Below are 52661 nucleotides of genomic sequence, written 5' to 3' on the forward strand. Positions count from 1 at the left end.
CGGCACTCCCGTCGACTTCGACGACGAGGAGGACCTCGAAGAGGAAGAGGCCGAGTTCGCCGAGCCGCCGTCGCCCGAGGAGATCCGCGAGGGCATGGCGCGCACGTACCGGCGCTTGCTGGACCTGGACGCGGAATGACGATCACCGGCGAGATCCGCTCGTCGAAGCGGCGCTCCGGCCCGCCTCGGCTGAAGATCACGTCGTTGGAGGTGCTGTGCGGGATCCTCGTTCTCGCACTGCTCTTCCAGTCCCGGCTGGTCGATCTTCTCGATGTGCCGAAGCTGCGGACCGCGTCGACGGTGTTCGTCGCGATCTGCGTGCAGGCCATGCCGTTCCTGGTGCTGGGCGTGCTGATCTCCGGTGCCATCGCGGCGTTCGTGCCGGCTTCGGCGCTGCGCAAGCTGCTGCCCTCGAAGACGGCGCTGGCGGTACCGGTGGCGGGTGTCGCGGGCGTGGCTCTGCCGGGCTGCGAGTGCGCCTCGGTGCCCGTCGCGCGGCGGCTGATGCAGCAGGGTGTCGCGCCGGCGGTGGCGCTGACGTTCCTGCTGGCGGCGCCGGCGGTGAACCCGATCGTGCTGGTGTCGACGGCGGTGGCGTTCAACGATGCCCCGATGATGGTCGTCGCGCGGTTCGTCGCCTCGTTGCTGACCGCGATGGTCATGGGCTGGCTGTGGGTGCGGTTCGGCAAGGCGGAGTGGATCGCCGAGCGCGCCCTCGCCCGCATGCAGGATCATCCCGGCACCAACAAGTGGGCCGTCTTCGCCGAGAGCGCGCGCCACGACCTCGTGGACGCCGGTGGGTTCCTGGTGCTGGGCGGCCTGTTCGCGGCGGCGTTCAAGACGTTCGTGCCTGTCGCCTGGATGCAGACGCTCGGCGGCCAGATCGTGCTGGGCGTGCTGGTGATGGCGTTCCTGGCCGTGATCCTGGCGCTGTGCTCCGAGGCCGACGCGTTCGTGGCGGTGGCCTTCTCGGCGCTGCCGCTGTTGCCGCGCCTGGTCTTCCTGGTCGTCGGCCCCGCCGTCGACGTGAAGCTGATCGCGCTGCAGGCGGGTGCGTTCGGCAAGTCCTTCGCCTTCCGCTTCGCACCGGCTACCTTCGTAGTGGCGATCTTGTGCGCTGTCGCGACGGGAGTGGTGCTGCTGTGAGGCGGGAAACCCAGAACATCCTGCTGGTGCTGCTCGGCGGCGCGCTGCTGAAGATCAGCTTCTCGGGCCTTTACCTGCGCTACGTGCAGAAGGGCCTGCTGCCGCTGCTGATCGCGGCCGGCACGATCATGATCGGCCTCGCGCTGTTCGCGATCATCAGGGACATCCGCCGCGGCAAGGCCGTCTCGGACGACGAGCACGGCCACTCGCACTCGTCGCGCTCGACCTGGCTGATGCTGCTGCCGGTGCTCGCGGTGTTCCTGATCTCGCCACCAGCGCTCGGCGGCGACGTCGTGAGCTCCGCGGCGGACACGAACCAGACGCAGCGGTCCCGCAACCTGCTGGGCGAACTGCCGGCCGGAGACGTCATCCCGTTGTCCATGACCGAGTTCGTCACGCGCACGGCGTGGGACGAGTCGGGGACGCTGGACGGCCGTCGCGTGAAGCTGACCGGGTTCCTGACGCGGGCGGACGGGGACACGTTCGTCGCGCGGCTCGCGATCTCCTGCTGCGCGGCGGACGCGCGGCCGTTGAAGGTGAAGCTGGCCGGGGACGTGCCGTCGCTGCCGAACGAGCAGTGGGTGGAAGTGACCGGTCAGGTCGTGCCGAAGTCGGCGTCCGAGAAGAACTCGTGGGTGCCGAGCTTCACGGTGGAGTCGTCGACGCCGGTGCAGGAGCCTGCTGAGCCCTACGAGTCCTAGCAGACCCGTCTCGTCACGCGGCGGGTGCCTTCCCGCCGCGTGACGTCGGGCTAACTAGGCGTCCTTCAGCTTGGCCGTGCACTCCGCGCACGTGCCGAAGATCTCGACGGTGTGGCTGACCTCGGAGAACCCGTTCTCGGCCGCCACCCGGTCCGCCCACTTCTCGACGGCGGGGCCCTCCACCTCCACCGTGCGGCCGCAGTGGCGGCACACGAGGTGATGGTGGTGGTGGGCCGAGCAACGGCGGTAGATGGCCTCGCCCGAGTCGGTGCGCAGGACGTCGACCTGGCCCGCGTCCGCGAGGGACTGCAGGGTGCGGTAGACCGTGGTCAGGCCGATGCCCTCGCCTCGGCGGCGTAGTTCCTCGTGCAGTTCCTGCGCGCTGCGGAAGTCGTCGAGCTGGTCGAGCAGGTTCGAGACGGCAGTGCGCTGCTTGGTGGACCTCAGTCCGGTCACAACTTCTCCTCGACGTGCGTCACCGCGTCGACCACGATGTGCGCCAGGTGTTCGTCTACCAGTCGATACACGACCTCGCGGCCATGTCGTTCACCGTGCACCACACCCGCGGACTTCAGCACGCGCAGGTGCTGGCTGATCAGCGGCTGGGCCACGCCCAGCGCCTCGACCAGCTCGTGCACGCAGCGGTCGTGCTCGCGCAGCTGCAGGACGATGGCGATGCGGACCGGCGCGGCCAGTGCGCGCAGCAGGTCGCCGGCCTCGGCCAGGGTGTGCGCGGCTCTGCGCGGTGCGGGTGCGGGGGCCTCGCGTTCGGGGGAGTGCTCGCCGTGCAGCTGGACGGTCATGGCGGCACACCTCACCTGGTAGGGATTTTCACAACCAATTCTACGGTGATGACGAGCAGTATCAGCAGGACCACCACGCGCAACGTGCGTTGACCTGGGGAAAGTACCTTCCAGGTGGCCGCGAGCAGGGCTCCCGCACCGATGATCAGTACACCTAACAGCACTGCTCCCACCGTGCCGCCGACCAGGACACCGGTGATGAACAGCCCGAGCACGAGCAGGAACGCCACGACCGGGCGGACGCGCGCGAGCGGGCCGTCGCCGGGCAGCAGAGGGCGCTTGGAGGTCACCGTGCCATCCTTGCACCGTGCTGCTCGTGTGCCGCTTCCGCGTATCCGACCCAGAGACGTTCACCTCGCGGGTGGAGCTCGCGCTGAAGCTCCTGACCGCTCAGCCGGGGTGCGAGAAGGGCACGTTGGCGAGGTCCACCGACGAGGACGACCGGTGGGTGCTGACGGTCGAGTTCGAGTCCGTGGTGGCTTATCGGCGTGCGATGTCGCCGTTCCCCGTGCGCGAACACGTGATCCCGTTGCTGTCCGAGGCGCTGACCGACGAGCCCGCGATGTACGAGCCGACGCTGACGAGCGCCGGCGGCCAGGTCGAGACGCACACGAGCCTGCTCGCCGAGGACGCGTTCACGGTGCGGCTCGGCGAAGCGGGTGGACCGGCTACCCCGCGGCGATAGCCTCCATCTCCCTGACCCACTCCTCGTGCGAGTCGTGGGGGAGGAGCTCCAGCGCCCTGCGTGCGGCTTCGGCGGCTTCTTCCTTGCGGCCCAACGCGTGCAGCGTCTTGGCCTTGCCGCTCTCCGCGTACGCCTCCGGGGTCTTCTCGAAGGCTTCCAGCGCCTCGTCGAAGCGCTCGTTCTCGTAGTAGTACCAGCCGAGGTTGTTGTGCAGCGGGCCCAGCCACCTCGACAGCTCCGGGTTGGCCTCGACCAGTTCGAGGCCCTGCTTCGTCCACTTCTCCGGGTCGTCGACCAGCGACGCCATGTGCGCGGCGTCGACCGCCAGCGACAGGTCACCGCGCGTCTTGGCCAGGATGAACGCCGCCACGAACAACGGTTGCGCGGCCTCGGCATCGCCGCCGGAGCGGTGCAGTCTGCCGCGTTCGAGCAGTACCCGCACCCGGCCCGTCGAGTCGGGGGCGATGAGGGTCTCCGCCTCGTCGACGAGAGCGTGACCTGCGGCGAAGTTCTCCCGCAGGCCCTCGACGCGGGCGAGCTGCGTCAGCACCTCCGCGCGCTCGTCGTCGGTCTCCACGTTGTTGAGGAGCGCACGGAACCTCGCCTCGGTGCCGTCCAGGTCGGCGAAGTCCCACAGCTCTCGCAGCCGGTCTTCCATTCGTGCAGCGTAAGGCTCCGGTCGCCCGTTCGGGGCGCAACGTGACGGGCTAGGCTGACACCCCCGAATCTGATTCCCCCGATGGAGTTCCCGTTGGCCGCCGATCGCATCGAGACCGTTGTCAGCCTCTGCAAGCGCAGGGGGTTCGTCTACCCGTGCGGGGAGATCTACGGCGGTACCCGCTCGGCGTGGGACTACGGACCACTGGGCGTCGAGCTCAAGGACAACATCAAGCGCCAGTGGTGGAACTTCATGGTCCGCGGCCGCGAGGACGTCGTGGGCCTGGACTCGTCGGTCATCCTGCCGCGTGACGTGTGGGTCGCCTCCGGTCACGTCGAGGCGTTCGTCGACCCGCTGATCGAGTGCGAGTCCTGCCACAAGCGGTTCCGTGCGGACACGCTGTCCGAGGAGTACGCCGAGCGCACCGGCAAGGACGTCGCCGAGGGCGATGTGTCGGACGTGCCGTGCCCCAACTGCGGCGTGCGCGGCAAGTACACCGAGCCGAAGATGTTCAACGGCCTGCTCAAGACGCACCTCGGTCCGGTCGAGACCGAGGAGGGCCTGCACTACCTGCGCCCGGAGACCGCGCAGGGCATCTTCACGAACTTCCTGAACGTGCAGACGACGTCGCGCAAGAAGCCGCCGTTCGGCATCGGCCAGATCGGCAAGTCGTTCCGCAACGAGATCACGCCGGGCAACTTCATCTTCCGCACCCGCGAGTTCGAGCAGATGGAGATGGAGTTCTTCGTCGAGCCCGGCACGGACGAAGAGTGGCACCAGTACTGGATCGACGAGCGCACCCGCTGGTACACGGACCTGGGCATCGCGAAGGAGAACCTGCGGCACTACGAGCACCCGCAGGAGAAGCTCTCGCACTACTCGAAGCGCACCGTGGACATCGAGTACCGCTTCCAGTTCGGCGGCCAGGAGTGGGGTGAGCTCGAGGGCATCGCGAACCGCACCGACTTCGACCTCACCACGCACTCGAACGCGTCGGGCGTCGACCTGTCGTACTTCGACCAGGCCACGAACTCGCGCTACAAGCCGTTCGTCATCGAGCCGGCAGCCGGCGTCGGCCGCCCGATGATGGCGTTCCTCCTGGAGGCCTACGTCGAGGACGAGGCCCCGAACGCCAAGGGCGGCGTGGACAAGCGCGTCGTCCTGAAGCTCGACAGGCGGTTGGCGCCGATCAAGGTGGCCGTGCTGCCCCTGTCGCGCAACGCGGAGCTGTCGCCCAAGGCCCGCGACCTGGCGACGGCGCTGCGCCGCAACTGGAACGTCGACTTCGACGACGCCGGTGCCATCGGCCGCCGCTACCGCCGTCAGGACGAGATCGGCACGCCGTTCTGCGTGACGGTCGACTTCGACACGCTCACCGACCTCGCCGTGACGGTGCGGGAGCGCGACACGATGTCGCAGGAGCGCGTCGCGATGGACCAGCTCGAGTCGTACCTCGCCGCTCGCCTGATCGGCTGCTGAGCAGCCCGGTGCTGGTGTTCCGGCGTCCGGTCGGAGACGACGCGGTCTTCGTCCGGATGTCGGTGACGGACCCGCCGGCGGCTGCGACGCCCCGGTCGTGGCACGGCCGGGTGTGGTGTTCTGGCGTTCGCGCATGACCCGTGGCGGGCGCTTCGCCGCGGGCAACGTCCTGGAGCGCGCTCGCGTGTAGAAGGCATGACGGGGGAGCGGATCAGAAGACGAGGCCTCGTCCAGGCCGCGGTGGGCCTGGTGCTCGCCACCTGGGTGGTGGTCGTCGCGGCGCGGGCCGAGGTCGAGAACCCGCTGGTGCTCGTCGCCACGGCGGCGACCGGGATGCTGGTGTGCCTGTGTGCGGTGGCGGGCGGCGTGGTGGCGACGCGGCTCGCCGACGCGGCGGCGGCTGCTCGGTTGCGGCATGTGTTCGTCGTGCTCGACTGCATCGCGATGGCGACCTTCTTCCCGTTTTACTGGTTCGTGTACGCCCTTGAGTCCACTGAAAGACCGGGGGACTTCGCGGTGGGTCTCCTGTTCGTGCTCGTGGTGCCGGTGGTCTGCGCACTGATCCTCGCCGTGGTGGGCAGCCAGGCCGTGCACAAGATCGTCGTGGACGAGTACGGGCCGCTGATGCCGGACACCGGTGCGCTGGCGCAGCAGTTCAGGGTGCTCGGCACGGTGCTCGTCGTGGTGGGCGTCGTGTTGTCGATCGGTGTGGTGGTGATTGCGTTCGCTGCGCCGTCGCGTTTGCTGATGCTGGAGCTCATCGGTCTGGCGGTGACGCTCACGCCGGTGCTGCTCGGGATGCGGCTGGGGCGGGTGACGGACGTCCACGCGGCGCGGCGGAGCAATCTCGGCATGTACTTCGTACTTCCTGCCGCGAGCGGGTTCGCCGTGGCCAAGTTCGCCTCGTTGTGCGGCGCGGTGGGGATGCTGTTCGGCGCGCTGGTCTTCGGAGCGGTCGTGCTCCTCGTGATCGCGCTTGCCGTGGTGCGGGAGTACACCGGCGCCCAGGACTGGCTGTGGCGCGGGCGGAAGCGGCCGGTCAGCCGTTGACGCCCAGCTTCGCCAGCAGGGCCGTGGAGACGGCGTTGATCGACTGCCTGGCCGTGGTCCAGGAACCCGTCGGGCTGGTGGTGAGGACGGCGACGGCGTAGCGGTTGCCGAGGACACCTGCGCTGTGCAGGTAGACGTCGCTCGGCAGGTAGTACATCCAGCCCTGCTTGGCGTAGGCGCCGGTGACGCCGAGCAGGCCGAAAGCCTGGTTGAAGCCATCGGCGGCGGTGGGCGTGGCGGACGACAGCGCCGCGACGATCGTGTCTCGCACCGGCGAGCCGAGGATGTACTGGTAGAGCCGGACCATGTCGTTCGCGGTGATGACGACCTCGCCCCACTGCGACGGGTCTTCCGGCGCGTGGGTGCCGGTGAGTCCCGCTGCGGTGGCGACGTGGCCGATGGCGTCCATGCCGTCGAACCTCGTCCACAGCACGTCCATCGCGTTGTCGTCGCTCACGCTCAACGCGCGATGGATCAGGTCCTGGTCGTCGTCGGACAACGGCTGTTGCAACGCGTCGACGGCGAGGATGAGCTTCGACAGCGACGCCGAGTAGAACGGCTGGTCGCCGTGTTGCGAGACCACCTGGCCGGTGTCGAGGTCGAGGACGGCGACGCCGACGTCGGACGCGCCGCCCGCCGCAGCGATATTCGATATATCAGTCGGCGATATATTGGATACCGCAGACCGCGAGCCCGTATCCGATATATCAGGACTCGTATGCGATACGTCAGGTGCGGTGTGCGATATATCGGGGCTGTCGCCGGTATCCAATACATCAGGACCGCGCGATATATCAGCTGACGGCTTCGCGTGCGCAAGGCACGGCGCGGCGTCCGGGACGACGTAGACGGCCGCCGCGAGGAAGAGGATCAGAGCCCAGCGCACACATCCAAGGTCCGTCTCACAGGAGCCTGGTGTCGAGCTTTTCCTCCTGTGCGGTTGCTGAAGAATCCTCCCTGACCACCACGTACGCGCCGGAACCCTGACGTTCCGTCACCGCCTCGACGAGCTCGGTGCCGCGGTAGAGCAGGCCGACGCCGTCGTCGGTGCAGTAGGTCGTCGGCAGCACACCGGCGGCCACCGCCTCGTGGATCTTCGGGCGGCGCTGCTCCTCGGAGTCGTAGTGCACGCCGTTGCCGTAGGGCAGGAAGCCGAGGCCGTTCGTGACGATCCGGAGGTCCCGCCCGAACGAGTCGGTGGCGCCGCCCACGTGCCAGCAGATCGAGCCCGCCGACACACCGCTGAGCACCACGCCGGCCTCCCACGCCTTGCGGAAGACCGCGCCGAGGCCGTGCACCTCCCACACCGCCAGCAGGTTCGCGACCGAGCCACCGCCCACCCAGACGACGTCGTGCGAGAGGACGTAGCTCTCGAGGTCGTCAGTCGGCGGCATCGTGAAGAGGTTCAGCATCGACACGTCGACGCCGGCGACGCTGCCCGCTTCCGCCATGTTGGCGTTCATGTGCCGCTGGTCGCCGCCGGCGGTGCCGACGTAGCAGAGCCGCGGCCGGCGCCCCTCGACGCCGGACAGGTCCAGCGCGAAGTGGATCAGTTTGCCGAATTCCAGGAAGGTCCGGCGCCCCGCGCGCAGGCCTCCGGAGGTGGCGAGGATCGTGGGCTGCTCAGCAGGCATGACGAAGATCCTCGCAGGGGCGTCAACGCGACGTTCCTCCGGTCTGGAAGCATGCAAAGGGTGCGGACCCCACCACTGAAACCTCTGGCCAGGATTCGTCGCATCGTTTTGCGCCTGCTTTTCGGCGCATTGGTCATCGGTGTGCTCGTGGTGGGCGGTACGGCGTTCCGCGTGTGGCAGGTCGCGCGCGTCGACGACTGGACCAAGGCCGACATGGCGATCGTCCTCGGCGCCGCGCAGTACAACGGCGTCCCGTCCGACGTGCTCGCGGCCCGGCTCGAGCACGCGCTCGGCCTCTACCAGGAGGGCGTCGTCGGCTACATCGCCACGACCGGTGGCCGCCAGCCCGGCGACAACTTCACCGAGGGGCAGGTCGGCAAGCTGTGGCTGGTCAAGCGCGGGGTCCCGGAGGACCGCGTGCTGCAGGTCGGTGAGGGCGCGGACACGCTCGGGTCGCTGCGGGCCGTCGCCTCGGTCGCCCAGGAACGCGGCCTGAAGACCGCCGTGATCGTCAGCGACCCGTGGCACTCGCTGCGCGCTCGCACGATGGCGGAGGACGCTGGGCTGCGCGCGTGGACGTCACCGACGCGCGTGGGCCCGAACGTGCAGACGCGCGAGACGCAGTGGTTCTTCATCAAGCGCGAGACCGGGGCGTTGCTGTACTACCGCCTGATGAAGGCGCACGCCGGCGTGTTCGACGAGCTCAAGCTCCCTAAAATCGGGTGATGGGATACACCGGCCACGACGCGGAGCGCCTGCTCACCGAGGAACCGAAGAGCGCCGCGCTGCCGGGTGCCCGCACCGACACCCGCACGCCGTTCTCCCGTGACCGCGCGCGCGTGCTGCACTCCGCGGCGTTGCGCCGGCTCGCGGGCAAGACCCAGGTCGTGGGTCCCGGTGAAGGCTCCGAGGTCACCGGTGTCCCGCGCACGCGTCTGACCCACTCGCTGGAGGTCGCGCAGATCGGCCGCGGCATCGGTGAGGAACTGGGCTGCGACCCGGACATCGTCGACACCGCCGGTCTCGCGCACGACATCGGCCATCCGCCGTTCGGCCACAACGGCGAGAGGGCGCTCAACGAGCTCGCCGGCCCGTGCGGCGGCTTCGAAGGCAACGCGCAGACGTTCCGCATCCTCGCCCGCCTTGAGCCCAAGTCCGCGCACGGGCTGAACCTCACGCGCGCGGTGCTCGACGCGTCGACGAAGTACCCGTGGCCGCGCACGCCGGGCACGGTGAAGTTCGGCGTGTACGACGACGACCTCGAAGTGTTCGAGTGGATGCGTGCGGGCGCACCGGACCGTGAGCGGTGCATAGAGGCGCAGGTGATGGACTGGGCAGACGACGTCGCGTACTCGGTGCACGACGTCGAGGACGGCGTCCTGGCCCACCGCATCAGCCTCGGCGCACTGGCCCGCCCGGACGAACGCGCCGCCATCGCGTCACTCGCGGCCAAGACGTTCTCCGACGAGTCCGTCGCCGCGCTCGAAGCCACCGCGGAGGAACTGATCACGCTGCCCGTGATCGGCTACTGGACCGACCACGAGTACGACGGCTCGCTCGGCGCGCAGGTGGCGTTGAAGAACCTCACCAGCGAACTGGTCGGCCGCTTCGCCTCCGCGGCGGTCACCGCCACCCGCGAGGTGCACGGCGACGGCACCCTCACGAGGTACAACGCCTCCCTGGAGATCCCCCGTCAGGTGGCCGCGGAAGTGGCGCTGCTCAAGGCGATGGCCGTCCGCTACGTGATGAGCGACCCGGCCCGCCTCGCCATGCAGGCCGCGCAACGCGACCTCATCGCCGACCTCGTCACCCGGTTGATGGAACGCCCGACACTGCTCGATCCCGCGTTCCGCCCGGTGTTCGCGGCCGCTTCCTCCTACGAGGCACGGCTTCGCGTCGTCATCGACCAGGTCGCGCTGCTCACCGACGCACAGGCCGTGGCCCGGCACCGCGCATCGGCGTAGCTTCGAAGGCATGGCGGACGAGAGCAGACCGCCAGGCCGAAGATGGCCCTGGCGGAGACCGACCAGGGAAGCCGTGCCCGTGGGCTTCGACGACGAGGGTGACGACGACGGTTCGGCCGGTGTGCGCGAACCCCACCCCAAGCCACTCGGGCCGATGGGAGGAGCGGGGGAGCGGCCCATCCCGGAAGATCCGATCGTGATGTCACTGCCAGATCCACGCCACTAGTGTTTGTTTTTGGGAGCTCCTCGTGACCGATCAGGCCGACTTCGCTCTGACCGTGCACCGCGTCGCCGTACCTGATCCGTCCTCCAACGCGTGCTGGTCGCCGTTCTCGGTGGCCAGCGCGCTCGCGCTGGCCCGCGAGGCCGCCCGCGGAGAGACCCGCACCGAGCTCGACCGGCTGCTGACGGACTTCGACGCCACCGATGCCCTGGGCATGCCGGAACTGGCCGTCGCCAACACGCTGTGGGCCGACGACGACCTGGCCCTGAATCCGGACTTCTCGCTCACGAAGTCAGTGCGGCGCACGGCGTTCTCCGATCCCACGACGGTCCGCAAGCTCGTGAACACCGACGTGGCCGAGACGACCCGCGGCCTGATCCCCGAACTGCTGACGAACCCGCCGCCCCCGGACGCCGCGGCGATCATCGTCAACGCCCTGTACCTCAAGGTGGGCTGGCTGAACCCGTTCGCCGCCTGGGAGACCGCGCCCAAACCGTTCCACTCGCCCCGCGGCGCCGTGGACGTGCCGACGATGAAGGTGACCGAGAAGTTCCGCTACGCCCACCGCAACGGCTGGCAGACGGTCGTGTTGCCGGCCGCGTCCGGTGTCGAGGCCGTGATCCTGTTGCCGGACGAGTCGCTGGAGCAGCCGCTCGACGCTTCGGTCTTCGAAGCGACCGCCAGGACCAACCTGGAACTCTCACTGCCCAAAGTGGACGTTCGGGAGAAGTTCCAGCTGAAGAGCGTGCTGGAGCGGCTCGGGGTCCGGCGCATGTTCTCGCGGAACGCGGACTTCAGCGGCCTCTCGCCGGACGAACGGCTGTTCGTCGACGACGTGATCCACGAGGCCGTGCTGCGACTCGACGAGGAAGGGCTGGAGGGAGCGGCGGCCACCGCCGTCACGTTCCGGACGGTGTCGATCGAGATCCCGACCGAACCGATCGTGGTGAACGTCGACCGGCCGTTCCTGCTCGCCGTCCGGCACGCCCGCTCCGGCGCGATCTACTTCCTCGCGCAGGTCGCCCGGCCGTGACCAGGCTTTCCGGGGGACTTCTTTGACTGATCGGACCGGCTTCGCCTGAAGCTGCACCTCGTCGCCGTCCCTGATGCGTCCGCGAACGCGTTTCTCGATGGCCAGTGCCCTCGTCCTCGCGGGGAAGCCACCCTCGGCGAGACCCGCGCCGAACTCGACGCACTGCTCGGGGACTTCCACCCGGCGACGCGCTGGACGTGCCCGAACTGGCCGTGGCGAACACGCTGTGGGCCGACGACCGCCTGACCTTGAACCTGGGCTTCTCGCTGGCGTCCTCGGTGCGGCGAGGAAGCGACCAGGGGCCTGATCCCCGCGCCGGACGGCGCCGTGCAGGTACCGACGATGAGGTTGACGGCAGGGTTCGGCCACGCGCGCCACCACGGCTGGCAGACGATCGCGCCGCCCGACGAGGCCGGGATGGAGATGCTGGTGCTTGATGCGGATGGGTGTGCGAGCGATTGGGCGCCGCCGCGACCCCGGTCGTGCTGACGCGCGGGGCGAGGCCGAGGCGTCCGGCAGACCCGATCGTGGTGCAGGTGGATCGGCCGTTCCTGCTCGCTGTCCGGCACGCCCGCTCGGGCGCGATCCACTTCCTCCCGCAGGTCGCCCATCCGTGACCATTTGACGGGACTGTTCGCCCTGATGGGCGAGCGTTTCGCCCGGCGAGATCATGATCATGCCTTTACCGTTCCAGCATGACCCAGCACGGTGCCGACGAGCAGCTCGTCGTGCTCGCCGCGGCCGGCGCGACGCAGATCATCTGCTTCAGCGGCGTCACCATTCCCGTCCTGTTGAGGACCGAGTGCTACTCGAAAGCGCTGGCCGCCGCACTGGGCCTCACACCGTCGCCCGAGCTGCATCGCGATGGTGAGCTGCCGCCGTGCATGTTCTTCATCCACGAATACGCGCTGCGCACGGTCGTCGGCAACAACCGGCTGATGGAGGACCAGGTCCTGCACCTGCTGTTCCACGCGCCGTCGATCAGGATCGTGCCTGCCAGCGCCGGCGGCGCGGCGGCGATCGGGCTGGACTACGCGCTGATCCAGTACGAGCACGAGCCGCCGCTCGTCTACCTCGCGAACTGGGCGCTCGTCACCGACGCGGCCACCGTCGAACGGGCCGTGCTGGTCTTTCAGCGCATGCACGCCATCGCGCTCGACAACGAGAAGTCGCGCGACCTGCTCATGGACTACGTGGCCGTGTACGACCGTTAGTTGGGGGTGTTGCGACGCAGGAAGAGCCGCATTCCGTCTTCGCCGGGGAGCGCGCACAGCAGGAGGCGGACGTTCTGATGACGCACCGGCACCGCACACGAGTCGCCCGCCAGCAGTGTTCCCGCCAGCAGGCCGGCCGACTCGTGATCGATGTCCAGCACGAAGTCGTTGCTCATGCGAGGACCCTATGAGCTGACCGCCTCGCAACCCAGTCACCCAAAGGTGTCGCATTCTCTGTCACGTTCGAGCGAGCTGCGTCGTCCAATGGGCATGACGAGGATCAACGGAGTCACGAAGAAGGACGCGGGCCTGCTCACCAAGGCCCTGTACTGGTTCGCGCGGCGCGAGTTCGGGGCGGTGCCCGAGCCGGTGACCGTCATGGCGCACCACCCGAAGCTGCTGATCGCGAGCGGCCGGCACGAGCTGGCGGTCAAGAAGGCGGCTCACGGGCCGTTGTTCGAGCTCTGCGTCTACCGGACGGCGGTGAAGCTCGGCTGCTCGTGGTGCGTCGACTTCGGCGCGATGCTGATGAAGCACGGGGGCCTGGACATCGAGCGGTTGAAGCACATCGACTCGTACGCCACCTCACCGCTCTTCACCGACCTCGAACGCAAGGCGCTCGCGTACGCCGACGCGATGACCGACACGCCGGTCAGCGTCACGGACGAGCAGGTCGCCGAGCTGGAGAAGCTGCTGGGACGCAAGGAACTCGTCGCGCTGACCTACCAGATCGCGCTGGAGAACCAGCGGGCGCGGTTCAACAGCGCGTTCGGCATCAAGGACCAGGGATTCACCAGCGGCGACGCGTGCCGGGTACCGGCACACTAGACCGGTGGAGAAGATCACCCTGACGGGTGCCCAGGAGACCATGCTCGCCACGTTGTACGGCCGGGCGGTGGACAGCGGACGAGCCACCTCCGTGCTGCACGACAACGAGGCGAGGCGCGCCGTCGACCGCATCGACTACGACTTCGCGAAGACCGGGATGAACACGACGGCTGCGGTCGGCGTCGCCATCCGCGCCAAGGTGCTCGACGACTGGACCCGCGAGTTCCTCCAGCGCAACCCGTCCTGCACGGTGCTGCACCTCGCGTGTGGCCTGGACACGCGCGCGCATCGCATCGAACGGCCGGACACCGTGCGCTGGATCGACGTCGACATGCCGGACGTCGTTGCGTTGCGGCACAAGCTGCTGCCTGAGCCGCAGGGCGACTACCGGCTCGTGGCGTCGTCGGTGACCGAGGACGCCTGGCTGGCCGAGGTGCCCGCCGACCGTCCGGTGGTGGCGGTGTTCGAGGGTCTGTCGATGTACCTCACGCGCGACGAAGGCCACGCGTTGATCAGAAGGATCACCAGCAGGTTCGCCAGCGGCGAGCTGCTGTTCGACGTCTACGGGTCGTGGGGCATCAAGCTGCAGAAGCTCGTGCCCGCCGTCCGCAACGCCGGAGCGACCCTGCACTGGGGTGTGGACGACCCGCGCGAGGTCGAGGCGCTGCACCCCGGACTGACCACTGTGGACGCCTGGCGCAGCGTGGACCTGCCGTACCTGGACGCGTTGCCCAGGTCCGGCAGGATCCAGATGAAGGTCGTCAGCGCGATCCCGAAGCTCAGGGACGTCGGAAAGCTGCTGCGCCTGCGGTGGTGACTAGCGCTCGACGACGAAGTCGAACTTGGCGGTGTAGCGGTTGCCGACGAGCGGGCCGAGCTCGACCTCGCACTCGCGGTCGAGGTAGGCGTCGCGCCGGTTGAGCCAGGCGACGTTCATCCCGTACGCCCTGAGGTTGTCCGGGAAGAACAGCTGCGTGGTGAGGATCGGGCCACCCCGCGCCTGCACCTTGACGTGGATGTGCGGGGTACGGCCCGGATAGTCCTTCGGCACGACCGTCTCCAACACGTACGCGCCGGACGCGTTGGTGAACTGGTGGCCGCGCATCTTGAACGTGGTGTTGTCGTACGCGCCGCGGTCGTCCGCCTGCCAGAAGTCCAGCAGTGCGTTGGGGATGGGCGTGCACTTCATCGTGTAGACGAACCCGGTGAGGCTGAGCACGACCCCGGTGACGCCGGGCGTGCGCAGGTTCGTGCGCTGCGGGGAGTTCCGCTTGAAGTAGGGGCCTTCGATGTTCGACGGGGTGTCGTCGTCCTCGACGCAGGCCGGGGTGAGGGGAAGAGGGGCGCTGCGGGCGGTGGTGGTACCCGCGGCGGTCAGCGCGATCGCTGCCGCCGCACCAGTCGCCATGAACGCCCGGCGGGTGGGCTGGTCGTGTTCGGGCATGATCGAACTCCGGTGGTTGCAACCCGCGGCAGGGGCTTGGGCTGGACCAACGGCTGAAACGTTAGCGTCAAAACGATCCCGGTACCAGTGGCGGTCTAGACCAAAAAGTCGACGTGGCCGAGCTTGTCCGGGTTCGCGATGTCGTAGACCGCGCTGACCTTGCCCTCGTGCACGGTGAACGTCATGACGCGCTGCGCCGCCTCGCCCTTCGCCGCCATGATCAGACCGAGGTCGCCGTTGACCTGCACGGGCCGCATCTCCGGGAAGTCGTTCTCGAAGCCGTACTTGCGGATGAGGCCGAAGAAGAAGCGGGCGACCTTCTCCGCGCCGGCGACCGTGTGGACCGCGGTGCGGACCTTGCCGCCGCCGTCGCCGATCATCACCGCGTCCGGGTGCAGCAGGCCGAGGACGGCGTCGATGTCGCCACCGGCCATGGCCTGGAGGAACTTCTCCAGCACCTCCTGCTGCTCGGCCAGCGCCGCACGAGGCAGGGGCTCCGCACCCGCGACGATCTTGCGGGCGCGCGAGGCGTGCTGGCGCGCGGAGGCTTCCGAGACGCCGAGTGTGTCCGCGATCTCGTTGAACGACAACGAGAACGCGTCGTGCAGCACGAACGCGACGCGTTGCTCGGGGGTGAGCCGGTCCAGCACGACCAGCGCGGCCATGCGCACGCCGTCGGAGCGCACCACCGACGCCAGCGGGTCGTCCTCCTCACCGGTGGTGAGCAGCGGTTCCGGCAGCCACGAACCCACGTAGGTCTCCCGGCGCACGGCCGCGGACCGCAACCGGTCCAGGCAGATGCGGCTCACCACGGTCGTGAGCCAGCCGCGCACGTCCCTGATGCCCTCTGCCGCGGAGAAGCGCAGCCAGGCCTCCTGCACTGCGTCCTCTGCGTCCGCGACGCTGCCGGTCAGCCGGTACGCCACGCCGATGAGGTGGGTCCGGTGGAGCGCGAAGTCGTCGGCCGTGGTCACGGTTGGCAGTTTGCCAGGGGATTAGACTCGAACGCGTGGCAGGACGCATCAGGGAGAGCGACATCGCATTGGTGCGTGAGCGCAGCCGCATCGATGAGGTCGTCGGCGACCATGTATCGCTGAAGAGAGCCGGCGGAGGCGCACTCAAGGGGTTGTGCCCCTTCCACGACGAGAAGACGCCCTCGTTCAACGTGCGCCCGTCGCACGGCACGTTCCACTGCTTCGGCTGTGGTGAGGGCGGCGACGTGATCGCCTTCGTGATGAAGGTCGAGCACCTGTCGTTCGTGGAGGCCGTCGAGCGGCTCGCGGACCGGGCGGGCATCCAGCTCACCTACGAGGGTGGCGGCGTCACGATCCAGCGCGACCGGGGCACGCGCAGCCGGCTCCTCGAGGCGCACAAGGTGGCGGCCGAGTTCTACGCCGAGCAGCTCGCCTCACCGGAAGCGCAGGCGGCGCGCGAGTTCCTGGCCGAGCGCGGGTTCGACGAGGCTGCGGCACGCCAGTTCGGCTGCGGGTTCGCGCCCGGCGGCTGGGACAAGCTCACGAAGCACCTGCTGGGGCGGGGTTTCGAGCTCACCGAGCTGATCAAGTCTCAGCTCACCAAGGAAGGCCGCCAGGGTCCGATCGACCGGTTCCACCGGCGGCTGCTGTGGCCGATCAAGGACATCGGTGGCGAGGTCGTCGGGTTCGGTGCCCGGCGGATCTTCGACGACGACCCGATCCAGGCGAAGTACCTCAACACCAGCGAGTCGATGATCTACAAGAAGTCGCAGGTGCTGTTCGGGCTCGACCAGGCCAAGCGGGAGATCGCGAAGCGCAAGCAGGCCGTGATCGTCGAGGGCTACACCGACGTCATGGCGATGCACCTGGCCGGCGTCCCGACGGCGGTCGCGTCGTGCGGCACGGCGTTCGGCATCGACCACATGAACGTGCTGCGCAGGCTGCTGATCGACGACGACGTGAACGGCGAGGTCATCTTCACCTTCGACGGCGACGAGGCAGGCCAGAAGGCCGCGCTGAAGGCGTTCGAGGGGGAGCAGCAGTTCTCCGCGCAGACCTACATCGCGGTGGCGCCGGACAACATGGACCCGTGCGAGCTGCGGCAGGCCAAGGGCGACGTCGCGGTGCGCGACCTGGTGGCGCGGCGCACGCCGTTGATCGAGTTCGCGATCAAGGCGCAGCTCAAGGCGTACGACCTCGACTCCGTGGACGGACGCGTCGAGGCGCTGAAGAAGATGGTGCCGTTCGTCGCGCAGATCAAGGACCGCGCCAAGCGGGACGGCTACGCGACCCGGCTCGCCTGGTGGGTGGGCTGGGACGACGAGGCCATGGTCGTGCGGCGGGTGCGGCAGGTCGCCGGAGGCAAGGCGCCGGTCGCCACCGCGCAGCGCGTCGACCCGAACCAGATCGCGCTGGGCGTGGACGTCGACGGACCGCCGCGGCCGAACCCGCGCGACCCGCGGCTGGTGCCGGAGCGCGAGGTGCTCAAGGTCGCGCTGCGGCTGCCCGAGTACGCCGGTCCGCTGTACGACTCGCTGCCGGACGAGGCGTTCACCGAGCCCGCCTACGTGGCGCTGCACCGCGCGATCCGCGAGGCCGGCGGCGCTTCTTCCGGGCTCGCGGGCACGGCGTACCTGGACGCGATCTCGCAGGCGTGTTCGCACGCCTCTGTGCGGTCGGTGCTGACCGAGCTCGCGGTGGAACCGTTGGCCGTCAAGCAGAACGACGAGTTTCGCTACGTCTCGATGGTGATCGCACGGCTGCAGGAGGTGCAGGTCGGCAGGCAGGTCGAGGACGTGAAGTCTCGGTTGCGGCGGCTGTCCCCGATCAAGGACGCCGACGAGTACCGGGCGCTGTGGGGCGACCTGGTGGCGCTGGAGGAGTACCGCAAGGCACTCCTGCAGCAGAGCGCTGGAGTGCTGTAGTGGGGCTGTTTCGCCGGTTGTTCGGCTCTGGCGCGCCGGACGGGTTCACCGGATCGTTGGAACCTGACGAGACCGTGATCGCTTCTGCTCCCGTGCAGGACGGTCATCTCGTCGTCACGTCGCTCGGGCTGTGGGTGCCGGGTCCCCGTCGGATCGGCTGGCACCTGATCAGCAAGGTGAAGTGGGAGGGCGCGCTGCGGGTGGTCGAGGCGCACGAGGCCGGGCTGGAAGGCCCGGTCGTGCTGCTGGAAGACCTTCCCGCGCAACGCTTCGCCCTGGACGACCCCGGCCGGGTGCTGCGGGCGATCAGCCAGCGCGTCGAGAGCTCGATCCGGCACCGCGAGCGCGTCGAGTCGCCCGGTGTGTGGATCCTGCAGCGCAAGCTCCCCGGCCAGGACGGCGTCGTGTGGCAGGCGCGCGGGGACGCCGGGGTGGAGCTCGCCGCTGTGCGGGTTGCCGTGGCGACGTTCGCCGCGAGGCTTGCGGGCTAGCAGTACGCGTGTACTGTTAGCCGTATGTGGGATCCGGCGCAGTACTTGGCCTTCGCCGATCACCGGGGGCGGCCGTTCTACGAGCTTGTGGCGCGCGTGGGGGCCGAGTCCCCGCGCCGCGTGGTGGATGTGGGCTGCGGGCCCGGCAATCTGACCTTGTCGCTGGCGTCGCGCTGGCCTTCGGCTGTCGTGGAGGCGTTCGACTCGTCCTCCGAGATGGTCGAGGCCGCTCGTGCCGCCGGCGTGGAGGCACGTGTGGACGACGTGACGACGTGGGAACCGTTGCCGGACACCGATGTCGTGGTGTCCAACGCGGTGCTGCAGTGGGTCGCGTCACATCCCTCGATCGTGTCGAAGTGGGCGACCTCGCTGCCCGCGGGCGCGTGGCTCGCGTTCCAGGTGCCCGGCAACTACTCCGACCCCTCGCACCGCTTGATCCGCGAGGTCGCCGGACCGTCGCTGGCGCACGTCTTCCGCGCGGAGAAACCCGTTCTGGATCCCGTGGAGTACGCCGAACTGCTGGCCGGCTGCTCCTCTGTGGACGCCTGGGAAACCACGTACGTGCAGCGGCTCTCCGGCCCCGATCCCGTGCTGGAATGGGTCACCGGCACGGCTTTGCGGCCGGTGCGCGCGGCACTGTCCTCATCGGACTGGGAGGCGTTCGTCGCGGAACTGGCGCCGCGGCTGCGCGAGGCGTACCCCGAGCGAGCCGACGGCACCACGTGGTTCCCGTTCAGGCGGATCTTCGTGGTGGCGCAGGTGTGAAGATCATCACGCCCGAGGCGTGGCCGTAGGCGCGACGGTGCGGCCGTTGGCCTCCTCCTGGTGGCGCCACGGCGCCTTCTCGGCGGCCTTCTCCGCAGCGTCCGCCGCGAGGTCTTTTGCCTGGTGAGCGGCCTCGAACGCCTTGTCCTTGGCCTGGCTCGCCGTCTTGCGCACCGTGGGGTTCTCGATGAAGCGGTGCCACAGGCGCACGATCTGGTCGTAGCGCTCTCGTCCGGCCTTCGCGCCGAGCACGTAGCCGATCGCCGCACCGACCAAGATGCCCTTCATGCGGGTCTCCTCTCACATCGTGCCTGGTCAGGGCCTATTTTGCCGCAAAGTGGGGGGTGGTTGCAGAACCCGTTTTGAGGCTCATGTAGAGTTACCCACTGTCAGGAGGAACCAAGCCTGACGGGCAAGACACAACAGAACATTCCCCCATAGCTCAATTGGCAGAGCATGCGACTGTTAATCGCAGGGTTACTGGTTCGAGTCCAGTTGGGGGAGCTTCCAAGACCCTAGTCATCCGACTGGGGTCTTTTGGTTTCGGGGGTCCTGCGTGACTTTGGGTCCATGCCCCGGTTCACGAACCTCCGCCGCATCTCGTCGCTCGACCCCGTCGCCGACCACGAGGAGATCGTGCGGATCTCCGCCGGCCTCGAGTTCCCGTGGGACTACCAGAAGTCGCTGGAGCTGGCGCTCTTCCGCACGTACTGCGTCCCGACGATCTCGGGCCTGCTGGAGCGCACCGGCGAGTTCGAACGCCGCCCGCAGAAGCGCTACGACGACACCGCCGTGCTGATGGCGGAGCTCGTCGAGCACGGCTACGACTCCCCGCGCGGGCGTGAGGCGTTGCGCGTCGTCAATCGCCAGCACGGCCGTTACGACATCTCCAACGACGACATGCTGTACGTGCTCTCGACGTTCATCTACGACCCTCTCGACTGGATCCAGCAGTACGGCTGGCGGCCGTTGACGCACAACGAGCAGCTGGCCGCGTTCCACTTCTACCGCGCGGTCGGCTCCCGCATGGGGATCCGGGACATCCCGTCGGACTTCGGCGAGTTCCGTGCCTTCAAGGCGGCCTACGAGAAGCAGCACTTCGTGTTCGCCGAGTCGAACCACCGCATCGGCCAGTACACGCTGGACCTGTTCTGCTCGTGGTACCCGCAGGTGCTGAAGCCGGTGGTCTCACGGGCCGTGGTCGCGATGCTGGCCCCTTCGATGGTGCGCGCGTTCGGGTTCGCCGCGCCGCCACCCTGGGTCGGGGTTCTCGGGCGGTTGGCGTTGCGCGTGCGGGCTCTCGTGGTCCGCCGGATGCCCGTGCGGAAGGCCTTGAAGCTCACGAGCACGCCCAACCGCACCTACCCCGGCTATCCCGTCGGCTACCGGCCCTCGGACCTCGGGGCGATCTCCAACACCGCGCGCTGACCATTGAGCGTGAACCCCAGGGCCTTGAGGAACTCGTTGCCGGGCTTGAAGTTCGTGAGACCCACGTGCACGTGCGTGATGCCCGGGTAGCGCTCGGTGAGCGCCCTGGCCATCTCGCTGCCGATGCCCCACCTCCGCAGATCCCTCGGCACGAGGAAGAACCGGATGCTGGCGTGCCCCGGTTCGGGGTGGTCCAGCACCAGGTCCACGAACCCGATCATGCCCTGCGCCTCGGCGACCAGCAGCTGCTTCTGCTCGAACCGCGCACCCTCCGGCAACGCGTAGAAGAGGCTCTGCACGTCACCGGGCCCGGACGGGTGACCCGTGGCAGCCTGGAACCAGTCGTCGCAGTCGGCGAACAGCCGCAGCACCTCGGGCTCGTCCGCCGGAGTGAAGTCGCGGAGGGTCAAACGCACGCGTGCAGCCTATGTGTCGCTCGCCACGGGGGCGCGCAAGGGCCGTTCGGCGTGATCGGTATCCTCCACCACGCAGCGTTAGCGTGTGTGGTTCGCCGCTGCGAGGGGGCAGTAGCTCAACCGGTCAGAGCAGCAGACTCATAATCTGTCAGGTTGTCGGTTCGAATCCGACCTGCCCCACGTACTTGCTGGTCAGTGGGGGTGATCCGTCATCAACCAAGATCACCCCACACTTTTCTCTCACTTTATGAGGGCGACCACTTAACCGCGTTCAGCGCGTCAGCAGCCCGGCGGCTCGTCACCCGACGCCCCATGTAGACGTCCTGGGCGGTCGACACCTTCGAATGCCCGAGCTGATCTGCGATCTGCCGAGCGGACAGGCCAGCGTCATCCAAGATCGTGGCGACTGACCGCCTGAACGTACGGAACGTGACCCACGGATATCCGGCGCGCTGCCGAAATTCCCGCCACCTGGCCAACGTGTTGCTCCTTGTCGCGCAGGGTGCCGAGCGAGTTCGGGAAGACCGGCCCCTCCAACTCGTCCTCCGCGACGTTGAACCTCTCTGCGAGCCGACGCCGGCGGTCTCGCAACATCGTTACCAACCACGGGGGAAGGGCCAAAGCGCGCTTGGACACTTCAGTCTTGCCCTCGTTGATCCGCTGACCCTCACCCTTGACTCGGATGACGCTGCCTGCCCAGTCCACGGTGCCGGCGTCCAGATCGAGGTGAAACCAATGCACCGCGAGACCTTCACCAGTCCGTTCACCTGTACCCGCATACCAACGGACCAGGTCGGGCAGATCGTGACGAACCGCGACCTCATCGGCGTCTAGCTTCGCCAGGAGATCCGCCATCTCGTCCTCGGCCAGCGCTCGTGACGGCGTCTTGCGCCCTTCCAACCGAGCAACGTCCCGCACAGGATTGGCCCTCAAAGCACCATGCCGAACAGCCACAGCACACACACCCGACACGATGGTGCGTACCGTCTTGGCGCTTGCGGCGCTCTGTCGGCTCTGCACTGTGGTCAGGAGCCTTCCGATCCGTGCCACCGTCAACTCGCGCATCCTCAGTTCAGCGATGGCCGGAAGGACGACCCCATTCAAACGGCCTTCATAGGTCTCCAGTGAGGTGGGGGAACGAGTGCCGACAGCGACGGCTGCGCGGAACTCGGTAAGCCACACCTCGGCCGCCTCACGAAACCGACTCTCCGCAGTGATCATTCCTTCCTCAGCGGGTGCTGTGCGATCGCGCAGTGCTTCTTTCAAAGCCCTCTCAGCCGCCGTCTTCGTTCTGCCGGACCGTTCCACCGGTCGCGTAATGCCGTCGTAGTCGCGGAACTTGGTTGTGGCCCGCCAACCCGTCGAAGTGGAGTAGAAGCGGATCTTGCCGTACGTGCCGACATCCAGCGGCCTCCGTCCCATCAGCTCACTCCGTTCGGTTGGGCGTCGAACCAGGCGATGACCTCATCTGGGATGTACCGGACGTACTTACCGATGCGGCGGCCCGGTGGCCCGTACTTCCTTGTGCGCCACTGGTAGAGGGTCTGGACGGGGATGCCGAGGAAGTCGGCGACGTCCTTGATGGTCCATAGCTTGCTCATTGGTGTGTCTCCTGTTCGTACTTGCGTCGTCGGTTGTCGCGGATGCGGCCGGCCAGTGCGCTGGCGAGTTCGCGTTCTGCGTCGGTGTCGTAGCCGTTGCCCTGGTAGGCCCAGTCGTTGATGACGAGGACCGAGTCGGCTTCGAGGCCGAGGCGTTCGAGGGTTTCGTTGTGGCGGAAGGCGCGGCGTTCGTCGCGAATGGACTTGAACGTCGTGCTGTAGTGCTTGGACTTCGTCAGGAAGTGGCCTCGGAAGCCGAGCATGTGCGCCCAGCGGCGCAGCTTGAGGTCCGCGTACTGCGGGAGGCCGCCGAGGTCCCAGGCGGTTTGGATGATGCGGCGGTGGTGGTCACTGACCTTGGCGTGGTCAATGCAGAGCTGCGACCGGATCGGCCGGTCTGTGCCGTCCGTCTTGCCGGTGGTCTTGGTGGCGTACTTGGCCACGTAGGCGGCAAGGCGGGTCTCACTGATCGAGCCGTCCGCGTCCTCGACCTTGTGGGCATGGTTCGCGCGGATCGGGCGGACGTCGACCTGCGAGCCCCACCGCAGGTCGAGGGCGACGCCGTCCGGGCGGGGAACGGTGAGCTTCACCGAGGCGGCAGCGGCCTTGATGCAGGCGTCGAGGAGTTCGCTGGTGACCCACGACGGGGTGCGGTCGTGGGGACCGTCCGGGCCGTCCACGCGCACTACGGCGTGGAAGTGCACGAGACCGCGCCGCTGGTATTCGGCGACCTTGGCGTAGGACAGCCGGGCGTGGTCGGCGAACTCCCGAACCTTGAGCCCTGCGGCGTTGGCCAGCTCGCGGTTGAGCGATGCGGAAGCGGTGCCACAGCGCGCCGGCGTTGGCCTGCCAGAGCACCGAGCCCTCGTAGTCGTAGCCGTCAGGGTCGACAGCGGTGCCGATGCGCGGGTCGGCCTGGTGGTGGTACTCGCCGCAGCCGGTACACGGGCGGGTCTTGCCATTGGACGCGGTGAAGCGATTGTGCACCGCGCCGAACGAGGGTGCGGTGAGGGTGGCGAACGCCCGCGGCTTGTCGGTGACCGTGGTCGGGACGCCCTTGGAGCCGCCCGCGAGGCCTGCGTGCATGAGGTGGTAGGCGTCGGCGGCGTAGCGGTCCGAGCAGGTGGGGCAGACAGCGGAGCGTCGGTTGCCGCAGGGCACGAAGATCTCGCCGCCGTGGTGGGCCAGCACCTTGCGGGAGGTGGCGTCGTGCAACTGCCACGCGCCGAACAGGCGCACAGGGACGGCGCAACCGTTGGTGGCGGTGACCTTGGCACGCCATTCGCGGTAGCCGGGTGAGGCGACCTTGCGGGCAATGCGGTCTTCCAGGGTGGTGTGAGGATTTCCGGGCAGCACCACGACAGGCCTCCTTTCTTTGGCGTATAAGGAAGTGCGGGCGATCAGGTGAGGTTGTGGGCGTCGGTGATGACGAGCAGCGCGTCGAGGGCGACGGCGCGGGTGAGGTAGTCGAGGTCGGAGCACCAGCGGGCGGCGGTGTCGCCGTCCTGACGCCAGCAGGCCCACCAGCGGCGACCGCCGTAGCGCCAGCCACGCCAGTGGCGTCCGTCGCCGACCCAGCCGATCCAGGTGCCGTTCACGGTGACGCGGTAGGTAACGGTTCCTCCGGCCCACGATCCGTGGCCGAGGTCCCTGCTCAGCTTCACGTTCATGACGGGATCTCCTTGTGGTTGCGGGAAACGAGAAGGGCGGGACACGGTCGAGGGAGTGGGCCGTGTCCCGCCCTTATGTGGAGCAGGCGAGGGGTTGTCCTGCTCGTGGTCAGGCGGCGAGTTGGTCGGCGACGCGTGCGGCGAAGTCGGCGGGCAGTCGCAGGAGTTCGGCGACCTCGGGTGCGGTGAGGGGCCGTCCGAGTTCGTCCATGCGCGTGGTGAGGGTGCTGCGCATGGCGGGCGGGAGCCGCAGGCCCGCGAAGCGGTCGGCGTTCATGCTGGTCACTCGCGGGATGACAGCGGTGACCTCGGTATCCGCTGGTGCGGCCGGTGTGGCTTGAGCCGGTGAGGCCGCCGGAACCGTTCGGAGGGCCGCGTCTCGCACGGCCACGCAGCGCTGTTGAACGATCGGCATGACCTCGGCGAGCAGGAACACCACGACGGGGATGACGATGTGGAGGAACACGTTGCCGGCGCTGACCGGGCCTGCCGAGGGGGACACGGCGGACCAGACGTTGGTGACCAGCGTCGCGGCCAGTAGCAGCCGCTTGAGCTTCACCACGGGGCCGTCGTGGACGGGTTGGCCCTGCGCGAGCATCTCCGACTCCCACCGGAGCAGGGTGATCAGGATGCCCGCGAGGGCCGGTTCCACCAGCCAGGCTCCCCACCACAGTGGATCGGTGACAGGAAGCCGTCCGGCGAGGAAGTCGTGCACGCCGGTGGTGGTGAACCCGAGGCCGATCGCGAGGAACAGCCACAGCGACCGGGTGACCGAGGTGCGGAACCGGTCGGCGGTGACCGCGTTCAGCAGCGGATCGGCCGTGAGCGCGTGCACGTCGCGTGCCTCATCAAGCTGGTGCCGCAGCCGCCGCACGGCACGGGTCGGTGCGGTGTTCTTGTTGCGCTTGAACAGTTTCACGAGGGTTCACCTCCTTGAGCGGGTTGACGTGGGCACAGCTACTTGCCGTTAGCGGCGCGATGGAGAAGCCGTCCGAGCAGGAACAGCTCCACGGCGAGGACGGCGGTACCGATGAGGCCGACGAGCAGCCACATGACGGCGAGGCCGGCGAACACCGTGAGCGCGATGCCGAGGGCACGGGCGGGGGTCTTGCGGGTGACGGGGATGACGAGCTGAACGTCCATGGCTAAGCGACTTCCTTCCGGGTGGCGGGGTTGGTGCGGGGGTAGTAGGTCTGGTTGCGTTCTGAGCCGGTGGTCCCGGCGACGACGCCAGCCGCGTAGAAGCGGCGGGACCGCGTGCGGGTCTCCCAGGCGGTGTGATCGGTGCGGCACTGCTCGATCACCGGGCAGCCCGCGCAGAGCGACAGCGCCTGATCGGCGGTGTCGTTGGTGAAGAACAGTTCGGTGTCCTCCCCCGCGCACGCGGCGTCCACACGCCAGGCAGGCGGGGTGCCGGAGGGGCCGAACAGGGCGAGCATCAGCGCTCGCGTGCCGACGTAGCCGGGGTGGTCGTGGGGGTTCACGCCGCCACCTCCGCAGCGACCGGAACGACGGAGCGGGCCGACGCCACGAGGCGCGCGAGTTCGTCAAAGGAGGCCAGGTCCGTGCGGGCCTCTGCGAGGGTGGGCAGGCCTGGCAGGTTGGCGAACCGGTGTTCCCTGCCGTTGAGGCCGTCGTGTTCCTCGACGGTGCCGCCCAGCTCGAACACCGAGCCCGAGCACGCGAGGCCGATCCCGATGCCCGTGCCGGTCCGGCCGGTGGCGGCGAGGCGGACGTCATCGCGCCAGCCGTAGGTGAGGCCGAACTCGTTGCCGTGCAGGGTGGCGGTCCACAGCAGCACGGCCGCGAACCGGTCGACCGCCGTACCCGAGGTGAACTCGGCATGCACCGAGCGGGACCGGGTGGAGATGACCAGGCGATCCGGCCGGGGCAGGTTGTAGGTGCGAATGTGTCCGCGCACCGTCCGCAAGATGCGATCCAGTGAACGGTTGTCGTTGGCAGGCATGACGAACAGCCCTCCTAGAGGTTCGAAGTGGACAGAGAGCGGAGAGGGTCAGGAGACCGCGCGGAGCGTGGTCGGCTCCTTGAGGTACGACACCAGTTCGTCGCACTGCGCGTCGTCGGTGTAGGCGACGCGGACGCGGCGGGGTTGGCGGGTCTTGGGAGCGCGGGCGAACCCGATGCCGGCGAACTCCTCACCTTGCGGCAGTTCGTCGGCGACCGCGCCGCGTGCCCGCATGCCGTCCCCGAGGACCATGTCGGGGTGGCTGGAGCTGGAGACGCGCAGGCACACGCGGTGCGGCAGCAGCTCGCGGACCGGCACGGTGTCCTTGGTGGGCTCCTGCACCAACGCCTCGATCACGTCGTGCGTGGTGCGGCCGGTCGAGGCGATGATCGCGGTCTGGCCGCAGATCGCGTGTGCGTAGTCGGGCTGGTAGGCCATCGCGTAGCCGATCTCGTCGAAGATCAGCCAGTCGATCGGGAACTCCTGGGAGACCGGAGCCTTGCGGAGCTTGGCGCGTTGCATGCGCTTCTGTTTGCGCGCCATGTTCGCCACGAAGGCGTCCAGCAGTTCAAGCCCGTCGCCGGGGTTGTCGGCGTAGCGACCGTCAAGAACGGGCTTGAGCCAACCCCACTCCAGCATCTTCGGGTCGATCACCCACGGCCGGACCAGACCGGCCCGGATCAGCGGAGCAGCCGCCCGCAGGCGTTGCGCCGGGAGCGAGTTCTTGCCCGAACCGGTCTCGCCCGCGCGGAGGAAGTGCGTGCCGTACAACGGTTCGCGGTACTCGCGGCCGAACTCGTCCTCACCCACGTACAGCGACATCGGGTCGACGTCGGCCACATCCTCCGCGAGTTCCGGTGAGGGCATGACGTACGCGAACGGCTCGTCACGCTGGACGATCAGCACCACCTCGCCAGGGGCCGAGCGTTCAACCGCGACCCGTTCGGCCTTGAGGGTGTCCGCCAGGTCATCGACCGCGTCCACGAACGCCTTGAACGACATGCCGTGCACCAGCCGCACCCGCACCGTGTCCACCGAGGACGACCACGACCGCACCCGGATCACCCGAGGCACCAGGACTTGCCCGGTACGCGGGTGTGTTCGCGTCAGGCCGCACGAGCCCATCAGATCCGACCAGCGGCGACCGGTGTACGCGCCGGCCCAGCGGCGACGCCACGCACGCAGCACCGGGGCCGCGTAGGTGTCGAAGGTGTCCGGGTGCGCCCGGTACCAGGCGCCCAGACCCGCAGCAGCGCCACCGAGCACCACGCCAGTCGTGGTAAGGCCGAACTGGGACAGCGACGCCACCAGCGCCGACGGAGCGGCCACCGAACCGGGGTGACGCACCGCCCACACCACCGCCGCGAACTCCATACCCTGCGAACGAGCAGACTTACCACGGGAACGCTTGGACATCGCAACCTCCGAAAGTGTTGTGAGAGAACGGCAACGGCCGACCAGCCCAAGTTGGGGTGATCGGCCGTTGCCGAAGAACCGGGGTACTACCGAGGTGGGTGAGGCGTCTCCCTGGCCCACCACTGGAAACACTTCTCGCACTGAACGTCGTAGAGAGTCGGACCGCCTACCACCGAAAACACGGCGTGAGAGCAGCCACCACCTCGACGACGATCCGCCTTGTCCTCGTCGAGCAACACGCGGGCGTAGGACATGTGCGTGGTCAACGTGGCCACCGACCGCGCAAACTGGTCGTGCAGGCCCTTGAAGCCCTCCCGGTGGACCGGGATACCCCTGGCCGCGATCCGCAGCCCTGTCATGGACTTGCTGACATCGTCGAGAGCGTTGCGGAGCTGGTGCGACATCAGACCCTCCCCTCAACGCCGACGGCGACGCTTGCGGCGCTCGGCGGCTTCCTCATCGAGCAGCACGCGGGCGTAGGACATGTGCGTGGTCAACGTCGCCACCGACCGCGCAAACTGGTCGTGCAGGTCCTTGAACCCTTCCCGGCGAACCGGAATGCCCTTGATGGCGATCCGCAGCGTGGACATGGACTTGCCCACGTCCTCCAGGGCGTTGTTGAGCTGTTGAGACATCAGACCCTCCACTCACGAGACTTCAACTCGATCTCGTACTTGACCGCATGCTCCTTGAGGTCCTCCAAGTCCTTGCGCGCCTGGGACAACTCCTTGCGCAACTCGTCGGGCTTGGGCACCCGCCAGTCACCGGGCAGCGCGTTACCCGACTTCATCCGGTTGATCAGCGTTTCCAGCGGCGCGAGCTGCTCCGTCGCGAAGTTGATCGCGTTCACGAACTCGCTGTACTTCTTGATCGCGTGCGCGTTGTACGCCTGAACCACCATTGGTCATGCACCTTTCTTCTCGGACGAATTCGAGTTGTTGAGCGGCTTGAGCGCGTTCCACCGCGACAGCATCAGCCGCGTGGACTTCGGCACGAGCACCGAATTCACCGACTGACGCACCGCACCACAGCGCAACAGGTGAGATCCGCCGATCGTGAGTTGACCGTTGTCGACCAACTGCACGACCGCGTTCGACTCCCAGGCGGGCACCCGAGAAATCTTGTCCTTGTCGACCCGCCGAAACACGCGACGAGCCGCCCCTGCGACCACATAGCCGGACTCGCTCACTGCCCGGTTGAGCACTTCGGTCACCACCCGCAGGTCATTGACCGCAGGCCTCGCAGTGACCACAGGCACGGCAGTGGGCTCGACCTCGTTCCCGAACAGATCAGCGCTCACCGCACGTCACCACCCGGTCCAGTCACGGACCTGCAATGCACCGACCGGCCCGACGCCACCGAGGCCTCACCCGACGCCAGCATCAGCGGCACATCCGCCGCGATCGTGCCGAACTCCTTCCACGGCACCACCGTGGACATCTCCGGTTCACCCGGCTCACCGAAACACGTCAGCGTGATACACATGCCGTCCGGCCCCGCCAGAAACGACACGATCGTCTGAGCGCTTCCGCCGTACCAGAACGGAGTAGCGCCATCACGCAGCGCCTCGATCTCCGCGCGGCTCAGACGGTCACTGTTCTTCTCAGTCACTGCACACTCCCACTGTTGTTGACGACACTCGAACGGACGAACACCCCACGACCGGTGAACTGGAACGATCACCGCATGGACAACAATGACGACCTCACCCTGATCAGGGTGGTACTCGCCCCGATAGACGGCCCACGCTGGGACGAGCAAAAAGAAGCCGTGAAAGCAACGGGCGCGATCTACCAGAAACCCACCCACGCGTGGACCATCGAGAGGCCGGACGGCAAACTGCCCGTCGACACACTGAACGACCTCTACGCGATTGCAGCCGAGTACGGCACGAAGGTCCGCATCGTCACCAGCCGCGAATAGCATTCACGGGATGCACGGCAGGTGTCAGGAAAAAATGAACTCGGGCCTGACATCGCCGAACAATCCGGCACTGTTTTTGGCATGGCTCAACACACTGTGGAATTCTCAAAGAACGCAATCGCGCGTTTCTATGCCCGACTCGAACGGGCGGCAGGCCAATCCCCTGGCAAAACGTGGATCTCCGCACCCTGGCCCGACTCGAAACGGGCGACCGGCCTCACCGGGCAGGGCAACCGAGCACAGTGGACGATCAGGCCGCCACACTCACCTGACCGTGCGGAACCAGACCCGCAGCCTTGAACGACAGACCCGAACCGGCGTCGTTGGACCAGAACGACACCGTGGGCGAGATCAGGGACACGTACATGCCCTCGTCGAACCCGTCACCGGGGTCCGCAGACAAGGTCACGCGGATTTCCTCACCCTTGCCCTGGTAGCCCTCCGCGTTCGGGAGAGGCTTCGCGAACAGCGCGACCACGAACTGCTGCACGCCCTTGTAGTCGGTCGCCGGCACCATCTCGCCGGACTTGTCGTCCTTGCGCATCTTCATCACCGGAGCCTCAGTGACCATCAGCCGGTAGGACTCCAGAACGACGGGGATGTTGCGCAGAGCCATGTTGTCCTCCTGTGTTAGTTCGTGATAACTCGTGATAGTACAAAGCTAGCACGGGTTAGCACGGCTTGGGATAGTCCGATCGAGTGAGCTAGCACGGGTTCGCACGCGCTCGATAGAGTGCGGTCATGAGTGAGCCAGCGGCCCGGAGCTACCCGTATCAGCAGGTGGCGGCGAAGATCATCGAGAAGATCAGAGCGCGGAAACTTGCGCCTGGAGCCAAGCTGCCGACCATCCGAGAGATGGCTGACGAGCATGGGATCACCACGGCCACCGTGCAGCGGGTGATCCGCGCCCTTACTGACAGCGGCTACGCGGAGACCGTGCCGGGCATCGGCGTGTTCGTCAGCAAGGTCATCCCTGATGCCGAGCCGCAGCCGCCGGCGGGAGCCGTAGCGCAACTCGCGGCGGAACTGACGGCCCTTCGCCAGACGGTTGCAGCTCTGGCCGAGAGAGTCGACGCGATCGACGGCAAGGGCTCCCCGTCGTGATGTCTCTGCTGTCCATTCGGTCATGGACCCATCAAACGGCTGGTCAACGGGGTGCGGGGAGTGTGCGCCGCGTTCACTCACCACTCACTCACACTCACGCACGGGGGAGCAGCAGCGATGTCCGATGAGGCCGACGCGTTCGTGGCCGAGCTGAAGCGCTGGCGAGACGTGCGCGGACTGTCGCAGTCGAAGCTAGCGCAGGCGATGGGGTACGACCGGTCCTACATCTCGAAGATCGAGAGCGGTACCGAGCGTCCGAACTCAGCATTCGCGAAGCGCGCGGACGAAGTACTCCAAGCTGGGGGAGCGGTCCGACGAGCCTTGCAGGCCTCAGCCCCGAAGCGGGTCGAAGCTACGACGCCGCAGCCGACTGTTGAGGTCGCTGACTCAACCGCGAGCCTGATCGTTGAGCACGACGACGCGGAGCTGATCTACCGGGACGGCATGTACCGACCGGTGATGCGCCGGCGGCTATTCAACGGCGGCACAGAGCCCGTGGCGCGTTACATGGTGCGGATCTCGGTCGACCGGTACCCAGGAGATCCGGACCGATCCAATGAGCTGTACCGCCATAACCCGCTTACCTGGGAGGAACTCCAGCTCGAAGCATGGTGCGGCGACGAACCCATGCTGTGGAAGGTGCGCCACGACCGCGACGCCTTCAAAGAGGTCTGGTTGCTGTTCGAGAACGCCGATGCGCGCTTTCCCTTGTATCCAGGCGAAAGCGCCGAGATCGTCTACGCCTACAACGTCAGCGAAACCAAGTGGGGCCATTGGTTCCAGCGCGCTGTCCGTCTGCCCACCAAGCGCCTAAGCGTGCGCCTCGACTTCCCCGCCGCGATGCAGCCGAGCGCATGGGGTATGGAGACGTCCATGACCGCCGAGGCGTTGCCGTTTCGAACCCCCATCCAGCGAACCGTGGAAGATGACCGCGTGCGGTTCGCGTGGGCCACGGAGGACCCGCCGCTGCACGCGCGGTACCGCCTCGAATGGCGGTTCAAGGCTGACAGCTCCAAGGCGAGAGAGGCGCAGGACGTACAGATGGCACCAAGCGAGCAGATGACCGAGCTTGGCATCGTCCAAGACGGCGACGACATCCTGCGCCAGGCCGCGAAGCCGTTCGAGCTCCCGGCAGAAGCCGAGGACGCCAGGCGCGTGATCGCACAGCTTCAGTCCGCGATGGAGCGCGTGGCCTCTGTCCACGTGTTCGGCAAGGGGATGGGTGTGGCTGCGCCTCAAATCGGAATCGGGCGAGCCGCAGCCATCGTCCGCACGCCAGACGGAGAGCTGATCACCCTCCTGAACCCGCACGTGATCGACGAGGCCGTCGAGCAGGACCAGCAGTACGAGGGGTGCCTCAGCTTCTTTGACGTTCGAGGCAAGGTCCCGCGTCCTCTTGCGATCCAGGTTGAGCACACCGATATCGACGGCCAGACCCGGATAACGAACTTCGAGCGTGGCGTCGCACGACTGGTCGCACACGAAGTCGATCATCTACACGGGATGCTTTACACCGACCGCATGGAACCAGGCGTCTCCCCGATTTCCGTTGAGCAGTACCGAGGAACCGGCCAGGGGTGGCAGTACCGGTAGGCGTGTTCAGAGTTTCTTTTCTTCATCAAGGCGGCCCCCTCCGGGGGCCGCTGGCCGTTGGTGCCCATCCGACAACGGCAGACCGACGCGCCTCTTTCTCCGCCGCGCCCAAGGCCGCCTCCGGCGTCCGGGCACGGCGGGCGAGGCATGCGCGCCGGTCGACCGCTGTCGGACAGGAACGGCCAGCGGCCCCCGGAGGGAACCGCGGAGACTTCAAAACATGTCCTCGCCGGACGGGCAGGTCTCCAAAATGGTGCGAGGAAGTGCCGGCACATCGCGTTCCAGCGGGGGCCGGGGCACGCACGATCCCGTATGACCTCCCCGAGGGCAACCACACGTGTCAAGGGGGCCGTTCCAGCGCATGATCCGGTCGAGCGACAGGTGCCCCCTTGACACGCGCGGTTGGGGCGAGCCAGGTCATACGGGATGGTGCGAGGCCCCTTGCAATCAATCCGCTATCGCGCACGGCCAGTTGGAGCAAGGGAGCTGTCATCACTGAGGACTGGCTCGCAGCTCATTAGGCAAGAGCATTTCCTGTGCCTGTCCCAATTTGCGGTGGTCCGTAAGCGTTCCGTCCGTCTCTCGACTCCAGGCCACACTTGCCGCATCGAGGAAGGCCACACCGACATTCACATCACGCTCTACAAGCTGTCCCCAGGTATCGCACTGCCAGCTCGCAAGCTCAGACCCTTCCTTGAACCGGTGACAGCCGGCTACATCAGCGAGCACCAGCTGATCCTCAGCGGTCTTCAACAGGGCCTGATCCACCTTGTAGAGCGCCACCGCCCCATCTGTGGGTCCGAGCGTCCCAAACTCTGTGTGAACGACCCCAGGCCACGGGCCAGTTCGATGCCACGGCACACGGCAGCGAACAGTTACGCCGTAAACCGGCAGTCCGCTCGCGTTGTTGAAGTAGACATGGGGGGCACCAGTCGAGTCCGTAGCCACCCACACGCACACTTGATCTGCCTGTTGTCGACGCTCTGAAGCGACGCGCTTCTTTTCGTCGAGCCGCAGGTGCGTGAGCTGGTTGTACGCAGCTTTGGCAGCGGCGGTAGCGGCACACAACGCACCGAAGGTGCTGACCCCAGCAATCCAGTCCGGCACTGTGCCCCAAGCCACTGACACACCGACCCCCTACTGACGAACGGCGGCGAGCCCGAACTCGCACGTAGAACATCGGCCAACTGAGCAGGGTGTTACGTTGCATGCTCCGCACTGGCGAGCGCCGAGACCTGGGACGAGCGCCAAAGGGTCACCTGGCACAGGGGGCAGGGCGCTCGGCTGCCGCACCTATGGACAGCTCGATGCCTCGGGGCATCGACCAGCCCACAGGCTTGCCCTCGATGTCACGTGGTCACGAGCGCATGATCATCTCCATACTTTTCCCTCACCTAATGACGAGAGGAATCCACTGCCAGCATTCCCGAACGACAGCCGTAAGACTGTGTCGCTGCAGGTAGGAGTAGGCGTCGGTAGGGGATGATAGATACCGGTAGAGGCCGCGTCTTACCTGTCAGGTTGTCGGTTCGAATCCGACCTGCCCCACGGACTTGGGCGGCGTATGTCCGCAGCATGCGCGGACCTCAGGCGTCCGTGGCTGTCTTCTGGGGGGCGACCCCCAGACCCCCGCAGGCTCGGGCGCTTTGCGCCCTCGCGAGTTTGAGTGCGCCGCCGCGCGGTCTTGCGTCCGCGAGGCCTTGAGGTGTGTGCGGCTTTGGGGATGTGCGGCCTTGCCTACGCGGCTTCCGGGGGTCTGCGGCCTTGGGACTGCGCGGCCTTGGGACTGCGCGGCCTTGGGACTGCGCGGCCTTGGGGCTATGCGGCGTTGGACTGCGCGGTTTCGGGGGATGTGCGGCTTTGGGGCCGCGTGGTTTCGAGGGTGTGTGGCTTTGGGAGTGTGCTCACGGGGATTGAGTGCGTAGGCCTTCGACGTAGATGGACAGGAAGCGTCGCCATTCGCTGGGTGAGTCCCTGATCACCTGGGCCATTGCCCTGGTCAGGGTGGCCACGTCCGCGATCGAGTAGTCCGGGCGTAGCACGCCGGCCTCTACGCCGCGAGCGATCAGGATTTCGGCGTGGCCTGCGCCTCGGTGACAGGCCGAGACGACTTCCGGGGCGTTGGGCAGGTCGCGGGCCAGGACGTCGTTGAGCCCGCGGTCCTCGGCCTGCAGGGCGTAGAGGTCTTCGAGGTAGCCGGCGAAGGCTTGCCACGGGTCGGGGGTGGCGAGGGCCTTCTCGCCGATGACGTCCAGGGCGGCCAGGCGTTCGGGGAAGATCGCCGCTACGAAGGCCTCGCGGGTCGGGAAGTGTTTGTAGAGCGTGCCGATGCTGACCTCGGCTCGGCGGGCGATGTGTTCGAGTGGCACGTCGAGGCCGCGTTCCGCGAACAGTTGCGCGGCTGCTGCCAGTAGTTTCTCCCGGTTGCGTGCCGCGTCCGCACGCAGGGGCCTCGACGCGGTGACCATGCGCCGGATCCTACTCAGCGGTTAAGTCGAGGGCTGCCTCGACTTTCGTGGTAGCGTCGGGGCTGGAAGTTGAGGGTGCCCTCGAATTAGCTTGGAAGGACGGAACCTCATGTCTCCCACCGCAGTTGTGCTCGGGGTTGGGCCTGGGCTGGGTATGTCGATCGCGCGCCGGTTCGGGCGCGAGGGGTACGACGTCGTGCTGGTGTCGCGGAGCAGTGCGCGGCACGACGGGTATCTGACCGAGCTCGTCGAGGCTGGAGTGAAGGCGAAGGCGTTTGCGGTCGACGTCCGTGATCGTGAGCAGTTGTTGTCCACTTTGGAGGAAGTCGGGCCGGTCGACGTCGTGTACTACGGGCCTGGTGCCACGGATCTGGGTGACATGCCCGCGGAGATCACGTCGACCACCTCTGACGAGGCGCACGTGGCCATGCAGTGGCTCTACCCGGCGATCGACGTCGTCGGTCGCGTGTTGCCCGGTGTGGTCGAACGCAAGGGTGGCCTGTTGTTCGCCGGTGGGCTCAGTGCGGTGCGGCCGATGCCGGTGCTTGGTGCGCTTGCCCTTTCGTCGGCAGCGTTGCGCAACTACGCGTTGACGCTCAACGCGGCGCTCGCTGACAAGGGTGTGTACGTCGGCACGCTCACGATCGGTGGGGTCATCGAGCGCGGTGACATCCACAAGGTGGTGGAGAGCAAGCCCGAGCAGTTCGGCAACCTGGCCGGGCGCACCCTCGATCCGGACGACATCGCCGAGGTCGCGTGGCGGATGTTCGTCGAGCGGGACCGGGCGGAGGAGGTGTTCTCCGTGATCTAGAGGTAGGAGCCGGGGGTGTGGCCGAGCGAGCGGCGGAAGACGTCGATGAACGCGCTCGCGGTGGCGAACCCGCACTGCTGGGCGACCGCGGTGACCGGGTGGCCTTCGGCCAGCAGACGCAGGGCGTGGTAAAGGCGCAGTTGCGTGCGCCACTGGGGGAACGTCATGCCCATGTCCTCGCGGAACAGCCTGGTCAGCGTCCGGCCGCTCGCGCCGGCTGCCCGGCCCAGCGCTTCGAGACCGCGTGAGTCCGAGGGGTCGGTCTCGAGCAACGCGCAGACGGTCGCGAGCCGCGGGTCGTGTGCGGAGGGGACGCGCACGGGGCGTTCGGACGCGGTGGCCAGCTGGTCGAGCAGCACTGCGCGCATTCGTTTGCCGGCAGGGGTTTCCCGGTCGTCCAAGCCGGTGTAGGCGATCAGCAGTTCGCGCAGCAGAGGGGAGACCGCGAGTGCGGTCGGCTCGGGGAGCTTCAGCGGGTTCTGCGTGAGGCCGAGGAAGTGCAGCCGCGTGACGCCGTACGCGCGGTGGGAATGCACTGTGCCGGCAGGGATCCACAGCGCGCGGTGGGCGGGTGCGATCCAGCGGGACGACTCGGTGTGCACGGCCACGACGCCGCTGCTGGCGTAGACGATCTGGTTCTCGTCGTGCCAGTGCGCCGTGACGCTGGCGGCGGCTGCCAGCTCGCGGCTCGTGGTCGGCGCTGCCGGCAGGTGGCGAGAATTCGACATACATCGGCAGAATATCGGAATCGCGAACGGCGCTACCGACGCCACGATCGGTGTGTGAACCACTCGAAATGGCGAATGACGGTCCTGGTCGCGGGTCACGCGGTGGACGACCTCTACCAGGGAGCCGTGCCCGCCATCGTCCCGTTCCTCGTCGCCGAACGGTCCTACGGTTACGTCGCGGCGGCGGGCATCACGGTCGCCGCGACGTTGCTGTCGTCGGTCGTGCAACCGTTGTTCGGCGTCCTGACCGACCGGCGCGCCATGCCGTGGCTGGTCCCGGCCGGCATGACGGTCGCAGGCGTCGGCATCGGGTTGTGCGGCCTGGGTGACTCGTACCTCTTCACCTGGCTCGCGATCGCGTTGTCAGGCCTCGGGGTCGCCGCCTACCACCCGGAGGCGGCCCGGCTCGCCCGCCGCGTGTCCAGGGACGGCCACATCGGGATGAGCTGGTTCGCGCTCGGCGGCAACGTCGGGTTCGCGCTCGGGCCGGTGCTCGTGACGCCGGTGCTGGCGTTCGGCGGCCTGCAAGCCAGTCCGCTGCTGATGATCCCCGCCCTGATCGGCGGCGCCTTGACGTTGGCCCTGCGTGGTGTCCGCGGCGAACCCGCGCACGTCGTGGCGCACACCGGGCGGGACGACTGGGGGCAGTTCGGACGGCTGACCGTCGTGGTCACTGCGCGCTCGATGGTGACGTTCGGGCTCAGCACGTTCCTCGCCATCTGGGTGACGCAACGGGTCGGCGGTCTCGTCGCGGGGTCGGCGGCGCTCGTCGTGCTGTTCGGCGTTGGTGCGGCGGGCACGTTGCTCGGTGGTGTGCTCGCCGGGCGATGGGGCCGGATCCGGGTCGTGCGCGTGTCTTACGCCGTTGCTGTGCCTGCGGTTGCGGGCATCGCGTTGGTGCCGGGACCGGCTGTGTACCTGATGGTGGCGCTCGCTGCCGTGGCTCTCTACGCACCGTTCTCGTTGCACACCACGCTCGGCCAGGACTACCTGCCCAACCGGCTCGGCACCGCGAGCGGTGTCACGCTGGGCCTCGCGGTCAGCGTCGGCGGGGTGGCCGCGCCGGTGGTCGGTGCGATCGCGGCGGTGACGAACCTCCAGTGGGCGCTGCTGTCCCTCACGGTGTTGCCGGCGATCGCCTGGGTGGCCGCCCGCGGACTGCGCCGGCCCGCGCCGTTCGATGCGCGCTTGAGCCTCCGTGACTACGGTTGAACACGTGCGAGTGGCGACGTGGAACGTGAACTCGGTCAAGCAGCGCGTGCCGAGGCTGCTGCCCTGGCTGGACCAGCGCAAACCGGATGTCGTGTGCCTGCAGGAGACCAAGCTGGCCGACGAGGCCTTCACCGCCCTGCTCGGCGAACCGCTGCGGGAGCGCGGCTACGAGGCAGCGCTGTTCGGCGAAACGCAGTGGAACGGCGTGGCGCTGCTGTCCCGCGTGGGCCTGGACGACGTCGCGGTGGGGGTGGCCGGCGCACCCGGTTTCCCGCACGTCGAGGCCCGGGCCGTGGCCGCCACGTGCGGCGGTGTGCGCGTGCACTCGCTGTACGTGCCGAACGGTCGCGAGCCCGAGTCGGACCACTACAAGTACAAGCTGGAATGGCTAGCGGCCCTGCGCGATGTCCTGGAGGCCGGTCCCGCCGACGCCGTGGTGTGCGGTGACATCAACATCGCTCCCACCGACGCCGACGTCTTCGACCCCGAGGCCTACGTCGGGCACACGCACGTGACCGAGCCGGAACGTGCCGCGTTGCAGGCGATCCAGGCGCTCGGGTTCCACGACGTCGTGCGGGAGCGGTGGCCTGATGAGCGGATCTTCAGCTACTGGGACTACCGGGCCGGGATGTTCCACCGCGATCTGGGGATGCGGATCGACCTGATCCTGGCTTCGGCCTCCGTCGCTCCTCGGGTGAAGGCGGCCTGGATCGACCGGCATGCGCGGAAGGGGACCGGGCCCAGCGACCACGCGCCGGTGATCGTGGATCTGGACGAGGCTCCGGACGGGGACATCGGGCCCGTGGTGCCGCCGCCTTCTTCGCCGGGTGTGAAGAAGAAGGTCAGGCTGCCCCAGTCGAAGTAGGGCGCGTCTGCTCCCAGTGCTCGCGCAGCCACTTGCACTGGTCGTCGGTCGGCTTCGCGTGCAACGGCCGGTTGTGGAACCTGACGTATTCCTCGTAGATCGCCAGGCTCGGGTGCACGTCGATGTGCAGGGTTTCCGGGTGCACCGCCAACAGGCCCTCGTCGAAGAGCCGGTGGATGTCGCGGCGCATCAGGAACCCGCCGTCGACCTCGTGCACAGCGGCTTTGGCGTAGCTGTAGAGATGCGCGGCCTCGAGCGCCTCCGGCGGGGCGCTGCCGGTGAACGCGCACTGGTTGCCGTACCTGGTCAACAGGTTGTGGCGGAACGCGCCCTGGCCGACGCGCACCCGCACGTAGGCCTTCCTGTGCCCGTTGGCCACCTGCTTCGCCGCCTCGATCCTGGCCAGTGTGGTCGGAGCGGGTGCTGAGCCGATCGCCGCGCGGAAGCGGTCGTAGTCGAGTTCTCGGATGCTGTGCTGCGACTTGGGCTTCACGCACAACTCGCGGAGCTGCTTGCCGTTCAGCCGCCCGTGCAGGTCCATCCAGTCCACGTCGTGCTTCGTGCGATAGGTGACGACGTCGACCATCAGCGGTGGCAGCTCGTCGACCTCGTACTCGGCGCCGCACTCTTTGGCGTAGCACTTGATCGGAGGGGACATCGTGCTGCGAGGCTCAACCTTCGTGCTGTCGCACTTCACACAGCGGTAGGTCGCCTTGCGTCCCTGACCGTGGCTGATCGATTCGATCACCGAGGCGCCGAGCAGGCGCTTCTTGTCCCACAACACGATGACGTGGCCAGGTTGCGGGCCTGCGTGGTTCGCGACCTTGTCGTCCCAGCTGTAGTGGCTGGACGGTGAGTCGTCGTACCCGTCGTTGCTCGCGCGCGATCGGTCGGTGCCAGCCGCCAACATGAGCCATGCGGTCGTGTCCCCCATGGTGGACAGATCGCGTTGTCACCCGATCGTGTTAGCGCGGCGGCAGCGTCACGGTGAAGGCGGCCCCGCCCTCCGGCGCCGGGCCCGCCTTGATCGTCCCGCCCATCCGCGTCACCAGGCCGTGCACCAACGCGAGCGCGACCCCGGTCCCGACCGGCCGCGACTCCTGGTACCGCGCGTGCAGCACGCCGCGGTCGAACGCCACGGCGTAGTCCCCCGGCGCCAGCCCCGGCCCGCCGTCGCGCACCTCCAGCACCGACGACAGGGCGAGCACGACAGGTCGGCCGGACGGGGTCACGCGCAGCGCGTTCTCCATCAGGCCGTCGATGACCTGGCGCAGGCGACGGGCGTCGGCCCGCACCACCGGGGACGCGGTGACGTCCAGCGTGAAGAGGACGCCGCGTGCGTGGCAGCGGGCGTGCCAGACCTCGGCGGCCGAGCGCACGACGGGTTCCAGGGCGACGTCCGCCAGGTCCAGGCGGAAGTCGTCGGCGCCCAGGCGGGCCAGGTCCAGGAGGTCGGTCACCAGGCGGTCCAGGCGGCGGGCCTCGTCGAGGATCACGGTGCCGACCGGGGCGACCTGCTCGCCGGTGACCACGCCGTCCGCCAGGGACTCCGCGAAGCCCGTCACGGCGGTCAGCGGGGTGCGGAGTTCGTGGGAGACGGAGAGCAGGAAGTCGCGTTGGCGGGATTCGCTGCGCTGCAAGGCATCCGCCAGTTCGTTGACGGACGTGGCGACCTCGGCCAGTTCGTGGGTTCCGGAGACCGGGACGCGGAGGTCTCGGCGGCCCGTGCTCATCGAGTGGGCCACGGAGGCCACTCGTTTCAGCGGGCGGGCCAGGAACGTGCCGAGGGCCAGGCCGGCCAGGCAGGCGACGACGAGGCCGATGCCCAGGGCGAAGATGATGTTGCGGACCAGTTTGCGGTACGTGTTGCTGGTTTCGGTTTCCTGCACCAGGGCGAAGCCGCCGGCTCCCGATGCGCGGGCCTCCACGTTCAGGCGGCCGCTCACACCGGTCACGGGCCGGCCGTTGAGCACGCGACCGACATCGGCCTCACGGGCTGCGCGCACCGCGGCCCTGTCCGTGCCGGACAGCTCGCCGGAAGGGGAGATGCGGACGATCGCGATGCCCTGGCCTTCCAGGACCTGTTCGACGCGGTTGTTGGAGATCTGACCCGCCACCACGTCGGCCTGGGAGCGCAGGATCTCGCGGCTCACCTGTTGCGAGGTCGAGAGGACGAGGCGGGTCGACACCACGCCGGCGACCAGGACGGCGACGAACGCGACTCCCAGGCACAGCAAGGCGATCCGGGCGGCCAGGTTCATGACGCGTCCGCCGAGTAGCCGACGCCACGCACTGTCCGAATTGGACTCGCTGCGCCGAACTTGGCGCGCAGCTGGGCGATGTGGACGTCCACCGTGCGCGTGCCGGCGACGGACGCATAGCCCCACACGGCGCTCAGCAGCTGCTCACGCGAGAACACCTGACGCGGGTGCTTCATCAGGTAGGCGAGCAGGCCGAACTCCGTTGAGGTCAAAGACACTTCGGCAGAACCGGCGAACGCGCGCCGTTCACCCACGTCGATCCGCACGGAACCCACCTGCAGCACTTCCTGCGCAACGCCGGAGGAGCGGCGCAGGACGGTCCGGACGCGCAGAGCCAGTTCGCGCGGGCTGAAAGGCTTGGTGATGTAGTCGTCGGCGCCCAGTTCCAGGCCCAGCAGCCGGTCCACCTCGTCGTCGCGGGCCGTCACGAACAGCACCGGGGTCCAGTCGCCCGCGGCCCGCAGCGCGCGACAGACCTCGATGCCGTTCATGCCCGGCAGGCCGACGTCCAGCACGACGGCGACGGGAGAGAGGGTGCGGACCGCGGCCAGTGCCGCGTCCCCCGAGGACTCGACCTGCACGCCGAAGCCGTCGCGCCGCAGGTACAGCGCGACCAGTTCGGCGATCGCCGGTTCGTCCTCCACGACGAGCACCAGGCCACGTTCCACGCGTTCACCCCGGCTGGTTGGTGTCCGATTCGATGCTGTTCAGCGTTGATTCCACATCATCGAGGTCCGGCGCAGGAGCCTCGCCCCGGCACGCCGTCAGCGACACCACCAGCAACGCGGCGGCAACCCACCTCACTTCGACCCGCAGTGCTCGGACTTGAACTTGGCGACCCGCTCGCCGGCCTTCGACAGCTTCACCAGCTGCGCGTCCCGCAGCTTCAGCCGGGCGTCCAGCACGTCCGCACGGGCCGTGTTGCCTGCCGCGCGAGCATCGGCCGCCTTCTGCTCGATCCACTTCTTGGAGCCCAGCGTCTCGGGGCTGCCGTTGATGCGGTCGGTCAGCGCCTTGACCCTGGCCTCGACCCGCGGCACCCGCTGCGAGCAGATCTGCTGCACCTTCTCCGGGCTGATCGTGATCGGTTCCTGCGCGGACGCGGTCCCAGCGCCCAACAGCATCATCCCCGTCACAAGCCCGCCGATTCGCGAAATGTTCATGGCACAGAACGATGACCGAGCACCATCAGGACCGAGTCCGCCGAATGTTCGGGTTCTGCAAAGACTCAGCGCAACGAGACCCCGCGCGCGGCCGCTGCCTGCATCATCGGCCGCATCCGGTCCCACACCCGTTCGGAACGCAGCCCCTCGGCGGCGCTGATCGCCTGCATCGCCACGGTCTGGCCCTGGTCGTCGTCACCGTCGAGGAAGTGGCACGAGGCCAGCGCGATCAGGCAGAACGTCCAGCTCCGCGCCATCGCCGGCCCGAACTGCTCGATGGCGGACGACAGCGCGGGGATCGCGTGCCGGGTGTCACCGAGCTCTGCGTAGACGGTTCCGATCATCGCCGTCAGGTCGGTCTCGTCGTGGAAACGGGCCCAGTCCGGCACGTGTGACAGGTCCGCGCGCGCGAACGCGTCCTGTGCTTTGCCCAGCGCACGCAACGCCTCGGTGGGACGGGCCTGGCGGGCGTAAGCCCATGCCTCGTTCGAATGCATGATGCTCGACGCCAATGGCGCAAACGCACCCCTCTGGAAGTACGCCAGCGCATCGCCCGGTGCGCCGTGGTGCAGATGTACGCGCCCACGCCGGTAAACGATGTTGGTGGTCAGGTCTTCGTCGTGGCGCGCGAATTCCAGGGCACGATCGAAGTGGTGGTAGGCGGCCCCGACCTGGCCGCTGTCGAACGACGTCCACCCCGCCAGGTTGTGCAGATCGGCGACGGCGGACAGCAGCCGGGCCCGCACCACCTCGGAAGCCGAAGCCGCCAGCAGCTGCTGTGCCCAGTAGATCCGCACGACGACGGCATCCCTGCACGCCCCTCCGCCGTACTGGTAGTCCACCGACCTCAGCGAATGCGTCTGCGACTCCAGCTGTTCCACATCGCTCATCCCGATGCGGGCGGAGTGCGGGGGAGGGAAATACGCAGGATCAGCCATCTGGAATACCTCTGCGCCGCGTCGACTGACCGAAGCGTAGGGCGCACACGTCGGGGTGAGAAGAGGGTTCCGCGCCGGTTGGAATTCGGCCGAAGCGGCGATTAAACAGGTATTTATGCGGGTATACCTGGGCTGGTTGACGGAGCAAGGTGCTGGGTATGAGGCGACGCGCGCACCTGCGGCTGGTGACCTCCTTCGAGGCCGAAGACGCGACTCTGACCGCTGTCCTCGGTGCCGAGGACCTGGCGGAGGAGCTCGGTCTCGACCCCCACGCCCGAGTGACCTGCGGGTGGCATCGCTGCTGGTTGCACCAGTGTGTGGCCTCCCCGGACCACGTCATCCCCGTCACCGGGCATCGCTGGTGCCGGCCGTGCGGCAGCCCTCTCGAGGTGTTCGTCGACGAGACGACCGCACAACTCTTCTGTCCGACGTGCGGCACACGCACCCCGGACACGGCGGCGAACCGTCAGGTCGTGCGCGCGTGCCGTACCAGCATCGCGGCTGCCCGCGCCCAGTAGAACGACCCGGAAGTCTTAAGCCTGGTGGGTGAAGACGGCGGCCTCCGGGAGGTAGCTCGGGGGCCGCTGGCTGTCCTCCGGTACGTCGAGCAACGCCCAGATGATGCTCCGCCCGCCACCGGCCGGCGTCTCTCCCATGGTGAAGTTGCAGACGGCGATCGACGCGACGTTGCGCCGCATCGTGTGCCACTGCCTGAGGTCGAAGCGTGTGGTCGTGCGTACGGCAACGGACATCTTGTCGTTGCGCATGCGCAGCAACAGCGCCAACGGGCTCTCGTCCTCGACGTGCGACACGAGTTCAACGGCCACTTGCGGAGCGACGTCGAGCAACGACTGGACGCCCCACCGTTCGCACGCGCGCTCGGTGATCCGCTCGGCCACGTGCGGCAGGCAGCGGCACGTCGGCAGCGCCGCGTCCACCCGGTCCTCGTGCCGCAGCCGCACCACGGAGGCCAGTGCGGCGGCGGTCGTCTGGTGCATCGGGATGTGCCGGGGGAGACCGCGTGACTCCAGCACCGACCGCAGCAGATGGTCACTGACGACCAGGCTCAGCGAGATGCCCGGCCAGCGCGCCGCGGACAGCCACACGACGTCGAACACCACGAGCAGCGCGGGCGACTCCGCCACGAGGCCGTCGAGCTCCACGACGACGCCGACGAGCTCCTTGGTGGCGCAGTCGAGCAGAACGTCCTGCACGCGCATGTAGGTCGACCAGTCGAGGCGGCCGCTGAACCGGACGACGAGCACACCGTTCTGCTCCCTGACGTCCACGTCGAGGCTGTCACCGGCCATGATTCCCTCCCGCAGGCACGTCCCCGGCCGTCAAGAGTGGCAACGTGACCATGAGAGCCCTAGGGGGTAACTACCCGTGTTTCACCGTTGGTGCCTCTGGGGGACCGCATTGCAGCGGGAGATCGCGCCGACCTAGGGTGCCGCTGTGGGCGGTTCGCTTTCCCCGGGCAGCAAAGGCAATTTGCCTGCTGACACAACTACTTTCGTCGGCCGCAGGCACGACGTCACCGAGGTGAGAAGACTCCTGTCCGAGTCTCGCCTCGTCACTCTTACGGGTGTTGGCGGCGTCGGCAAGACCCGGCTGGCGCTGCGGGCCGCCGCGGAGACGCACAGGGCCTTCCGCGACGGCGTGTGGTTCGTCGACCTGGGGGGCGTCACCGACCGGGAACTGGTCGTGCACACGGTCTTGGGGCAGCTGGGTGTCCACGACGACACGGTCCGTCAGCACCGCACCGTCCTGGTCGAACACCTGCGCGACCGGCAGGCGCTGATGGTCCTCGACAACTGCGAGCACGTCGTCGAGTCCACCGCCGACCTCGTGGACGTGTTGCTGCGCAGCGCACCCGGTCTGCGGGTGCTGGCCACGAGCCGCGAACGTCTCGGCGTCGACGGCGAACACCTCTGGCAGGTCGCGCCACTTCCGGAGGACCCCTCGCTGACCCTGTTCGCCGAACGGGCCGCCGCCGTCGAACCGGGATTCGCCGTCAGTGCGGCCAACCGCGACAAGGTCGCCCAGATCTGCGCGTTGCTCGACGGCATCCCGCTGGCCATCGAACTGGCCGCCGTGCGCCTGCGCGTGCTCACGCTCGACCACCTCCTGTCCAGATTGGACAACACGTTCCGGGTGCTGGTGGAGGGTAAACGCGGCGGTGTCCCGCGCCACCAGACGCTGCAGGCCGCGGTGGACTGGAGCTTTCACCTGTGCACCCGGTCCGAGCAGATGCTGTGGGCACGGGCGTCGGTGTTCCGCGGCACGTTCGACCTGGAGGCGGCGGAGCGGGTCTGCTCGGGTGACAGCGTTGCGCCGGACGACATCGTGCACTCGCTCTCCGGCCTGGTCGACAAGTCGGTCGTGGTCGCGGAGCAGCACCCGTCCGGCACCCGCTTCCGGTTGCTGGAGCCGTTGCGCCAGTACGGCTTGGAGAAACTGCGGGGCGCCGGTCGCGAGCAGGCCGTGCGCGAACGGCACCGCGACCACTTCATCGAGTGGGCCGAGCACCGGGAGAAGGAGTGGTTCGGCCCGCGTCAGCCGCAGATCTTCCTGCTCACCCGGCTGGAGCACGCGAACCTCCGTTCGGCCCTGGACTTCTGCTTCGAGCAGGACGGCGAACGCGCGGTGTACCTCGCGGCGACGCTGTGGTTCTACTGGGCCGGCTGCGGCATGCTCGGCGAGGGCCGGTACTGGCTGGACCGGGCACTGGCCGACGCGAAGCCGGGACCGGAGCGGGCGAAAGCGCTGTGGGTGAACGGATACGTGGCGACGCTGCAGGGCGATCTCACCCCGTCCGCGCGGATGCTTGAGGAGTGCCGCCAGTACGCGCTGTCCGTGCCCGACGAGACCGCGCTGGCCTACTCGACGCACCGGCTGGCGTGCGCCCTCCTCGTCGGTGACGACCTCGACCAGGCGGAAGAGCTGTTCGAGGAGGCCATCCTCCTGTACCGCGGCCAGGGCACCGTCAACAGCCACACCATGCTCGCCGGCATCGAACTGGCGATCGCGGCGACGTTCCGGCACGACTTCGCCGCAGCCGAACGGCTCTGCGTCGAGGCGAAGGCCGTCGGCGAGGAGCACGGCGAGCTGTGGGCGCAGGCGTACGCGATCTACGTGCTGGCGTTGTGCGCGTGGGTCAGCGGCGACTTCGCGCGCGCCGACCAGCTCGGCCGGGAGTGCCTGCGGATCAAGCGCACGTTCCACGACCTGCTCGGCATCGTCCTCGCGATCGAGGTGCTGGCGTGGATCGCGGCCACGCAGGGCAACGCGGTGCGCGCGGCGACGCTGCTGGGCGCCACGAGCGAGATCTGGCAGTCGGTCGGCTACCCCATGTTCGGGTCGCGGTACTTCGGCGCCCCGCACGGCGAGTGCGAGGCCGCGACCATCTCCGCGCTGGGCGAGCAGGAGTTCCGTGCCGTGTTCCGCAAAGGCATGGACCTCGAGCTCGAAGAGGCCATCTCGTTCGCCATCGGCGAGCAACTGGCCGAGGAGACGCCGACGAGCGCCGCGCCGACCCCGCTGACCAAACGCGAGCAGCAGGTGGCCGACCTCATCGCCGGTGGCATGTCGAACAAGGAGATCGCGGCCAAGCTGGTGATCGCACGCAGGACCGCGGAGGGGCACGTTGAGCGGATCCTGCAGAAGCTCGGCTTCACCTCACGTGCCCAGATCGCGACCTGGGTGACCGAAAGACGTAGTTAGTCGATGCACGGAACGCCGTCGTCGGGTGGTGGAGGAGGCGGTGCCGTGGCCAGTTCGTTCACCTTCTCCCGCACCTTGGCCGGGTCGACCTTGTTCACGTCCTGACCGCCGATGTGCGCGCCACCCTCGACCGGCAGCGTGTCGAACCGCACCTCGGTCGGGAGGTTGCGGGCGAACTCCGTCAGGTCGAACCCCGCGTCGAGCACGACGTCCTGCTTCGCCATGTCGATCATCGCCTGCACCACCGTGATGTCCGCGCCCTTCAACCGGCGGGCGACCGACGCCAGGAACGCCTGCTGCCGCCTGGTGCGGTCGAGGTCGCCTCCCGGCAGGCCGTGCCGCTGGCGCACGAACGACAACGCCTGACCGGCGTCGAGGTGCTGCGGACCGGCCGGGAAGTCCGCGCCGGACAACGGGTCCTTCGTCGCGTTCTTCAGGCACACGTCCACGCCGCCGAGCCCTTCGGCGATGTGGAAGAACCCGATCAGCGAGATCTCCACGAGGTGGTCGATCGGCTGGTTCAGGAACGTCGACACGGTCTGCACCTGCGCCCGCCGTCCTGCCTCGCGCCCGGCGCGCTCCAGCGTCCGCTTGTCGTGCGTGCCGGCGGCCTGCAGCCGCTCCTCTTCCGCGACCTTGGCCCGCCCGTAGGCCTCCTTGATCTTGCCTTCGCCGCCGGACGACAGCGGCACGAGGTTGTCGCGCGGCACGGACATCGCGACCGCGGGACCGGAAACGGGGATGTGCAACAGGATCAGCGTGTTCGCGTTGTAGCCGCCGCGGTCGCTCTCGCCCGCCTGCATGCGCCGCAGCACATCGTCCGGCAGCGGTTCGCCGTGCAGGTCCAGACGGGTGGTCAGGCCCATGATCAGGATGTTGCGGCCGGACTCCGACCGGGGTGCGTCGTCGGGGATCGCGTAGGACCTCTCGACGCCGGACGAGATCGTCGACACGGTGGACCAGGCGAAGCCCGACACGACGAGCACCGCCGCGCACACGGCGATCCACGCGGTGCGCATCAGGACGAGAAAGGCCGTGCGGTGATGGCGGCCACGTGATTGCATGAAAAAGACACCCCCAAGGCTATTCTAGGTGGTCATGGGGGTACAGCTGCCGAGTCTGGCGGCGCTCGCGGTGCTGGCGGTGTTCACGCAGGCGGGGATCTGGGTGGACGGGGACAACCTCGGCTGGCCCTTCGGCGTCTGGTTGGTGACGGGTGCGGTGCTGGCTTCCGCGCTCGTTCGCCGCGTGGGGTTGTGGACGGTGGCACCGGCGCCACCCGTCGTGTTCTTGGTCGTCGCCGTGGGCAACGCCGCCTGGCGACGTCAGTCGCAGCGACAGTCGTTCTGGGGGAACAGCAAGGAGTTCGCCGCGGACGCGGTCCCGTGGTTCGTCAACGGGTTCCCGTGGCTCGCGGCGTCGGTCGGCGCGGCCCTGGTGGTCGTGGTCGTCCGGTTCGTTTCTGGGGGGATGGGGAAATGCAGGTCTTCGTCGACGCCAACGGCGGTAGACGGGTAATCGCGCGGCTGGTCAGCCTGACCGTCGCAAGTGGACTGATGGTGTTCGCCGCCGTGGTCGGCGGCACGCTGCTGGAAGTGTGGTGAGACGCGCTCCGCGGCTGCACTGGATCTCGATCCTGCTCGGGCTGCTCGTGCTGATGAGCGTGGTGTCCTTCCACGCCTACACCGCGATCAGGCCCGAGTCGGTGCAGCACGCCCGTGAACACCGGGAGCTGCCGGAACGCACGCTCGCGCTGGCGTTCCACGGTGGCCCGGATCCGAAGTGGACGCCCCGGTTGCTCGACGTGCTGAGAGAAGTCGACGTCAAGGCGACCTTCTTCGTCATCGGCACGCAGGTCACCCGCAACCCGGAGGTAACGCGCCGGATCGCCGACGAGGGCCACCAGATCGCCATCGACGGCTTCCGCGCCGAGGGCGACCACGGCAACCCGCTGAACCTCGCCTTCGCGCAGGCGGCGCTGGCCGACGTGCTGGGCGCACACACGCCGCTCGTCGGCGCGCCCGCCGAGGTCGACAGCGGCGACCGCGACCACCAGGACATCGGCACGCTGGTGAGGATGTCGCTGCGGCACGGTGGGGGAGTCGTCCGGCTGCACGACGACGGCAGCATCGGCGCCGACATCACCCGTGAGCTGGCCAAGGCGCCGGGCTACCGGTTCGTCACGGTGACGGAGGATCGCCTGGTCGAGGCCACCGCGACCGAACGCTTCACCGGCGCGGTCACCACGTGGTCGCAGCGCAACGGCGGCATCGTGCTGATGCTGCTCGGCACGGCGATCGCGATCGCGGCACTTCTCGGCATCCTGCGCACGCTCATGCAGCTCGGCCTCGCGCACACCGACCGCCGGCTGCGGCGGGAGAGCGAGCAGTCGCCGCCGCCGTGGATCACCCCGCCGGTCTCGGTGATCATCCCCGCGTACAACGAGGCGGTGAACATCGCGGCCACGGTGAGGTCCATCGCCGCGAACAACCACTGCGCCGACGTCGAGGTGATCGTGGTCGACGACGGCTCGACGGACGGCACCGGCGACCGCGCCGAGGAGCTGGGCCTGCCCGGCGTCACGGTGATCCGCCAGGCCAACCAGGGCAAGCCCGCCGCCCTCAACACCGGCATCCGGAAGGCGAAGCACGACGTGCTCGTCCTGCTCGACGGCGACACGATCTTCGAGCCGGACACGATCGGTGAGCTCGTGCAGCCGTTCGCGGACGCCCAGATCGGCGCGGTGTCCGGCAATGCCAAGGTCGGCAACCGGCAGGGACTGCTGGGGCGCTGGCAGCACCTGGAGTACTGCGCCGGGTCCAATCTGGACCGGCAGATCCTGCACGCGTTGCGCTGCATCCCGACCGTGCCGGGCGCGATCGGGGCGTTCCGCAAGGCCGCGCTGACCGACGTCGGCGGCGTCAGCGAACACACGCTGGCCGAGGACACCGACCTCACTATGGCGGTCACGCGTGCCGGGTGGCGGGTCGCGTACCGGCAGCAGGCGAAGGCGTGGACCGAGGCGCCGAGCACGATCCGCGGACTGTTCCAGCAGCGTTATCGCTGGTCGTACGGAACGTTCCAGGCGATGTGGAAACATCGCGGAGCGTTGCTGGAGAACGGCCCGATGGGCCGGTTCGGACTCATCTACCTGTTCGCGTTCCACCTGCTGCTGCCACTGCTCGCGCCGGTGATGGACCTGTATGTCATGTACGGGTTCCTCGTTGCGGACGCACCCCTCGCCGCCATCGTGTGGACGGTGTTCCTGCTGATCCAGACCGCAAGCGCGGGCTACGCGCTGCGGCTCGACGGCGAGTCGCTCAAGCCGCTGTGGGCCTATCCGCTGCAGCAGATCGTCTACCGGCAGCTGATGTACGCCGTGGTGATCCAGTCGTTGATCACCGCGCTGCACGGCACGCAGCTGCGGTGGATGTCGGTGCGCCGCACAGGTCTTCTCACGGATGCTCCCGGCGGTACGGTGCACGTCACCTGATTCCGGTTTGGAAGGAGCACGGTGGGTCGCACGCCTTTGGACGCGCCGGAGCGTCTGCGGGAGGTCTTCTCCGCCGTGCTCGACGTGCTGGCCGAGGTCGGCTACGCCCGGTTCAACATGGACCTGGTCGCCGGCCGGGCCCGTGCGAGCAAGGCGAGCCTCTACCAGCGCTGGCCGTCGAAAGCGCGGTTGATCACGGACGCGTTGAAGGCGAACCTTCCCGTCCTGCCGCAGCCGGACGAGGGCACGTTCGCCGAGGACGTCCGGCAGATCCTGCGGTCGTGGGGTGAGCCGATGCCGTTCGACACCGCGGGGATCTTCCTCGGGCTCCTGGAGGGGAGCCGCCAGGACGCCGATCTCGCCTGCCTGCGCGAGGAACACATCGACCGCGCCTACACGGAGCACCTGCAGGTTGCCGTCGACCGGGCGAAGGCGCGTGGAGAGCTGCCGGAAGATCTCGACGCCGGCATCCTCATCACGGCGCTGATCTCGACTTTTGTCCTGCGTTCCGCCGAACAGGGCGTGACCGACAGCATCGTCGACGGCCTGTTGAGACCGCTGATCGGCTGACCTGGCCCGAACAACCTCGTCAACGCGTAGTTTCTTCGCTACGTTCGGTCATGGTTCCAAAAGAACGGTTCTGTTCTGTTGAGGGGGACTCCGTGACTGAAGCTGCCGTCTGCCCAGTTCCACACGAGAACCGCGCGCATCCGCTGGGTGCACCCGCAGGTTTCGAGGAGGCCATCGGCAACGGCCCGGTGAAGATGATCTGGCCCAACGGGGTCGAGGCCTGGGTCATCAGCAGCTACACCGGGGTCCGGCAGGTGCTCTCCGACCAGCGGTTCAGTGCTACGAGAGAGGGCGGCCCCGAGATGCGCACCGTGGGCGAGCCCATCCTCGGCCGCCCGCAGCCGGGCAACATGAACGTGTTGGACGGCGACGAGCACCTGCGGCTGCGTCGCCCGCTGTCACGGGCGTTCATGGTCAAGAAGATGAACGAGATGCGGCCGCGCATCCAGCAGATCGTCGACGACCACCTCGACGCGATGGAACGCCGGGGCGCGCCGGCCGACCTCGTGCCGGCGCTGTGCCTGCCGGTGCCGTCGCTGGTGATCGCCGAGCTGCTGGGCGTCTCGCCGGAGCACCAGGAGCTGTTCCAGTCCACCGCCAGGGAGATGTTCGGCAAGAACGGCTCCAAGGAGGTGTACGACGCGAAGGCCGCCGAGCTGGGCGAGGTGCTCGTGAAGGTCGCGGCTGAGAAGAAGGCGTTGGGCACGACCGACGACATGATCGGCCTCATGGTCAACGAGACCGATTTCGACATGGAAGAGATGTTGATGCTCGCCATCGGCCTGCTCGCGGCGGGCCACGAGACGACGTCGAACTTCTTCGGCCTGTTCGCGCTCACCCTGTTCGAACGGCCTGACCAGCTGGAGATCCTGCAGCGCGACCCGAGCCGTGCCGACGTGATGGTCGAGGAGCTGCTGCGCTACACGATCGGCCGCCTCGGTGGCGCGGGGCTCGCCCGCAAGGCGGTCGAGGACGTCGAGATCGACGGCGTGACGATCAAGGCGGGCGAGTGGGCGACCGTGACGTTCCGTGCCAACCTGGAGGAGACGCTGTGCCCGAACGCCGGTGAGCTCGACCTGGAGCGCAAGGCGGTGTCGCACCTTGGTTTCGGCTTCGGTCCGCACCAGTGCCTCGGCGCCAACCTCGCCCGCGCGGAGCTGCAGATCCTGCTGCGCTCGCTCTTCACGCGATTCCCGAACCTGCGTCCGGCGATCCCCGTCACGGAGATGGACTTCCGCGAGGACTCGATCACCTACGGCGCGGCCGCCATTCCGGTGGTGTGGTGATGACGGTCCGGATAGACCGGACGAGGTGCATCGGATCGGGTCAGTGCGTGCTCGCCGCACCGGACGTGTTCGATCAGTCGGATGACGATGGTCTCGGCGTCGTTCTGGTCCCGGAACCACCCACTGACTTGCTGCCGGGTGTCCGTGACGCGGTGGACAGGTGTCCCTCTCAGTCGGTGAGCCTGGAAGAGTGACTTGATCGGCCGTTCCGGTGAGGTGTCGTCACTGGAAATTGATTCAGCTCTTTTCCGCCGACACCTCGATGGCCCCTTTCCGATCACGCTGTCCGTCCAGAATCGTAGGCGCGACCACCACGGCGTTGTGGTGGTCGCGCCCGCGTGTCCGCGGAGGGTCGAAGGACCCTTCCCGACCAGGTCGAACAACGGGATGGTGGCGGCGGCGCGGTGAGTACCGGCGGTGTGTAACGGGTATCTGTACAGCGGGTGCCCGGCGCACGTCAGGAGGACCAGCTATGTTCAACGACGACGCATTCCCAGCTCGCGTGGACAGAACAGACGTGCGGCACGTGGAAACGCTGACGAGTGCCCTCCGGGCGCTCGATTACGAATACGGCGGCGGCGCTTGCCGGGATGCCTGCGTCGCGTTGTTGAACTGGGCGAACCCGCTGCTCGACGCCCGCTCGTCCGGACCGGTGCTGCACCGGCTGCAGGTCGCCATCGCGGACCTGCACAACCTGGCCGGCTGGGCGTCGTTCGACATGGGCCTCCTGGAGTCCGCGCACGTGCACTTCGGCCGGGCGATGGACCTCGCACGGGCGTCGGGAAACTGCGCGCTGGAGGCCAACATCCACTACCGGATGGGCCGCGTGCACCTGCATTACGAGCTGGCCGAGGACGCGTTGGCGTCGTTCCAGCGCGGTCTGCCGATCGCACAGGCGAGCGGGTCGACTCTGGCCGTGTCGATCCTGCACGCCAACGAGGCGTGGGCGTTCGCGAAGATGGGCGCGGAGAGGCAGGCGTTGCGCCAGTTCGCTCGCGCCGAGGAGGAG

68 protein-coding genes, 2 tRNA genes and 1 pseudogene (2 of these 71 cut by a window edge) are annotated in these 52661 nt (G+C 68.0%); 34 read left to right on the forward strand and 37 right to left on the reverse strand.

Translation table 11 applies throughout. The features are described from left to right. The 3 genes in view from C8D87_RS47135 to C8D87_RS29005 are tightly spaced (each overlapping or abutting the next) and all read left to right on the forward strand, a layout consistent with a single transcriptional unit that may run on beyond the window. Positions 1 to 139: the 3' portion of a hypothetical protein gene (locus C8D87_RS47135; RefSeq protein ID WP_112229096.1), read on the forward strand. 296 nt of this gene lie to the left of the window's left edge; only the last 139 of its 435 coding nucleotides appear in the window; its start codon lies off the left edge, out of view; its stop codon occupies positions 137 to 139. Further along, complete coding sequence (locus C8D87_RS29000; RefSeq protein WP_112229097.1) at positions 136 to 1146, forward strand: permease; 1011 nt, start codon at positions 136 to 138, stop codon at positions 1144 to 1146. The genes C8D87_RS47135 and C8D87_RS29000 overlap by 4 nt, the downstream gene beginning before the upstream one ends. Further along, positions 1143 to 1847 carry a TIGR03943 family putative permease subunit gene (locus C8D87_RS29005; protein ID WP_112229098.1) on the forward strand — a complete coding sequence of 235 codons (705 nt, stop codon included), beginning with the start codon at positions 1143 to 1145 and terminating at the stop codon, positions 1845 to 1847. Before C8D87_RS29000 ends, C8D87_RS29005 begins: the two co-directional genes overlap by 4 nt. 54 nt (positions 1848 to 1901) lie before the next feature. Here C8D87_RS29005 and C8D87_RS29010 read toward each other — a convergent pair whose 3' ends face one another. The 3 genes from C8D87_RS29010 to C8D87_RS29020 are packed head-to-tail and all read right to left on the reverse strand — an operon-like array spanning position 1902 to position 2940. Beyond that, the gene (locus C8D87_RS29010) at positions 1902 to 2303 is read right to left on the reverse strand and encodes a Fur family transcriptional regulator (RefSeq protein WP_109641114.1); all 402 of its coding nucleotides are present in this window, start codon (positions 2301 to 2303) and stop codon (positions 1902 to 1904) included. Then, positions 2300 to 2650 carry an ArsR/SmtB family transcription factor gene (locus C8D87_RS29015; RefSeq protein ID WP_109641115.1) on the reverse strand — a complete coding sequence of 117 codons (351 nt, stop codon included), beginning with the start codon at positions 2648 to 2650 and terminating at the stop codon, positions 2300 to 2302. Before C8D87_RS29015 ends, C8D87_RS29010 begins: the two co-directional genes overlap by 4 nt. Positions 2651 to 2661: 11 nt before the next feature. Next, positions 2662 to 2940 (reverse strand): hypothetical protein, encoded by a 279-nt coding sequence (locus tag C8D87_RS29020; protein WP_109641116.1) that lies wholly within the window; start codon positions 2938 to 2940, stop codon positions 2662 to 2664. Positions 2941 to 2957: 17 nt separating this feature from the next. Here C8D87_RS29020 and C8D87_RS29025 point away from each other — a divergent pair, with 17 nt between their 5' ends. Next, positions 2958 to 3335, forward strand: a complete 378-nt coding sequence (locus C8D87_RS29025) for an antibiotic biosynthesis monooxygenase family protein (RefSeq protein ID WP_112229099.1) — start codon at positions 2958 to 2960, stop codon at positions 3333 to 3335. Here C8D87_RS29025 and C8D87_RS29030 read toward each other — a convergent pair. After that, positions 3319 to 3993: a tetratricopeptide repeat protein gene (locus tag C8D87_RS29030; protein WP_112229100.1), complete on the reverse strand. Its 675-nt coding sequence runs from the start codon at positions 3991 to 3993 to the stop codon at positions 3319 to 3321. The two genes, C8D87_RS29025 and C8D87_RS29030, sit on opposite strands and share 17 nt — an antisense overlap. A gap of 93 nt (positions 3994 to 4086) precedes the next feature. Here C8D87_RS29030 and C8D87_RS29035 point away from each other — a divergent pair, with 93 nt between their 5' ends. Next, positions 4087 to 5472 carry a glycine--tRNA ligase gene (locus C8D87_RS29035; RefSeq protein WP_109641281.1) on the forward strand — a complete coding sequence of 462 codons (1386 nt, stop codon included), beginning with the start codon at positions 4087 to 4089 and terminating at the stop codon, positions 5470 to 5472. A 195-nt stretch (positions 5473 to 5667) separates the two neighbouring features. Further along, the gene (locus C8D87_RS29040) at positions 5668 to 6522 is read left to right on the forward strand and encodes a hypothetical protein (protein WP_146771898.1); all 855 of its coding nucleotides are present in this window, start codon (positions 5668 to 5670) and stop codon (positions 6520 to 6522) included. On the opposite strand, the gene C8D87_RS29045 is transcribed toward C8D87_RS29040, so the two are convergent. Next, positions 6512 to 7408 (reverse strand): serine hydrolase, encoded by an 897-nt coding sequence (locus tag C8D87_RS29045; protein WP_146771899.1) that lies wholly within the window; start codon positions 7406 to 7408, stop codon positions 6512 to 6514. The genes C8D87_RS29040 and C8D87_RS29045 overlap by 11 nt on opposite strands. Positions 7409 to 7424: 16 nt before the next feature. Then, entirely contained in the window at positions 7425 to 8156 is a 732-nt protein-coding gene (locus C8D87_RS29050) for a Type 1 glutamine amidotransferase-like domain-containing protein (protein ID WP_109641121.1), read from the reverse strand. A gap of 51 nt (positions 8157 to 8207) precedes the next feature. Between C8D87_RS29050 and C8D87_RS29055 the strand changes: the two genes are divergently transcribed. The 5 genes from C8D87_RS29055 (at position 8208) to C8D87_RS29080 (ending at position 12590) form a co-directional block, all read left to right on the forward strand. After that, complete coding sequence (locus C8D87_RS29055) at positions 8208 to 8882, forward strand: YdcF family protein (RefSeq protein ID WP_109641122.1); 675 nt, start codon at positions 8208 to 8210, stop codon at positions 8880 to 8882. Beyond that, entirely contained in the window at positions 8882 to 10120 is a 1239-nt protein-coding gene (locus C8D87_RS29060; RefSeq protein WP_112229103.1) for a deoxyguanosinetriphosphate triphosphohydrolase, read from the forward strand. The genes C8D87_RS29055 and C8D87_RS29060 overlap by 1 nt, the downstream gene beginning before the upstream one ends. 248 nt (positions 10121 to 10368) lie before the next feature. Beyond that, positions 10369 to 11376, forward strand: a complete 1008-nt coding sequence (locus C8D87_RS29065) for a serpin family protein (protein WP_112229104.1) — start codon at positions 10369 to 10371, stop codon at positions 11374 to 11376. A 446-nt stretch (positions 11377 to 11822) separates the two neighbouring features. Continuing rightward, positions 11823 to 11993, forward strand: a complete 171-nt coding sequence (locus tag C8D87_RS29075; RefSeq protein ID WP_112229105.1) for a serpin family protein — start codon at positions 11823 to 11825, stop codon at positions 11991 to 11993. Between the two features lie 78 nt (positions 11994 to 12071). After that, positions 12072 to 12590 (forward strand): Scr1 family TA system antitoxin-like transcriptional regulator, encoded by a 519-nt coding sequence (locus tag C8D87_RS29080; RefSeq protein WP_109641125.1) that lies wholly within the window; start codon positions 12072 to 12074, stop codon positions 12588 to 12590. On the opposite strand, the gene C8D87_RS29085 is transcribed toward C8D87_RS29080, so the two are convergent. Beyond that, the gene (locus C8D87_RS29085) at positions 12587 to 12766 is read right to left on the reverse strand and encodes a hypothetical protein (RefSeq protein ID WP_030472123.1); all 180 of its coding nucleotides are present in this window, start codon (positions 12764 to 12766) and stop codon (positions 12587 to 12589) included. The genes C8D87_RS29080 and C8D87_RS29085 overlap by 4 nt on opposite strands. 94 nt (positions 12767 to 12860) lie before the next feature. Between C8D87_RS29085 and C8D87_RS29090 the strand changes: the two genes are divergently transcribed. Together C8D87_RS29090 and C8D87_RS29095 are read left to right on the forward strand one after the other, a co-directional pair. Continuing rightward, complete coding sequence (locus C8D87_RS29090; protein WP_112229324.1) at positions 12861 to 13418, forward strand: carboxymuconolactone decarboxylase family protein; 558 nt, start codon at positions 12861 to 12863, stop codon at positions 13416 to 13418. 4 nt (positions 13419 to 13422) lie between these two features. Then, positions 13423 to 14235 (forward strand): class I SAM-dependent methyltransferase, encoded by an 813-nt coding sequence (locus C8D87_RS29095; RefSeq protein WP_233442344.1) that lies wholly within the window; start codon positions 13423 to 13425, stop codon positions 14233 to 14235. On the opposite strand, the gene C8D87_RS29100 is transcribed toward C8D87_RS29095, so the two are convergent. Together C8D87_RS29100 and C8D87_RS29105 are read right to left on the reverse strand one after the other, a co-directional pair. Continuing rightward, positions 14236 to 14862: a dioxygenase family protein gene (locus C8D87_RS29100; protein WP_146771900.1), complete on the reverse strand. Its 627-nt coding sequence runs from the start codon at positions 14860 to 14862 to the stop codon at positions 14236 to 14238. Between the two features lie 95 nt (positions 14863 to 14957). After that, the gene (locus tag C8D87_RS29105) at positions 14958 to 15845 is read right to left on the reverse strand and encodes a sigma-70 family RNA polymerase sigma factor (protein ID WP_112229106.1); all 888 of its coding nucleotides are present in this window, start codon (positions 15843 to 15845) and stop codon (positions 14958 to 14960) included. A gap of 26 nt (positions 15846 to 15871) precedes the next feature. On the opposite strand from C8D87_RS29105, the gene dnaG reads away from it, so the two are divergent. The 3 genes from dnaG to C8D87_RS29120 are packed head-to-tail and all read left to right on the forward strand — an operon-like array spanning position 15872 to position 19017. Continuing rightward, positions 15872 to 17761: a DNA primase gene (gene dnaG / locus C8D87_RS29110; protein ID WP_109641128.1), complete on the forward strand. Its 1890-nt coding sequence runs from the start codon at positions 15872 to 15874 to the stop codon at positions 17759 to 17761. Then, positions 17761 to 18252, forward strand: a complete 492-nt coding sequence (locus C8D87_RS29115; protein WP_112229107.1) for a hypothetical protein — start codon at positions 17761 to 17763, stop codon at positions 18250 to 18252. Before dnaG ends, C8D87_RS29115 begins: the two co-directional genes overlap by 1 nt. 24 nt (positions 18253 to 18276) lie before the next feature. Next, a complete protein-coding gene (locus C8D87_RS29120; protein WP_112229108.1) occupies positions 18277 to 19017 on the forward strand; it encodes a trans-aconitate 2-methyltransferase in 741 nt (246 codons plus the stop codon). A gap of 6 nt (positions 19018 to 19023) precedes the next feature. On the opposite strand, the gene C8D87_RS29125 is transcribed toward C8D87_RS29120, so the two are convergent. Beyond that, positions 19024 to 19305 carry a YtxH domain-containing protein gene (locus C8D87_RS29125; protein WP_109641131.1) on the reverse strand — a complete coding sequence of 94 codons (282 nt, stop codon included), beginning with the start codon at positions 19303 to 19305 and terminating at the stop codon, positions 19024 to 19026. A gap of 143 nt (positions 19306 to 19448) precedes the next feature. On the opposite strand from C8D87_RS29125, the gene C8D87_RS29130 reads away from it, so the two are divergent. Both C8D87_RS29130 and C8D87_RS29135 read left to right on the forward strand, forming a co-directional pair. Continuing rightward, positions 19449 to 19521 (forward strand) — tRNA-Asn (locus C8D87_RS29130). A gap of 66 nt (positions 19522 to 19587) precedes the next feature. After that, positions 19588 to 20445, forward strand: a complete 858-nt coding sequence (locus C8D87_RS29135; protein WP_112229109.1) for an oxygenase MpaB family protein — start codon at positions 19588 to 19590, stop codon at positions 20443 to 20445. Here the strand turns inward: C8D87_RS29135 and C8D87_RS29140 are convergent. After that, on the reverse strand, positions 20400 to 20861 hold the full coding sequence (locus tag C8D87_RS29140) for a GNAT family N-acetyltransferase (RefSeq protein ID WP_112229110.1): 462 nt from the start codon (positions 20859 to 20861) through the stop codon (positions 20400 to 20402). The genes C8D87_RS29135 and C8D87_RS29140 overlap by 46 nt on opposite strands. Positions 20862 to 20966: 105 nt before the next feature. On the opposite strand from C8D87_RS29140, the gene C8D87_RS29145 reads away from it, so the two are divergent. Then, positions 20967 to 21041 (forward strand) — tRNA-Ile (locus C8D87_RS29145). A 65-nt stretch (positions 21042 to 21106) separates the two neighbouring features. Here C8D87_RS29145 and C8D87_RS48050 read toward each other — a convergent pair. The 15 genes and pseudogenes from C8D87_RS48050 to C8D87_RS29215 form a co-directional block, all read right to left on the reverse strand. After that, positions 21107 to 21340, reverse strand: coding sequence for a tyrosine-type recombinase/integrase (locus C8D87_RS48050; RefSeq protein WP_233442346.1), 234 nt, complete (start codon positions 21338 to 21340; stop codon positions 21107 to 21109). Next, a complete protein-coding gene (locus C8D87_RS29150; protein WP_233442347.1) occupies positions 21249 to 22283 on the reverse strand; it encodes a site-specific integrase in 1035 nt (344 codons plus the stop codon). The genes C8D87_RS48050 and C8D87_RS29150 overlap by 92 nt, the downstream gene beginning before the upstream one ends. Then, entirely contained in the window at positions 22283 to 22462 is a 180-nt protein-coding gene (locus C8D87_RS29155) for a helix-turn-helix transcriptional regulator (protein WP_112229111.1), read from the reverse strand. The genes C8D87_RS29150 and C8D87_RS29155 overlap by 1 nt, the downstream gene beginning before the upstream one ends. Further along, positions 22459 to 23944: pseudogene (locus C8D87_RS49270) on the reverse strand (replication initiator). Before C8D87_RS49270 ends, C8D87_RS29155 begins: the two are co-directional and overlap by 4 nt. Next, the gene (locus tag C8D87_RS29165; RefSeq protein ID WP_112229112.1) at positions 23863 to 24132 is read right to left on the reverse strand and encodes a hypothetical protein; all 270 of its coding nucleotides are present in this window, start codon (positions 24130 to 24132) and stop codon (positions 23863 to 23865) included. The pseudogene C8D87_RS49270 and the gene C8D87_RS29165 overlap by 82 nt, the downstream one beginning before the upstream one ends. Positions 24133 to 24241: 109 nt before the next feature. Beyond that, on the reverse strand, positions 24242 to 25051 hold the full coding sequence (locus C8D87_RS29170) for a hypothetical protein (protein WP_170166623.1): 810 nt from the start codon (positions 25049 to 25051) through the stop codon (positions 24242 to 24244). A gap of 38 nt (positions 25052 to 25089) precedes the next feature. After that, the gene (locus C8D87_RS29175; protein ID WP_109629186.1) at positions 25090 to 25275 is read right to left on the reverse strand and encodes a hypothetical protein; all 186 of its coding nucleotides are present in this window, start codon (positions 25273 to 25275) and stop codon (positions 25090 to 25092) included. 2 nt (positions 25276 to 25277) lie between these two features. Continuing rightward, on the reverse strand, positions 25278 to 25616 hold the full coding sequence (locus C8D87_RS29180; RefSeq protein WP_112229113.1) for a WhiB family transcriptional regulator: 339 nt from the start codon (positions 25614 to 25616) through the stop codon (positions 25278 to 25280). Beyond that, positions 25613 to 26053 (reverse strand): hypothetical protein, encoded by a 441-nt coding sequence (locus tag C8D87_RS29185; RefSeq protein WP_233442348.1) that lies wholly within the window; start codon positions 26051 to 26053, stop codon positions 25613 to 25615. Before C8D87_RS29185 ends, C8D87_RS29180 begins: the two co-directional genes overlap by 4 nt. 93 nt (positions 26054 to 26146) lie before the next feature. Next, positions 26147 to 27472 carry a cell division protein FtsK gene (locus tag C8D87_RS29190; RefSeq protein ID WP_233442349.1) on the reverse strand — a complete coding sequence of 442 codons (1326 nt, stop codon included), beginning with the start codon at positions 27470 to 27472 and terminating at the stop codon, positions 26147 to 26149. Between the two features lie 128 nt (positions 27473 to 27600). Next, positions 27601 to 27918, reverse strand: coding sequence for a hypothetical protein (locus C8D87_RS47140; RefSeq protein ID WP_215732522.1), 318 nt, complete (start codon positions 27916 to 27918; stop codon positions 27601 to 27603). A gap of 12 nt (positions 27919 to 27930) precedes the next feature. After that, entirely contained in the window at positions 27931 to 28149 is a 219-nt protein-coding gene (locus C8D87_RS29200) for a hypothetical protein (RefSeq protein WP_112229327.1), read from the reverse strand. After that, a complete protein-coding gene (locus tag C8D87_RS29205; protein WP_112229116.1) occupies positions 28149 to 28415 on the reverse strand; it encodes a hypothetical protein in 267 nt (88 codons plus the stop codon). Before C8D87_RS29205 ends, C8D87_RS29200 begins: the two co-directional genes overlap by 1 nt. 3 nt (positions 28416 to 28418) lie before the next feature. Then, complete coding sequence (locus C8D87_RS29210) at positions 28419 to 28814, reverse strand: hypothetical protein (protein WP_112229117.1); 396 nt, start codon at positions 28812 to 28814, stop codon at positions 28419 to 28421. Further along, positions 28811 to 29125, reverse strand: a complete 315-nt coding sequence (locus tag C8D87_RS29215; RefSeq protein ID WP_112229118.1) for a hypothetical protein — start codon at positions 29123 to 29125, stop codon at positions 28811 to 28813. Before C8D87_RS29215 ends, C8D87_RS29210 begins: the two co-directional genes overlap by 4 nt. A 75-nt stretch (positions 29126 to 29200) precedes the next feature. Here C8D87_RS29215 and C8D87_RS29220 point away from each other — a divergent pair, with 75 nt between their 5' ends. After that, complete coding sequence (locus C8D87_RS29220; protein ID WP_215732523.1) at positions 29201 to 29437, forward strand: hypothetical protein; 237 nt, start codon at positions 29201 to 29203, stop codon at positions 29435 to 29437. A gap of 250 nt (positions 29438 to 29687) precedes the next feature. On the opposite strand, the gene C8D87_RS29225 is transcribed toward C8D87_RS29220, so the two are convergent. After that, complete coding sequence (locus C8D87_RS29225) at positions 29688 to 30053, reverse strand: hypothetical protein (RefSeq protein ID WP_112229120.1); 366 nt, start codon at positions 30051 to 30053, stop codon at positions 29688 to 29690. Between the two features lie 125 nt (positions 30054 to 30178). Here C8D87_RS29225 and C8D87_RS29230 point away from each other — a divergent pair, with 125 nt between their 5' ends. Further along, the gene (locus tag C8D87_RS29230; RefSeq protein WP_112229121.1) at positions 30179 to 30541 is read left to right on the forward strand and encodes a GntR family transcriptional regulator; all 363 of its coding nucleotides are present in this window, start codon (positions 30179 to 30181) and stop codon (positions 30539 to 30541) included. A 117-nt stretch (positions 30542 to 30658) separates the two neighbouring features. Continuing rightward, positions 30659 to 32134 (forward strand): peptide deformylase, encoded by a 1476-nt coding sequence (locus C8D87_RS29235; protein WP_112229122.1) that lies wholly within the window; start codon positions 30659 to 30661, stop codon positions 32132 to 32134. A 492-nt stretch (positions 32135 to 32626) separates the two neighbouring features. On the opposite strand, the gene C8D87_RS45335 is transcribed toward C8D87_RS29235, so the two are convergent. After that, positions 32627 to 32917 (reverse strand): hypothetical protein, encoded by a 291-nt coding sequence (locus tag C8D87_RS45335; RefSeq protein WP_146771901.1) that lies wholly within the window; start codon positions 32915 to 32917, stop codon positions 32627 to 32629. A 1121-nt stretch (positions 32918 to 34038) separates the two neighbouring features. After that, positions 34039 to 34602 (reverse strand): TetR/AcrR family transcriptional regulator, encoded by a 564-nt coding sequence (locus tag C8D87_RS29240; protein WP_109641220.1) that lies wholly within the window; start codon positions 34600 to 34602, stop codon positions 34039 to 34041. Between the two features lie 109 nt (positions 34603 to 34711). Between C8D87_RS29240 and C8D87_RS29245 the strand changes: the two genes are divergently transcribed. Next, entirely contained in the window at positions 34712 to 35413 is a 702-nt protein-coding gene (locus tag C8D87_RS29245) for an SDR family NAD(P)-dependent oxidoreductase (protein WP_112229123.1), read from the forward strand. Here C8D87_RS29245 and C8D87_RS29250 read toward each other — a convergent pair. Then, positions 35410 to 36141: an AraC family transcriptional regulator gene (locus C8D87_RS29250; protein WP_112229124.1), complete on the reverse strand. Its 732-nt coding sequence runs from the start codon at positions 36139 to 36141 to the stop codon at positions 35410 to 35412. The two genes, C8D87_RS29245 and C8D87_RS29250, sit on opposite strands and share 4 nt — an antisense overlap. 75 nt (positions 36142 to 36216) lie before the next feature. Between C8D87_RS29250 and C8D87_RS29255 the strand changes: the two genes are divergently transcribed. Together C8D87_RS29255 and C8D87_RS29260 are read left to right on the forward strand one after the other, a co-directional pair. Beyond that, complete coding sequence (locus tag C8D87_RS29255) at positions 36217 to 37353, forward strand: MFS transporter (protein WP_112229125.1); 1137 nt, start codon at positions 36217 to 36219, stop codon at positions 37351 to 37353. Between the two features lie 4 nt (positions 37354 to 37357). Further along, on the forward strand, positions 37358 to 38218 hold the full coding sequence (locus C8D87_RS29260; protein WP_233442350.1) for an exodeoxyribonuclease III: 861 nt from the start codon (positions 37358 to 37360) through the stop codon (positions 38216 to 38218). Here C8D87_RS29260 and C8D87_RS29265 read toward each other — a convergent pair. The 5 genes from C8D87_RS29265 to C8D87_RS29285 all read right to left on the reverse strand — a co-directional run bounded on the left by C8D87_RS29265 (position 38196) and on the right by C8D87_RS29285 (position 42580). Continuing rightward, entirely contained in the window at positions 38196 to 39152 is a 957-nt protein-coding gene (locus C8D87_RS29265) for an HNH endonuclease (protein WP_112229127.1), read from the reverse strand. The genes C8D87_RS29260 and C8D87_RS29265 overlap by 23 nt on opposite strands. A 31-nt stretch (positions 39153 to 39183) precedes the next feature. Further along, complete coding sequence (locus tag C8D87_RS29270) at positions 39184 to 40479, reverse strand: HAMP domain-containing sensor histidine kinase (protein ID WP_112229128.1); 1296 nt, start codon at positions 40477 to 40479, stop codon at positions 39184 to 39186. Further along, a complete protein-coding gene (locus tag C8D87_RS29275; RefSeq protein ID WP_233442351.1) occupies positions 40476 to 41147 on the reverse strand; it encodes a response regulator transcription factor in 672 nt (223 codons plus the stop codon). The genes C8D87_RS29270 and C8D87_RS29275 overlap by 4 nt, the downstream gene beginning before the upstream one ends. Positions 41148 to 41279: 132 nt before the next feature. Beyond that, positions 41280 to 41642: a hypothetical protein gene (locus tag C8D87_RS29280; protein WP_146771902.1), complete on the reverse strand. Its 363-nt coding sequence runs from the start codon at positions 41640 to 41642 to the stop codon at positions 41280 to 41282. 65 nt (positions 41643 to 41707) lie between these two features. Beyond that, positions 41708 to 42580 (reverse strand): tetratricopeptide repeat protein, encoded by an 873-nt coding sequence (locus C8D87_RS29285; protein ID WP_146771903.1) that lies wholly within the window; start codon positions 42578 to 42580, stop codon positions 41708 to 41710. A gap of 158 nt (positions 42581 to 42738) precedes the next feature. Between C8D87_RS29285 and C8D87_RS29290 the strand changes: the two genes are divergently transcribed. Further along, entirely contained in the window at positions 42739 to 43098 is a 360-nt protein-coding gene (locus C8D87_RS29290) for a hypothetical protein (RefSeq protein ID WP_112229131.1), read from the forward strand. A gap of 15 nt (positions 43099 to 43113) precedes the next feature. Here the strand turns inward: C8D87_RS29290 and C8D87_RS29295 are convergent, their stop codons facing one another. Next, the gene (locus tag C8D87_RS29295) at positions 43114 to 43890 is read right to left on the reverse strand and encodes an STAS domain-containing protein (RefSeq protein WP_109641234.1); all 777 of its coding nucleotides are present in this window, start codon (positions 43888 to 43890) and stop codon (positions 43114 to 43116) included. Positions 43891 to 44122: 232 nt separating this feature from the next. Between C8D87_RS29295 and C8D87_RS29300 the strand changes: the two genes are divergently transcribed. Next, complete coding sequence (locus C8D87_RS29300) at positions 44123 to 46303, forward strand: ATP-binding protein (protein ID WP_170166625.1); 2181 nt, start codon at positions 44123 to 44125, stop codon at positions 46301 to 46303. Here the strand turns inward: C8D87_RS29300 and C8D87_RS29305 are convergent. Next, the gene (locus tag C8D87_RS29305; RefSeq protein WP_112229133.1) at positions 46300 to 47367 is read right to left on the reverse strand and encodes an LCP family protein; all 1068 of its coding nucleotides are present in this window, start codon (positions 47365 to 47367) and stop codon (positions 46300 to 46302) included. The genes C8D87_RS29300 and C8D87_RS29305 overlap by 4 nt on opposite strands. A gap of 34 nt (positions 47368 to 47401) precedes the next feature. On the opposite strand from C8D87_RS29305, the gene C8D87_RS29310 reads away from it, so the two are divergent. The 7 genes from C8D87_RS29310 to C8D87_RS29335 form a co-directional block, all read left to right on the forward strand. Continuing rightward, a complete protein-coding gene (locus C8D87_RS29310; RefSeq protein ID WP_112229134.1) occupies positions 47402 to 47821 on the forward strand; it encodes a DUF6542 domain-containing protein in 420 nt (139 codons plus the stop codon). Beyond that, positions 47782 to 47907 carry a hypothetical protein gene (locus C8D87_RS48715; protein ID WP_267899892.1) on the forward strand — a complete coding sequence of 42 codons (126 nt, stop codon included), beginning with the start codon at positions 47782 to 47784 and terminating at the stop codon, positions 47905 to 47907. Before C8D87_RS29310 ends, C8D87_RS48715 begins: the two co-directional genes overlap by 40 nt. Continuing rightward, a complete protein-coding gene (locus C8D87_RS29315) occupies positions 47904 to 49796 on the forward strand; it encodes a bifunctional polysaccharide deacetylase/glycosyltransferase family 2 protein (protein WP_233442352.1) in 1893 nt (630 codons plus the stop codon). Before C8D87_RS48715 ends, C8D87_RS29315 begins: the two co-directional genes overlap by 4 nt. Before the next feature lie 21 nt (positions 49797 to 49817). Beyond that, entirely contained in the window at positions 49818 to 50366 is a 549-nt protein-coding gene (locus C8D87_RS29320) for a TetR/AcrR family transcriptional regulator (protein WP_109641238.1), read from the forward strand. 92 nt (positions 50367 to 50458) lie between these two features. Then, positions 50459 to 51652: a cytochrome P450 gene (locus tag C8D87_RS29325; protein ID WP_109641239.1), complete on the forward strand. Its 1194-nt coding sequence runs from the start codon at positions 50459 to 50461 to the stop codon at positions 51650 to 51652. Next, entirely contained in the window at positions 51652 to 51846 is a 195-nt protein-coding gene (locus tag C8D87_RS29330) for a ferredoxin (protein ID WP_109641291.1), read from the forward strand. Before C8D87_RS29325 ends, C8D87_RS29330 begins: the two co-directional genes overlap by 1 nt. Positions 51847 to 52154: 308 nt before the next feature. Continuing rightward, positions 52155 to 52661, forward strand: the 5' portion of a protein-coding gene (locus C8D87_RS29335) for a hypothetical protein (protein WP_146231847.1). 423 nt of this gene lie beyond the right edge of the window; 507 of the gene's 930 nt are visible here — the first part of the coding sequence; it begins with the start codon at positions 52155 to 52157; its stop codon lies off the right edge, out of view.

The sequence above is a fragment of the Lentzea atacamensis genome, from assembly GCF_003269295.1.
GTDB classification, from domain to species: domain Bacteria; phylum Actinomycetota; class Actinomycetes; order Mycobacteriales; family Pseudonocardiaceae; genus Lentzea; species Lentzea atacamensis.

What these genes read in the sequence shown, in the direction of transcription:
- C8D87_RS29080 (WP_109641125.1), top strand. Translation starts at nt 12,072, where the DNA reads ATGACCCAGCACGGTGCCGACGAGCAGCTCGTCGTGCTCGCCGCGGCC.
- C8D87_RS47140 (WP_215732522.1), bottom strand. Translation starts at nt 27,918, where the DNA reads ATGTCGCACCAGCTCCGCAACGCTCTCGACGATGTCAGCAAGTCCATG.
- C8D87_RS29230 (WP_112229121.1), top strand. Translation starts at nt 30,179, where the DNA reads ATGAGTGAGCCAGCGGCCCGGAGCTACCCGTATCAGCAGGTGGCGGCG.
- C8D87_RS29280 (WP_146771902.1), bottom strand. Translation starts at nt 41,642, where the DNA reads ATGAACATTTCGCGAATCGGCGGGCTTGTGACGGGGATGATGCTGTTG.
- C8D87_RS29030 (WP_112229100.1), bottom strand. Translation starts at nt 3,993, where the DNA reads ATGGAAGACCGGCTGCGAGAGCTGTGGGACTTCGCCGACCTGGACGGC.
- C8D87_RS29285 (WP_146771903.1), bottom strand. Translation starts at nt 42,580, where the DNA reads ATGGCTGATCCTGCGTATTTCCCTCCCCCGCACTCCGCCCGCATCGGG.
- C8D87_RS29310 (WP_112229134.1), top strand. Translation starts at nt 47,402, where the DNA reads ATGGGGGTACAGCTGCCGAGTCTGGCGGCGCTCGCGGTGCTGGCGGTG.
- C8D87_RS29040 (WP_146771898.1), top strand. Translation starts at nt 5,668, where the DNA reads ATGACGGGGGAGCGGATCAGAAGACGAGGCCTCGTCCAGGCCGCGGTG.
- C8D87_RS48715 (WP_267899892.1), top strand. Translation starts at nt 47,782, where the DNA reads ATGCAGGTCTTCGTCGACGCCAACGGCGGTAGACGGGTAATCGCGCGG.
- C8D87_RS29120 (WP_112229108.1), top strand. Translation starts at nt 18,277, where the DNA reads ATGTGGGATCCGGCGCAGTACTTGGCCTTCGCCGATCACCGGGGGCGG.
- C8D87_RS29135 (WP_112229109.1), top strand. Translation starts at nt 19,588, where the DNA reads ATGCCCCGGTTCACGAACCTCCGCCGCATCTCGTCGCTCGACCCCGTC.
- C8D87_RS29250 (WP_112229124.1), bottom strand. Translation starts at nt 36,141, where the DNA reads ATGTCGAATTCTCGCCACCTGCCGGCAGCGCCGACCACGAGCCGCGAG.
- C8D87_RS29085 (WP_030472123.1), bottom strand. Translation starts at nt 12,766, where the DNA reads ATGAGCAACGACTTCGTGCTGGACATCGATCACGAGTCGGCCGGCCTG.
- C8D87_RS29205 (WP_112229116.1), bottom strand. Translation starts at nt 28,415, where the DNA reads ATGGTGGTTCAGGCGTACAACGCGCACGCGATCAAGAAGTACAGCGAG.
- C8D87_RS29295 (WP_109641234.1), bottom strand. Translation starts at nt 43,890, where the DNA reads ATGGCCGGTGACAGCCTCGACGTGGACGTCAGGGAGCAGAACGGTGTG.
- C8D87_RS29235 (WP_112229122.1), top strand. Translation starts at nt 30,659, where the DNA reads ATGTCCGATGAGGCCGACGCGTTCGTGGCCGAGCTGAAGCGCTGGCGA.
- C8D87_RS29125 (WP_109641131.1), bottom strand. Translation starts at nt 19,305, where the DNA reads ATGAAGGGCATCTTGGTCGGTGCGGCGATCGGCTACGTGCTCGGCGCG.
- C8D87_RS29165 (WP_112229112.1), bottom strand. Translation starts at nt 24,132, where the DNA reads ATGAACGTGAAGCTGAGCAGGGACCTCGGCCACGGATCGTGGGCCGGA.
- C8D87_RS29190 (WP_233442349.1), bottom strand. Translation starts at nt 27,472, where the DNA reads ATGGAGTTCGCGGCGGTGGTGTGGGCGGTGCGTCACCCCGGTTCGGTG.
- C8D87_RS29060 (WP_112229103.1), top strand. Translation starts at nt 8,882, where the DNA reads ATGGGATACACCGGCCACGACGCGGAGCGCCTGCTCACCGAGGAACCG.
- C8D87_RS29225 (WP_112229120.1), bottom strand. Translation starts at nt 30,053, where the DNA reads ATGGCTCTGCGCAACATCCCCGTCGTTCTGGAGTCCTACCGGCTGATG.
- C8D87_RS29055 (WP_109641122.1), top strand. Translation starts at nt 8,208, where the DNA reads ATGCAAAGGGTGCGGACCCCACCACTGAAACCTCTGGCCAGGATTCGT.
- C8D87_RS29290 (WP_112229131.1), top strand. Translation starts at nt 42,739, where the DNA reads ATGAGGCGACGCGCGCACCTGCGGCTGGTGACCTCCTTCGAGGCCGAA.
- C8D87_RS29090 (WP_112229324.1), top strand. Translation starts at nt 12,861, where the DNA reads ATGACGAGGATCAACGGAGTCACGAAGAAGGACGCGGGCCTGCTCACC.
- C8D87_RS29255 (WP_112229125.1), top strand. Translation starts at nt 36,217, where the DNA reads ATGACGGTCCTGGTCGCGGGTCACGCGGTGGACGACCTCTACCAGGGA.
- C8D87_RS29050 (WP_109641121.1), bottom strand. Translation starts at nt 8,156, where the DNA reads ATGCCTGCTGAGCAGCCCACGATCCTCGCCACCTCCGGAGGCCTGCGC.
- C8D87_RS29155 (WP_112229111.1), bottom strand. Translation starts at nt 22,462, where the DNA reads ATGAGCAAGCTATGGACCATCAAGGACGTCGCCGACTTCCTCGGCATC.
- C8D87_RS29175 (WP_109629186.1), bottom strand. Translation starts at nt 25,275, where the DNA reads ATGGACGTTCAGCTCGTCATCCCCGTCACCCGCAAGACCCCCGCCCGT.
- C8D87_RS29150 (WP_233442347.1), bottom strand. Translation starts at nt 22,283, where the DNA reads ATGGGACGGAGGCCGCTGGATGTCGGCACGTACGGCAAGATCCGCTTC.
- C8D87_RS29015 (WP_109641115.1), bottom strand. Translation starts at nt 2,650, where the DNA reads ATGACCGTCCAGCTGCACGGCGAGCACTCCCCCGAACGCGAGGCCCCC.
- C8D87_RS29000 (WP_112229097.1), top strand. Translation starts at nt 136, where the DNA reads ATGACGATCACCGGCGAGATCCGCTCGTCGAAGCGGCGCTCCGGCCCG.
- C8D87_RS29240 (WP_109641220.1), bottom strand. Translation starts at nt 34,602, where the DNA reads ATGGTCACCGCGTCGAGGCCCCTGCGTGCGGACGCGGCACGCAACCGG.
- C8D87_RS29100 (WP_146771900.1), bottom strand. Translation starts at nt 14,862, where the DNA reads ATGCCCGAACACGACCAGCCCACCCGCCGGGCGTTCATGGCGACTGGT.
- C8D87_RS29220 (WP_215732523.1), top strand. Translation starts at nt 29,201, where the DNA reads ATGGACAACAATGACGACCTCACCCTGATCAGGGTGGTACTCGCCCCG.
- C8D87_RS29305 (WP_112229133.1), bottom strand. Translation starts at nt 47,367, where the DNA reads ATGCAATCACGTGGCCGCCATCACCGCACGGCCTTTCTCGTCCTGATG.
- C8D87_RS29330 (WP_109641291.1), top strand. Translation starts at nt 51,652, where the DNA reads ATGACGGTCCGGATAGACCGGACGAGGTGCATCGGATCGGGTCAGTGC.
- C8D87_RS29270 (WP_112229128.1), bottom strand. Translation starts at nt 40,479, where the DNA reads ATGAACCTGGCCGCCCGGATCGCCTTGCTGTGCCTGGGAGTCGCGTTC.
- C8D87_RS29265 (WP_112229127.1), bottom strand. Translation starts at nt 39,152, where the DNA reads ATGGGGGACACGACCGCATGGCTCATGTTGGCGGCTGGCACCGACCGA.
- C8D87_RS29200 (WP_112229327.1), bottom strand. Translation starts at nt 28,149, where the DNA reads ATGTCTCAACAGCTCAACAACGCCCTGGAGGACGTGGGCAAGTCCATG.
- C8D87_RS29245 (WP_112229123.1), top strand. Translation starts at nt 34,712, where the DNA reads ATGTCTCCCACCGCAGTTGTGCTCGGGGTTGGGCCTGGGCTGGGTATG.